Annotated in this window: 53 protein-coding genes, 2 tRNA genes and 2 pseudogenes (2 of these 57 cut by a window edge); 33 read left to right on the top strand and 24 right to left on the bottom strand. The window is 33.4% G+C overall.

What is annotated here, in order from left to right; translation table 11 throughout:
- The 3 genes from secA to ACOOWA_RS15670 all read right to left on the bottom strand — a co-directional run.
- On the bottom strand, positions 1 to 413 hold the beginning of the coding sequence (gene secA / locus ACOOWA_RS15680; RefSeq protein WP_421376640.1) for a preprotein translocase subunit SecA. 2,662 nt of this gene lie to the left of the window's left edge; only the first 413 of its 3,075 coding nucleotides appear in the window; the start codon lies at positions 411 to 413; its stop codon lies off the left edge, out of view.
- A gap of 98 nt (positions 414 to 511) precedes the next feature.
- Positions 512 to 733 carry a DUF2795 domain-containing protein gene (locus ACOOWA_RS15675; protein ID WP_027382805.1) on the bottom strand — a complete coding sequence of 74 codons (222 nt, stop codon included), beginning with the start codon at positions 731 to 733 and terminating at the stop codon, positions 512 to 514.
- Positions 734 to 872: 139 nt separating this feature from the next.
- Positions 873 to 1,895: a GDP-mannose 4,6-dehydratase gene (locus tag ACOOWA_RS15670; RefSeq protein ID WP_421376638.1), complete on the bottom strand. Its 1,023-nt coding sequence runs from the start codon at positions 1,893 to 1,895 to the stop codon at positions 873 to 875.
- 184 nt (positions 1,896 to 2,079) lie between these two features.
- Here ACOOWA_RS15670 and ACOOWA_RS15665 point away from each other — a divergent pair, with 184 nt between their 5' ends.
- Together ACOOWA_RS15665 and ACOOWA_RS15660 are read left to right on the top strand one after the other, a co-directional pair.
- A complete protein-coding gene (locus ACOOWA_RS15665) occupies positions 2,080 to 2,871 on the top strand; it encodes a DUF2797 domain-containing protein (protein ID WP_421376637.1) in 792 nt (263 codons plus the stop codon).
- Between the two features lie 30 nt (positions 2,872 to 2,901).
- Positions 2,902 to 5,598: a hypothetical protein gene (locus ACOOWA_RS15660; RefSeq protein ID WP_421376635.1), complete on the top strand. Its 2,697-nt coding sequence runs from the start codon at positions 2,902 to 2,904 to the stop codon at positions 5,596 to 5,598.
- A gap of 32 nt (positions 5,599 to 5,630) precedes the next feature.
- Here ACOOWA_RS15660 and ACOOWA_RS15655 read toward each other — a convergent pair whose 3' ends face one another.
- A complete protein-coding gene (locus ACOOWA_RS15655) occupies positions 5,631 to 5,975 on the bottom strand; it encodes a hypothetical protein (RefSeq protein WP_421376634.1) in 345 nt (114 codons plus the stop codon).
- A gap of 162 nt (positions 5,976 to 6,137) precedes the next feature.
- Between ACOOWA_RS15655 and ACOOWA_RS15650 the strand changes: the two genes are divergently transcribed.
- Positions 6,138 to 6,329: a hypothetical protein gene (locus ACOOWA_RS15650; protein ID WP_421376633.1), complete on the top strand. Its 192-nt coding sequence runs from the start codon at positions 6,138 to 6,140 to the stop codon at positions 6,327 to 6,329.
- Between the two features lie 128 nt (positions 6,330 to 6,457).
- On the top strand, positions 6,458 to 7,501 hold the full coding sequence (locus ACOOWA_RS15645; protein WP_421376631.1) for a PA0069 family radical SAM protein: 1,044 nt from the start codon (positions 6,458 to 6,460) through the stop codon (positions 7,499 to 7,501).
- Between the two features lie 51 nt (positions 7,502 to 7,552).
- Here ACOOWA_RS15645 and ACOOWA_RS15640 read toward each other — a convergent pair whose 3' ends face one another.
- Positions 7,553 to 7,717, bottom strand: coding sequence for a bacteriocin-like protein (locus ACOOWA_RS15640; protein WP_421376630.1), 165 nt, complete (start codon positions 7,715 to 7,717; stop codon positions 7,553 to 7,555).
- A gap of 356 nt (positions 7,718 to 8,073) precedes the next feature.
- Between ACOOWA_RS15640 and ACOOWA_RS15635 the strand changes: the two genes are divergently transcribed.
- From ACOOWA_RS15635 to ACOOWA_RS15620, 4 genes are all read left to right on the top strand, one after another.
- Positions 8,074 to 9,579 carry a vitamin K epoxide reductase family protein gene (locus ACOOWA_RS15635; RefSeq protein WP_421376628.1) on the top strand — a complete coding sequence of 502 codons (1,506 nt, stop codon included), beginning with the start codon at positions 8,074 to 8,076 and terminating at the stop codon, positions 9,577 to 9,579.
- Between the two features lie 114 nt (positions 9,580 to 9,693).
- Positions 9,694 to 11,889, top strand: coding sequence for a peptidase domain-containing ABC transporter (locus ACOOWA_RS15630; protein WP_421376627.1), 2,196 nt, complete (start codon positions 9,694 to 9,696; stop codon positions 11,887 to 11,889).
- A 109-nt stretch (positions 11,890 to 11,998) separates the two neighbouring features.
- Positions 11,999 to 12,214 carry a bacteriocin-like protein gene (locus tag ACOOWA_RS15625; RefSeq protein ID WP_421376626.1) on the top strand — a complete coding sequence of 72 codons (216 nt, stop codon included), beginning with the start codon at positions 11,999 to 12,001 and terminating at the stop codon, positions 12,212 to 12,214.
- A 50-nt stretch (positions 12,215 to 12,264) separates the two neighbouring features.
- The gene (locus ACOOWA_RS15620; protein ID WP_421376625.1) at positions 12,265 to 13,560 is read left to right on the top strand and encodes an HlyD family secretion protein; all 1,296 of its coding nucleotides are present in this window, start codon (positions 12,265 to 12,267) and stop codon (positions 13,558 to 13,560) included.
- Between the two features lie 31 nt (positions 13,561 to 13,591).
- Here the strand turns inward: ACOOWA_RS15620 and ACOOWA_RS15615 are convergent, their stop codons facing one another.
- Positions 13,592 to 14,542: an isopenicillin N synthase family dioxygenase gene (locus ACOOWA_RS15615; protein WP_421376623.1), complete on the bottom strand. Its 951-nt coding sequence runs from the start codon at positions 14,540 to 14,542 to the stop codon at positions 13,592 to 13,594.
- Between the two features lie 241 nt (positions 14,543 to 14,783).
- Here ACOOWA_RS15615 and menD point away from each other — a divergent pair, with 241 nt between their 5' ends.
- The gene (gene menD / locus ACOOWA_RS15610; RefSeq protein ID WP_421376621.1) at positions 14,784 to 16,460 is read left to right on the top strand and encodes a 2-succinyl-5-enolpyruvyl-6-hydroxy-3-cyclohexene-1-carboxylic-acid synthase; all 1,677 of its coding nucleotides are present in this window, start codon (positions 14,784 to 14,786) and stop codon (positions 16,458 to 16,460) included.
- Positions 16,461 to 16,646: 186 nt separating this feature from the next.
- On the opposite strand, the gene ACOOWA_RS15605 is transcribed toward menD, so the two are convergent.
- Positions 16,647 to 17,273 carry an aminotransferase class IV gene (locus ACOOWA_RS15605; protein WP_421376620.1) on the bottom strand — a complete coding sequence of 209 codons (627 nt, stop codon included), beginning with the start codon at positions 17,271 to 17,273 and terminating at the stop codon, positions 16,647 to 16,649.
- Entirely contained in the window at positions 17,257 to 18,234 is a 978-nt protein-coding gene (locus tag ACOOWA_RS15600) for an aminodeoxychorismate synthase component I (protein WP_421376950.1), read from the bottom strand. The genes ACOOWA_RS15605 and ACOOWA_RS15600 overlap by 17 nt, the downstream gene beginning before the upstream one ends.
- A 137-nt stretch (positions 18,235 to 18,371) precedes the next feature.
- Between ACOOWA_RS15600 and ACOOWA_RS15595 the strand changes: the two genes are divergently transcribed.
- From ACOOWA_RS15595 to ACOOWA_RS15580, 4 genes are all read left to right on the top strand, one after another.
- A complete protein-coding gene (locus ACOOWA_RS15595) occupies positions 18,372 to 19,016 on the top strand; it encodes a hypothetical protein (RefSeq protein ID WP_421376618.1) in 645 nt (214 codons plus the stop codon).
- Positions 19,017 to 19,086: 70 nt separating this feature from the next.
- A complete protein-coding gene (locus tag ACOOWA_RS15590; protein ID WP_421376616.1) occupies positions 19,087 to 19,821 on the top strand; it encodes a beta-carotene 15,15'-monooxygenase in 735 nt (244 codons plus the stop codon).
- Entirely contained in the window at positions 19,822 to 20,916 is a 1,095-nt protein-coding gene (locus ACOOWA_RS15585; protein ID WP_421376615.1) for an AI-2E family transporter, read from the top strand.
- Positions 20,917 to 20,931: 15 nt separating this feature from the next.
- The gene (locus ACOOWA_RS15580) at positions 20,932 to 21,186 is read left to right on the top strand and encodes a DUF3820 family protein (protein WP_421376949.1); all 255 of its coding nucleotides are present in this window, start codon (positions 20,932 to 20,934) and stop codon (positions 21,184 to 21,186) included.
- Positions 21,187 to 21,278: 92 nt separating this feature from the next.
- Here ACOOWA_RS15580 and tnpA read toward each other — a convergent pair.
- From tnpA to ACOOWA_RS15560, 4 genes and pseudogenes are all read right to left on the bottom strand, one after another.
- Positions 21,279 to 21,742: pseudogene (tnpA, locus tag ACOOWA_RS15575) on the bottom strand (IS200/IS605 family transposase).
- A gap of 93 nt (positions 21,743 to 21,835) precedes the next feature.
- Positions 21,836 to 23,827 (bottom strand): excinuclease ABC subunit UvrB, encoded by a 1,992-nt coding sequence (uvrB, locus tag ACOOWA_RS15570; protein WP_421376613.1) that lies wholly within the window; start codon positions 23,825 to 23,827, stop codon positions 21,836 to 21,838.
- 152 nt (positions 23,828 to 23,979) lie between these two features.
- Entirely contained in the window at positions 23,980 to 25,422 is a 1,443-nt protein-coding gene (locus tag ACOOWA_RS15565) for a M56 family metallopeptidase (RefSeq protein ID WP_421376611.1), read from the bottom strand.
- A 2-nt stretch (positions 25,423 to 25,424) separates the two neighbouring features.
- Positions 25,425 to 25,796, bottom strand: a complete 372-nt coding sequence (locus tag ACOOWA_RS15560) for a BlaI/MecI/CopY family transcriptional regulator (RefSeq protein WP_421376609.1) — start codon at positions 25,794 to 25,796, stop codon at positions 25,425 to 25,427.
- Between the two features lie 109 nt (positions 25,797 to 25,905).
- On the opposite strand from ACOOWA_RS15560, the gene ACOOWA_RS15555 reads away from it, so the two are divergent.
- Entirely contained in the window at positions 25,906 to 27,105 is a 1,200-nt protein-coding gene (locus ACOOWA_RS15555; RefSeq protein WP_421376608.1) for a PQQ-dependent sugar dehydrogenase, read from the top strand.
- A 67-nt stretch (positions 27,106 to 27,172) separates the two neighbouring features.
- On the opposite strand, the gene ACOOWA_RS15550 is transcribed toward ACOOWA_RS15555, so the two are convergent.
- From ACOOWA_RS15550 to ACOOWA_RS15535, 4 genes are all read right to left on the bottom strand, one after another.
- A complete protein-coding gene (locus ACOOWA_RS15550) occupies positions 27,173 to 28,549 on the bottom strand; it encodes a tryptophanase (RefSeq protein WP_421376607.1) in 1,377 nt (458 codons plus the stop codon).
- An 87-nt stretch (positions 28,550 to 28,636) separates the two neighbouring features.
- On the bottom strand, positions 28,637 to 29,254 hold the full coding sequence (locus ACOOWA_RS15545) for a DUF502 domain-containing protein (protein WP_421376606.1): 618 nt from the start codon (positions 29,252 to 29,254) through the stop codon (positions 28,637 to 28,639).
- A gap of 4 nt (positions 29,255 to 29,258) precedes the next feature.
- Positions 29,259 to 29,840 (bottom strand): tRNA-(ms[2]io[6]A)-hydroxylase, encoded by a 582-nt coding sequence (locus ACOOWA_RS15540; protein ID WP_421376605.1) that lies wholly within the window; start codon positions 29,838 to 29,840, stop codon positions 29,259 to 29,261.
- A 525-nt stretch (positions 29,841 to 30,365) separates the two neighbouring features.
- Positions 30,366 to 31,541, bottom strand: a complete 1,176-nt coding sequence (locus ACOOWA_RS15535; RefSeq protein ID WP_421376604.1) for an acyltransferase family protein — start codon at positions 31,539 to 31,541, stop codon at positions 30,366 to 30,368.
- A 198-nt stretch (positions 31,542 to 31,739) separates the two neighbouring features.
- Here ACOOWA_RS15535 and rplU point away from each other — a divergent pair.
- Positions 31,740 to 32,117, top strand: a pseudogene (gene rplU / locus ACOOWA_RS15530) (50S ribosomal protein L21); the annotation flags it as partial.
- A 31-nt stretch (positions 32,118 to 32,148) separates the two neighbouring features.
- Positions 32,149 to 32,406 (top strand): 50S ribosomal protein L27, encoded by a 258-nt coding sequence (rpmA, locus tag ACOOWA_RS15525; protein ID WP_034677604.1) that lies wholly within the window; start codon positions 32,149 to 32,151, stop codon positions 32,404 to 32,406.
- Positions 32,407 to 32,465: 59 nt separating this feature from the next.
- On the opposite strand, the gene ACOOWA_RS15520 is transcribed toward rpmA, so the two are convergent.
- From ACOOWA_RS15520 to ACOOWA_RS15495, 6 genes are all read right to left on the bottom strand, one after another.
- Entirely contained in the window at positions 32,466 to 33,296 is an 831-nt protein-coding gene (locus ACOOWA_RS15520; protein WP_421376603.1) for a T9SS type A sorting domain-containing protein, read from the bottom strand.
- Positions 33,297 to 33,392: 96 nt separating this feature from the next.
- A complete protein-coding gene (locus ACOOWA_RS15515) occupies positions 33,393 to 35,921 on the bottom strand; it encodes a DUF5686 family protein (protein ID WP_421376602.1) in 2,529 nt (842 codons plus the stop codon).
- A gap of 230 nt (positions 35,922 to 36,151) precedes the next feature.
- A tRNA-Asn gene (locus ACOOWA_RS15510) sits at positions 36,152 to 36,225 on the bottom strand.
- 183 nt (positions 36,226 to 36,408) lie between these two features.
- Positions 36,409 to 36,482, bottom strand: a tRNA-Asn gene (locus tag ACOOWA_RS15505).
- 80 nt (positions 36,483 to 36,562) lie between these two features.
- Positions 36,563 to 37,909, bottom strand: coding sequence for an RIP metalloprotease RseP (rseP, locus tag ACOOWA_RS15500; protein WP_421376601.1), 1,347 nt, complete (start codon positions 37,907 to 37,909; stop codon positions 36,563 to 36,565).
- A gap of 105 nt (positions 37,910 to 38,014) precedes the next feature.
- Positions 38,015 to 38,452: a DUF6646 family protein gene (locus ACOOWA_RS15495; protein ID WP_421376600.1), complete on the bottom strand. Its 438-nt coding sequence runs from the start codon at positions 38,450 to 38,452 to the stop codon at positions 38,015 to 38,017.
- A 97-nt stretch (positions 38,453 to 38,549) separates the two neighbouring features.
- Here ACOOWA_RS15495 and ACOOWA_RS15490 point away from each other — a divergent pair, with 97 nt between their 5' ends.
- On the top strand, positions 38,550 to 39,302 hold the full coding sequence (locus ACOOWA_RS15490) for a nitrilase-related carbon-nitrogen hydrolase (RefSeq protein ID WP_421376599.1): 753 nt from the start codon (positions 38,550 to 38,552) through the stop codon (positions 39,300 to 39,302).
- Positions 39,303 to 39,444: 142 nt separating this feature from the next.
- Positions 39,445 to 40,263, top strand: coding sequence for a hypothetical protein (locus tag ACOOWA_RS15485; RefSeq protein ID WP_421376598.1), 819 nt, complete (start codon positions 39,445 to 39,447; stop codon positions 40,261 to 40,263).
- Positions 40,264 to 40,311: 48 nt separating this feature from the next.
- On the opposite strand, the gene ACOOWA_RS15480 is transcribed toward ACOOWA_RS15485, so the two are convergent.
- Positions 40,312 to 40,611 (bottom strand): thioredoxin family protein, encoded by a 300-nt coding sequence (locus ACOOWA_RS15480; protein WP_421376596.1) that lies wholly within the window; start codon positions 40,609 to 40,611, stop codon positions 40,312 to 40,314.
- Positions 40,612 to 40,642: 31 nt separating this feature from the next.
- Entirely contained in the window at positions 40,643 to 42,052 is a 1,410-nt protein-coding gene (locus ACOOWA_RS15475; protein ID WP_421376594.1) for an MBL fold metallo-hydrolase, read from the bottom strand.
- 289 nt (positions 42,053 to 42,341) lie between these two features.
- Here ACOOWA_RS15475 and ACOOWA_RS15470 point away from each other — a divergent pair, with 289 nt between their 5' ends.
- The 15 genes from ACOOWA_RS15470 to ACOOWA_RS15400 form a co-directional block, all read left to right on the top strand.
- The gene (locus ACOOWA_RS15470; protein WP_421376592.1) at positions 42,342 to 43,868 is read left to right on the top strand and encodes a helicase HerA-like domain-containing protein; all 1,527 of its coding nucleotides are present in this window, start codon (positions 42,342 to 42,344) and stop codon (positions 43,866 to 43,868) included.
- 122 nt (positions 43,869 to 43,990) lie between these two features.
- Positions 43,991 to 45,214, top strand: a complete 1,224-nt coding sequence (locus ACOOWA_RS15465) for a PolC-type DNA polymerase III (protein ID WP_421376591.1) — start codon at positions 43,991 to 43,993, stop codon at positions 45,212 to 45,214.
- 259 nt (positions 45,215 to 45,473) lie between these two features.
- Positions 45,474 to 46,673 carry a diaminopimelate decarboxylase gene (gene lysA, locus ACOOWA_RS15460; protein WP_421376589.1) on the top strand — a complete coding sequence of 400 codons (1,200 nt, stop codon included), beginning with the start codon at positions 45,474 to 45,476 and terminating at the stop codon, positions 46,671 to 46,673.
- A 149-nt stretch (positions 46,674 to 46,822) separates the two neighbouring features.
- Entirely contained in the window at positions 46,823 to 48,055 is a 1,233-nt protein-coding gene (locus ACOOWA_RS15455; RefSeq protein WP_421376587.1) for an MFS transporter, read from the top strand.
- Positions 48,056 to 48,124: 69 nt separating this feature from the next.
- Complete coding sequence (locus tag ACOOWA_RS15450; RefSeq protein WP_421376585.1) at positions 48,125 to 48,607, top strand: hypothetical protein; 483 nt, start codon at positions 48,125 to 48,127, stop codon at positions 48,605 to 48,607.
- Positions 48,608 to 48,609: 2 nt separating this feature from the next.
- Entirely contained in the window at positions 48,610 to 49,023 is a 414-nt protein-coding gene (locus tag ACOOWA_RS15445; protein ID WP_421376584.1) for an energy transducer TonB, read from the top strand.
- 101 nt (positions 49,024 to 49,124) lie between these two features.
- Entirely contained in the window at positions 49,125 to 49,871 is a 747-nt protein-coding gene (locus ACOOWA_RS15440; protein ID WP_421376582.1) for an energy transducer TonB, read from the top strand.
- A gap of 36 nt (positions 49,872 to 49,907) precedes the next feature.
- Complete coding sequence (locus tag ACOOWA_RS15435; protein ID WP_421376580.1) at positions 49,908 to 50,606, top strand: hypothetical protein; 699 nt, start codon at positions 49,908 to 49,910, stop codon at positions 50,604 to 50,606.
- 146 nt (positions 50,607 to 50,752) lie between these two features.
- Positions 50,753 to 52,192 carry a tRNA (N6-isopentenyl adenosine(37)-C2)-methylthiotransferase MiaB gene (gene miaB, locus ACOOWA_RS15430; protein ID WP_421376579.1) on the top strand — a complete coding sequence of 480 codons (1,440 nt, stop codon included), beginning with the start codon at positions 50,753 to 50,755 and terminating at the stop codon, positions 52,190 to 52,192.
- Between the two features lie 154 nt (positions 52,193 to 52,346).
- The gene (locus tag ACOOWA_RS15425) at positions 52,347 to 53,444 is read left to right on the top strand and encodes a PDDEXK nuclease domain-containing protein (protein ID WP_421376578.1); all 1,098 of its coding nucleotides are present in this window, start codon (positions 52,347 to 52,349) and stop codon (positions 53,442 to 53,444) included.
- Between the two features lie 6 nt (positions 53,445 to 53,450).
- Positions 53,451 to 53,876, top strand: a complete 426-nt coding sequence (locus ACOOWA_RS15420) for a hypothetical protein (protein WP_421376577.1) — start codon at positions 53,451 to 53,453, stop codon at positions 53,874 to 53,876.
- An 82-nt stretch (positions 53,877 to 53,958) separates the two neighbouring features.
- Positions 53,959 to 55,251 (top strand): sigma-54 interaction domain-containing protein, encoded by a 1,293-nt coding sequence (locus tag ACOOWA_RS15415; RefSeq protein ID WP_421376575.1) that lies wholly within the window; start codon positions 53,959 to 53,961, stop codon positions 55,249 to 55,251.
- Positions 55,252 to 55,262: 11 nt separating this feature from the next.
- Entirely contained in the window at positions 55,263 to 55,970 is a 708-nt protein-coding gene (locus tag ACOOWA_RS15410) for a hypothetical protein (RefSeq protein WP_421376573.1), read from the top strand.
- Between the two features lie 19 nt (positions 55,971 to 55,989).
- Positions 55,990 to 56,511, top strand: coding sequence for an LptE family protein (locus tag ACOOWA_RS15405; protein WP_421376571.1), 522 nt, complete (start codon positions 55,990 to 55,992; stop codon positions 56,509 to 56,511).
- 4 nt (positions 56,512 to 56,515) lie between these two features.
- On the top strand, positions 56,516 to 57,671 hold the 5' portion of the coding sequence (locus ACOOWA_RS15400) for a hypothetical protein (protein ID WP_421376569.1). 965 nt of this gene lie beyond the right edge of the window; the window shows 1,156 of its 2,121 coding nt (coding positions 1–1,156); its start codon is at positions 56,516 to 56,518; its stop codon lies off the right edge, out of view.

Here is a 57,671-nt window from a genome sequence, read left to right as displayed (position 1 = left end):
CTGTCCCAATCTGTTGCTGTTACACGAATTTCTCCGTTTTGAGCCCATCTTCTTGATGTTTCTTTAATCAATGCGAAAGCTTCAGGAAGAACCTGCAAAAGAACTTTTTCTTCTATTTCGTAAGAGTCTTTTTTCAAAGTTTCTATCTTAGAAAACAAAGCTTCTTTCTCATCAACATTGGTAGAATTTTTTATCTGCTCTTTAATTTGTTCTATCTGCGCTGTGATACTGCTTGTCGCTTCTTTAATTTTAGATTTAAATTCAGCGGTTTTTTCTCTCAGACCATCATCAGATAATTCTCCGATTACAGGCTCAACAGCTTTGATTTTTGTTACAACTTTTTTTACTTCCTTTAGGTCCTGCGCTTTTTTGTCTCCCAAAAACCCTTTAAGAACTTTATTTAAAAAACTCATAGTTTGCTATTTGCGATTTGCTTTTAGCTTTTGGCTAATTGCGTTATCTATTTAAAAAAAATTGGCAAAAGGCGAAAAGCCAAAAGCCAAATGCTATCTTAATATTCGTCTTCGTTCCAAAGATAATCTTCATCTGTTGGATAGTCGCTCCAAATTTCATCAATAGCATCATAAATTTCTCCTTCGTCTTCGATTGCCTGAAGATTTTCTACTACTTCCATTGGTGCACCAGTTCTGATTGCATAATCAATCAATTCTGCTTTTGTCATTGGCCAAGGTGCGTCGCTTAGGTATGATGCTAATTCTAATGTCCAGTACATAATTCTTTATTTTTTTGCAAAAGTATAAAAATAGGTTATATTATAAACTTTTTTTATGACTTGATTTTCAATTCTTTTATTAATTTTTATCTATACTGACAGCAATTGCTTTGTTAAGCGTTATTGCGGGCAAGTGATGTCATTTTCTCAAAAACCATTCCACAAATATTTTTGTGCCATTTTGGAAGTTTGTAGTCGGTTTGTAACCTATTAAATTTTGTGCTTTTGTAATATCAGCACTGGTTTTCTGCACATCGCCCGGTTGCATTGGCAGATTTTTTTTGATGGCAGATTTTCCTAAATGGTTTTCTAAGGTAAAAAGCATTTCATTTAAATTAATGACTTCACTTTCTCCAAGATTTAATATCTCATAAATATTTGTGTTATTCTCTAAATATTTAATCGACTTTATAATTCCATCAATAATATCATCGATGTAAGTGTAATCTCTGGCCGTATTTCCGTCGCCGTAAAAAGGGATTTCTTTATTTTCAGAAATCAGTTTTGTGAATTTATGAATGGCTAAATCTGGTCTTTGTCTCGGTCCGTAAACGGTAAAAAATCTTAATTGGATCATATCAATACCATAAAGATTATGGTAAACATGACCTAAAATCTCACCACTTTTTTTGGTTGCTGCATAGGGAGAAATAGGGCGGTCAACGTTGTCAGTTTCAGAAAAAGGAGTTTTTTCATTATTGCCGTAAACGCTTGAGGAGGATGCGCAAACAAATTTTTTAATGTTGAATTTATTGCAAAGTTCCCAAAGATTCATGGTTCCCCGAACGTTTACTTCTTCATATTCTAAAGGTCTTTCAATCGATGGTCTTACTCCCGCCAAAGCTGCCAAGTGAATAATCAGATCGATTTTATGATTAGCAAATATTTCTTCTAAGCCATTTTTATCTCTTATATCCTGGAAATATAAAGTGTAATTTTCAGATTTTGAAATAGAAACTAAATTTTGAATGTCGCTTTCTTTATCAGAAAATTCAAATGCAGTATTTTTTTCTAAAGATTCTAAAGTGTTTTTAGTTTTCACTTTATAATCATAAAAATCATCAAAATTGTCAATGTTTATGACAGAATGTCCTTCTTTCAATAATTTTTCTACCAAATGAGAACCAATAAATCCGCTTCCTCCTGTTACGAGATATGTCATCTGAGTGTTTTAGTTGCACAAAAATATAAATTTAAGAATTTCTTTTCGTTAATAAATCGATAATCTTTAAGATATGAGAATAAAATAATCGATTGGTTTAATTAAAGTAAATTATCGGTGTAATTTAAAAAATGATGATTTCTATATTTCTTGTTTTTGTACTTTTACTTCAAATTATTTAAGCATGCAGTTTCAGGGGCAAATTTTAAAAATGATAAGTTACGATGATCAACCGATTCAATACTATCTTAATCTTTCAGGTGATCTTATTCATATGAATGAACTTTTGGGAAAAGAATTAACGATAAAGCATACAGGTTTTCAGTGTGTGAATTGCGGTTTAGATAAAACAATTTACAGAATGGGGTTTTGTAAAAGCTGCTTCTTTGAAAGTCCTTATGCAAGTGATACCATCATTCGTCCCGAACTTTCCACGGCGCATTTGGGAGTTGGTGAAAGAGATTTAGAAATAGAAAAACAAATCCAGTTGCAGCCGCATACCGTATATTTAGCTTATACAGGCGATGTGAAAGTAGGTGTGACGAGAAATACGCAAATTCCAACACGATGGATTGATCAGGGCGCAACATTTGCTTTACCGATTGCAAGAACAGAAAACCGCTATGAAGCCGGAATGATAGAAGTTGCTTTGAAAGACCATCTTCCCGACAAAACCAACTGGAGAAAAATGCTGCAGGATGATTTTGAAGATGAGGTTGATTTGGCAGATTTTCAGCAAAAAATAAGAGAATATTTTCCGGAGGATTTCCAGAAATTTTATTCAGAAGGTGAAGATATATGGAAATTTGATTATCCTTTTTCAAAGCCTGAGAAAGTGACCTCTTTTACTTTGGATAAAAAACCTGAATTTACAGGTAAACTAATCGGAATTAAAGGTCAATATCTGAGTTTTGAAGGTGGAGATTTTATGAATGTGAGAGGGCATGAAGGATATGTAATTGAACTGACAGTCTAAAATCAATTTTAATGCATTTAAATTATAATTATGAAAAAACCTTGGGTTAAAAAGCTATTAATAGGTCTCGGAATTTTTTTTGGAATCATTTTGATTGCCAATTTCGGACTCAATATCTGGCTCAAAACCCAACTTCCTGATTATATTAAGAAAAATACAGATTACCAAGTTTCTTACAAATCTTTGAATGTTGATTTAGGTACCGGAAATATTTTCGCAACCGGAATTACCGTTAACAATAAAAATCCGCAAAATATCAATGTAATTGGACTTCAGGGAACGATTGATACTTTAAAAATCAGTCGTTTCGGAATTTATGATGCACTTTTTAATAAAATAATAAGTTCATCAGATTTGTTATTGGCAAAACCGAATCTGAATATTATTCTTTCAAAACCGAAAGATATAAAAACAGGAAAAAAACCAAATCCTGTCAATTTTGAGAATATCAGAATTAATAAAGGTAAAATTAATGTTTTTAAATATACAAAACAGAAATTTGCAAGCGTTAACGAACTCGATTTATATGTCGAAAACCTTCAATTGACAGAAGAATCCGCAGAAAATAACCTTCCTGTTGTTTTTGACCAATATCATATTAAAGGAAAAGATTTTTTCTTTCAACCGGATGATATTTATACACTAAAGATTGACAAAATCACTACTACAAACGGACAAATGTCGGTAGAGAATTTCCAGTTTATGCCGGTTATTTCGTTTGATCAGTTTAAAAAAACATATCCGAAAAAAGCTCAGATGTTCCAGTTCAGTATTCCTAAAATGAATTTTAAAGATATTGTTCTGAAAAAAAATAAGGCTTCTTTATCAAATGCCGACTTCCGGAATGCTCTTCTGAAAGTATATAAAACGGGAATTGTTGCTGCAAAGAAAACCGAAAAAAAACAGAATTTTGAGTTGATTTTAGATCATGTTAAATTTAATAACACTAAAGTTCAGATTGTAAAAGCTGATGAATCTGACTTGTTTTTTGCTGAAAATTTAAATCTGAATGTCGATCAGCTGGAATTTACAAAAGAAAGTTCTCAGGAAGTAATTCCGGTTTTATATAAAGATTTTGTAATCGCAGGAAAAGGAATACATTATAAAGATGAACAGAATATTTCTGTCGAAACTTTTAATTTAAACCCAAAGGGCGGACAAATCCGGAATATTGTTGCAAAACCGACCAATTCAACAAAAATGACAATGGATTTTAAAACCAATCTGATTCAGTTTAATATTAATGCTTTTAAATTTGTTGATAAAAAATTAAATCTTGATGTAAAAGATGTTTTGATTGACGGAATAAACGGTAAAATTGCAGCAGGAAAAGTTATTCCAAAGAAAAAAACGGCAGTAAAAGGAATTCAGTTTCCGATTGCAGTGGGAAAAATTTCAATTAAAAACTCAAATATAACCTACGAAAGTGAAAATCAGCCTTTAGCTTTCAATGATTTGAATGCAACGGTAAATCAGCTTGAATTGGTTGAAAATAATGCTAAAAACGGAATTGCAGTAAAAGTAAAAGATTATGCTTTAACAACGAAAGATTTCGACTACAAAACAAAGTTCTATAAAATGAGCGGCGGAAGTCTGGCTTTAAATAACAATAAAGTTGAAATCAGTCAGTTTGCGATGATTCCGCTGGTTTCACGAGCGCAGTTTATAAGGATGATTCCTGTTGAAAGTGACCTGTATAATATTAAAGTTAATCAGATTTCAGCACAGGGAAATTGGGATCTTTTTTCGGAAAATAAATCGATAAATGCAACAAATGTTACGATAAACTCAGCGAATGCCAATATTTTCAGGTCAAAAATTCCTGCGGATGATCCGAAAATAAAACCTTTGTATTCGGAAATGCTGAGGTCGATTAAAATTCCTGTGTTTATCAATCAGCTTCAATTAAAAAATTCGGTTTTAGAATATGAAGAAGATACTCCGAAAAGCAGCGGACCGGGAAAATTGACATTCACCAATTTTAATATGAATGTTAAAAATCTGAATTCTGCCAAAATGAAAGGTAAGCCAACAAATGTTCAGATAAAAATTGACTGTACATTCATGAAAACTTCGCCACTTTCGGTCAATTGGGGTTTTAATACGGCGGATCAAGGTGACCGTTTTACAATTGCAGGGAATCTTCATAACATTCCGGCAACGGCATTGAATTCATTTGTAGTTCCTTATTTAAGTGTTTCTGCAACCGGAACAATTCAGGAAATGATTTTTAATTTTAAAGGCAATCCGAAAGGAATCGGCGGAACTTTCAATATTAAGCATAAAGATCTTAAAGTTTCTATTTTAGATAAAGACAGTAAAGAGAAAAAAAGTCTTTTGAGTGCAGTTGCCAATATCTTTATTAAATCTGATTCGGGGAAATTTCCGGAATCGGTTGTCGTGGAAGACGTGGAAAGAGATCCTACAAAATCATTCTTTAACATGTTTTGGAAAGGAATTGAAGACGGTTTAAAAAAGACGCTTATCGGAGTTAATGTTGATAAAACTAAAAAGACCGTTGAAGGTGCTGTTAATACAGTAAAAGATGTAAAAAGCGGAGTGAAGGATGTAAAGAATTCTATAAAATCTGCTAAAAAAGATATTTCCACCGAGTTAGCTTCGCCAACGAATCACTCAACAGATAAAAAAGAAACGGAGAAACCAAAAGAAAAGAAAGGTCTTCTTAAAAGAGTTTTTAAGAAAAAAGAAACTCCCGAAACTGAATAATTGCGGGAGTTTTTATATAATTCAGGTTTGTCTTAATATTCATCACTTTCCTGAATCGGAATTTCCCGCAGGAAAGTATCAAATTCTTCTCCGGGATAGTTGCTTTCTGCTCCATAAGAATCAATGATCATTCCCAGATTATTTTCATTATCCCGCAAAACATATAATGCAACGTTGTCATCCGGATTGCTGTCTCCTTCAAAACGGTAAGTTTTCAGAATCACCAATTCTTCGGGAAGATAGTTTTTTTCAGAATTATCATACTTCATCTGGCATTGATCGTTCATTCTGAATTCTCTGTGAATTCCCCTTTTTCTAAGGGTTTCCATGACCTGACTCAGGGTTGACATTTGGTCATAATTTTCTGAATTTTCCATAATACTATTTTTGTTTGTCAGTACAATTATTAAACCATAAATTAGGAAACGGATTCTGACTCACTAATAACAGATTCTGATTGAATATTAACAAAAATTGTCATCGTGAAGATGTAAAAAGGTATACTATTTGATAGAACACAATACAAAATCGTGAAAAACATGAAAAAAGAAGTAGGAGTTTTACTGGCAGGAGGAGTTGGCCTTTTGGCGGTAATAAGTTTTTTAAGCGTAAAGAAAATTTTAAGTAAGAAACATAAAAAGTATAACGAATATTATACCGATTATCACAGACATTTTGATAAAAAAAATGATGATGATGATCATGGTATTGAATTTTATGCATTCAAATAGAGAAGTAAGTAAGAAATATATTTTTTATAAAAGCCGGCATCCGTTTTTGGAGGTCGGTTTTTTTGTGGAAAACTTTGGTGTTAAAACTCATTATTTTTAAGGTAAAGCATTATAATTTTACATTTGAAATGAAGCATGAAAATATCATAAAAGGTCAGGGAGCTCAGCGAAATGTAATCAACCGTTTCGACAGATATACTTTTGAGCCTGAAGATGAAGATTTTGAAGCTGTAAAAACTTCTTTCACAGAAGTTTTCCCGAAAAGTATTGTGAATCAGGTGAAAAGTGAAGATTTATCAATGGAATATTCGATGAATCCTTATCAAGGTTGTGAGCATGGATGCTCTTATTGTTTTGCAAGACCAACTCATGAATATTGGGGCTACAGTGCCGGGATTGATTTTGAAAGAAAAATTATGGTGAAGAAAAATGCTCCGGAATTACTCGAAAAATTTTTCAAAAAAAGAGGCTACAAACCCAAACCTATTTTGCTTTCCGGAAATACAGATTGCTATCAACCTGCCGAAAAACAATTTGGAATCACAAGAAAAATTCTGCAAGTTTGTCTTGATTATAGACATCCCGTAAACGTTCTGACAAAAAATGCTTTGGTACTGAGAGATATTGATATTTTGAAACCGATGGCTGAACAGAATCTGGTTTCCGTTTCATTAAGTATTCCGACAATTAATGAAGATTTAAGACGAAAAATGGAACCAAGAACGAGTTCTTCTCGAAACAAACTGAAAGCTGTAGAAATTTTATCCGAAAACGGAATTCCTGTGAATGTAATGATCGCACCGATTATTCCTGGCTTAAACAGTGACGAACCTTTGACAATTTTAAAAGCCATTTCTGATGCAGGAGCGCAGAGTTTTGGGTATACTTTGGTAAGGCTCAATGATTCTGTAGAGCCCGTTTTTGTAAAATGGATTGAAGAGGCTTTTCCTGACAGAGCCCAGAAAGTTTTAAATTTAATTAAATCAATGCGTGGCGGAAAACTTGGTGATAAAAGAATATTTGAAAGAATGAAAGGCGAAGGAAATATTGCTGAAATGATTCACAATACTTTTAAAATAGGCAGAAAGAAATTTTTTGACGGAAAAGAATTTCCGAAATTATCTACCGATGGTTTTACCGGGGCGAAAGAGCAGCAGTTAAGGTTGTTTTAAAGTAAAAAACCGCTCAAAAGGAACGGTTTCTTTTAGTTTTTTGATAAATTATTATATAGAATCATCGGGACATTTAAAATCTTCACTGCAAGTTGCACATACTACAACACCATTGCAATAATACATACAGAAATCGGGTTCCGGAGATCCTTTGATTCCACCTGCTCCAGAGATTGATTTTAACTGGCTGTTGCTTAATTTTTTTAGATTTTTCATAATGTTTTGTTTTAAAGTTTGATGATTTAGTAAAGATAATAAAATATCGTTATGTTTTGAAATTATATTTTGATTTTTCAGATTCAATTATTGTGAATGGTAGAAAAATAATAATTTGAGATAAATATAAGCTTCCTTAAATATCTAGTCTATTACAGTTTGCGAATTTGATACCGGTGAAAGATTTGGCTACTGAATATGAACACTAAAATTAATAAAGCACAATTAAATTGAAAAAATAATAATACGCTTTCCTATAATCTATAGGACAATTTATATATTTGGCTTTTTGAAAATTAAATTTCTAATTTAAAAACAATTGCTATCTTTAATAAACACCAAACCAACTATAACATATGAATTTCGACAAACTCATAGACCACTTCAAACTCGATAAGCAGGAATTCTATTTCCAGTTCAATTCTCACCCTAACTATCCTTCGGCTCTGGCTTTCAGTGATACTCTGAATTTTTTGGGTTTAAAAAACGATGCTTACGAATTGGATAAAGAATATTGGGACGAATTGCCCGAAGAATATATGGCATTGGTTGACAATTCGTTTTCATTGGTAAAAAAGAAAGGGAATGATTTCACCATCTATTCTGATAAAGTAAAAACGCTGAATAAGGAGGAACTTTACAAAAATTCTGGTGAGTTTGTACTTCTTTTTGAGAAAACCGAGAATATAAAATCGACGTCATTTTTCAATTTTCAACCATTTATTTATCTGGTTTTTGGGATTGTTATTCTCTATTCATTCCTGCAGTTTACCTGGTATGAAAGTATTTTTAACATTTTGTCTTTAGCTGGAGTTTATATTTCAGTAGAACTTTTTAATCAGAAATTTGGTCAGGAATCTGCTGTAGTCAGTAATATTTGTGGAGGAGCGGCGAATAATAATTCTCAAAGCTCATGTTCAAAGATTTTTTCTTATGATAAAACTAATATTTTGGGTTTGAAGCTTTCCGATTTTAGCTTAATCTATTTCTTGGGAATTACACTGGTTGGACTTATTTTTCCGCAGGCACAATTTATTTTGCGAATTACTGCAATGATTTCGATTTTTGTGATTCTTTATTCTTTGTATGTTCAGGCTTTTGTTGAGAAGTCACTTTGCCGGGTTTGTCTGGTTATTATTTTTGTATTGCTCGGTCAGATCGCAATCAGTTCTGTTTATTTTAGTTGGAATGTATCTTTAGCTGCTGTTTTTATCAGTGTAATATTATTTATTTCTCTATTTATCACGATTGCTTTTCTGAATAATCTGATGAATCAAAAAGAGGAGCTTAAAAAATCGAATGCAAAAAATTTGAGATTCAAAAGAAATTATGATTTATTTAAAAGAGAACTTTTAGACAAAGAAAAAATTGAATTTTCAGATAATAATACTTTCTTCTTAGGTAATAAAGACGCCAAACTACATATTTCTGTAGTTTCAAATCCTTATTGTGGTTTTTGTAAAGATGCACATAAGATTCTTGAAGGTTTAATGGCAACATATCCCGATGAAATTTCTGCCCAGATAAGGTTTAATTATTCTGGCGAAAGTGCAGGTGAAAAATATACCCAGCTTATTTCAGATTTTTTGAGCATTTACAGAAACAAATCACAAAAAGAATTTTTAAATTCTGTCGATCTATGGTTTAAAAACAGAGATGAGAATGAAATCAGGAGAATAATCGGGATAGAAAATTCGGAAGATCTTACCAATATTATTCGGATGACTGCAGAAAACAGTTCTGCCGGAATTACTTTTACACCGGTCTTTATCATCAATGGCTATCAGTATCCGGATAAATATGATCGGGAAGATATTCAGTATTTTATCAGCGAATTGATGGAAGATGATGGTTTTAACTAATAATTATGTGTGTAATGATTGATTTTTTATTAATATTTTTTTTAACAATTATAGAATTTGTAACCTCAGTTATTTATATATTGTAGTCATCTACATTTAAACATTTTGTTAGTTTTGAAAAAAAAATTCCCCTTTTATCTACAGCCGGATTCCAAAGACTGCGGTCCCACATGTTTAAGGATCGTCAGTAAACATTACGGAAAAAGTATTTCGTTACAGCAGATCCGTAACCTTTCAGAAACCACTCGAGAAGGAAGCAGCTTATTGGGTTTAAGTGATGCTGCCGAAGATTTAGGTTTTCGTTCTTTGGGGGTGCAGATAGATTTTAATACTCTTGTTGAAGAAGTTCCATTTCCTTGTATTGTACATTGGAACAAACAACATTTTGTTGTTGTTTACAAAATAGATAAAAATAATGTTGTTTACATTTCAGACCCAAGTTATGGTTTGATTACCTACACAAGAGAAGAATTTATCAAATTCTGGATTGGAGAAAATGCCAACGAAAACACGGAAGAAGGAATCGCTTTGATTCTTGAAACCACACCTGCTTTTTTTCAGACGGAGTTTGATGATCACGAAAGTAAGGCAAGTTTCTCATTTCTTTCAAAATATTTGTTGAAATACAAATCGTTGATCATTCAGTTGGCTATCGGTTTGTTGGCGGGAAGTTTATTGTCACTTATTCTGCCTTTTCTTACTCAAAGTATTGTGGATGTCGGAATTCAGAATCAGGATCTGAATTTCATTTATCTGGTTTTATTGGCTCAGATAATGCTTTTTCTTGGCAGAATGGGCATCGAAGTTATCAGAAGCTGGATCTTGCTTCATCTTTCCACCAGAATTAATATTTCAATCATCTCCGATTTCTTTATTAAATTGATGAAACTTCCGATTAGTTTCTTTGATACAAGAATGACGGGTGATATTATGCAGAGAATCAATGATCACCATAGAATTGAGCAGCTTTTGACCAATTCTTCTCTGAATACATTGTTTTCATTAGTCAATCTGATCATTTTCAGCATCGTTTTGTTGTTTTATGATTACAGATTATTCGTTGTTTATTTGGTTGGAGCCGTTTTATATATCGGATGGATTACTTTTTTTCTCGGGAAAAGAAAAGAATTAGATTATAAAAGGTTTTCTCAGGTTTCGCAGGAACAAAGCAAAGTCATTGAGCTTATCAACGGAATGCAGGAAATCAAAATGCACAACGCCGAAAAGCAAAAACGTTGGGATTGGGAGTTTTTGCAGGTGAAATTATTTAAATTAAGGATAAAATCACTCTCATTAGAACAATGGCAGTCTGTCGGCGGAAATTTCATCAATCAGATGAAAGATATTCTGGTGAGTTTTCTTTCTGCTAAATTGGTTTTGGAAGGAAATCTTACTTTAGGGATGATGCTTTCCGTACAGTATATTATAGGACAATTGAACAGTCCGTTACTGCAATTGATTGATTTTATCAAACAGACTCAGGATGCCAAAATCTCTTTGGAGCGATTAGGTGAAATTCATGATAAGGAAGATGAAGAAAATGTAAATGAACAATATGCCACCGAAATTCCCGAAAAAGATATTGAAGTCAGTAATATGTCTTTCAGGTATATTGGATCGGATGTTCCGGTTTTTGAAAATTTAAGTTTAAATATTCCTTATCAAAAAACAACAGCCATTGTTGGCGCAAGTGGAAGTGGAAAAACGACGTTGCTGAAATTATTAATGAAATTTTACGAACCGAATGAAGGGGAAATAAAAATAGGGAATACTCAAATGAAAAATATCTCACCACGATTTTGGAGAGATCAGTGTGGCGTTGTGATGCAGGAAGGATATGTTTTTAATGACACGATTGCCAATAATATAGCTGTTGGAGAAGATTATGTAGATAAAACAAAACTGAGAAAAGCTGTAGAAATTGCCAATATCAAAGATTTCATTGAAGGATTACCGTTAAGCTATAACACAAAAATCGGAAATGAAGGAGTCGGTGTAAGTGGCGGACAAAAACAAAGATTGTTCATCGCAAGAGCCGTTTACAAATCTCCGGAATATATTTTCTTCGATGAAGCCACAAGTGCTTTGGATGCCAACAACGAAAAGGTCATCATGGAAAATCTCGAACAGTTTTTCAAAGGTAAAACAGCCATTGTGATTGCCCACAGATTATCAACCGTAAAACATGCTGATAAAATTATCGTTTTAGATAAAGGAAAAGTCGTTGAAGAAGGAAATCATGCGGAATTGGTATCTTTAAAAGGAGAATATTACAGACTCGTTAAAAATCAACTTGAATTAGGTAATTAGATGAAAAATAAATCATCTGTATCTGAATTATTTTATATATTTAAATCTTATAAGAGCGTTATCCGAAAAGCTGTAATAGAGTAGGAAAAATAAAAACATATTATTTAGTATGAAAAATTTAAAAAAAATCTCAAGAAAAGACTTAAAAAAAATTAGCGGAGGGTACTCAACTGTTGATTGCTCAAACCTGGGTGAAGCTGTTGGTACATTTGCGTGCCTAGGTAACCAACCTGGATTTATTTCTTGTATTTCATTTTACAGTGATGATGCTATTGGATGTAAAGAAGGTGAGGTATGTAAAAATGGAACTTGTGTTACTCGTTAATTAAATTGATATCTCAACTCTTTCAGACTGTAAAGAGTTGAGACTTTTTTATGAAAGACATTTTAGACAATATAGAACTCCGTTCAGAAAGCGTTCAGGATATTCTCACAGAACCACCTCATTGGATGTTCCGTTGGGGAAATACGATTATATTTCTCATATTACTGCTTATCCTCGCAATGAGTTACATCATCAAATATCCCGAATTTGTTCCCGCTCCGATTGTGGTAACTTCTCAAAATCCACCTGAGAAAATTGAAGCGAGAAGTAATTCGAAAATTGAAAAAATCTTCATTAAAGATCACAAACAGGTTAGAAAAGGTGATATTTTGGTTGTTTTACAGTCTACAGCACATTATGAAGATGTTTTAAAATTAAAAAAAATAGTAGATTCCATAGCTTCAGATCAATTGCTTTCCTTTCCGGTGAATGAAGTTTCTCATTTTAAATTAGGTGAATTACAGGGAGATTACAACAGTTTTGCAAAAGCTTTTCAGGATGAAAATTTATTTACCAGATTGCAGCCTTATGCCCCGGAAAATCTTGCCGCTAATCAAAGTTTATCAGAATCACGAGGCAGAATTACTAATTTAAGACAGCAAAGAAATCTTGAAGCTGCAAAAACTGAACTTACCCTAAAAAATTATAAACGTTCTCAGGAACTATTCAATCAGGGAGTAATCGCTGCAGTAGAACTGGAAGGTGAAAAGCTGAAATATCTTCAGGCTCAGCAAAATTTAGAAAACATCAGCATTTCTTTATCACAAATGCAGGAAAGTATTTCCAATCTCAATAAAACAAAGAGCGGAACCGCAATCAATACAGAAAAAGATAAAATCACATATTCATCTCAGACTTTGCAGTTGTTTGAACAATTAAGAAAATCCTTAAAACAATGGGAACAAAACTATCTTATTGTTTCTTCCACCAACGGGGTTGCCAGTTTCCAGCAGTTTTTTGGTGAAAACCAGTTTGTCAAAGCCGGAGATCCGATCGTTTCAATTTTGCCGGATCATACAGAGCAATTGGTGGGAAGAATGTCTGTTCCTACAGCAAATTCAGGGAAAATTATTCCGGGAGAAAAAGTTTTAATTAAATTAGACAATTACCGCTTTCAGGAATACGGAATTATAGAAGGAAAAGTAAAAAATATATCGATGATTCCTGACGATAAAGGAAATTATTATGTTGATGTGATTCTTCCAAAAGGTTTAAAAACTTCTTACAATAAAACTCTGAAATTCGATAAAGAATTAAGAGGAAATGCTGAAATCGTTACTCAGGATTTAAGACTGATTGAAAGGTTTTTCTATCAGATCAGAAAATTATTAGGCTATCAGAGTTAAATAAAAAACCGAACTTAGTTCGGTTTCAAAATTATTTTTTAATTAATCCTAATTCGATTAATCTTTCGTGTAAAAATTCTCCGGCAGTTGTATCTTCATATAATTTCGGATTTTTTTCGTCAACACAGTTTTCTAAAGCATTCAGCGACATTTCACTTACCGGATGCATAAAGAATGGGATAGAATATCTCGAAGTTCCCCACAATTCTCTTGGCGGATTGACCACTCTGTGAATCGTAGATTTCAGTTTATTATTGGTATGTCTGGAAAGCATGTCTCCAACGTTAATCATCAGTTCGTCTGGTTCTGCGATTGCATCAATCCATTCACCTTTATGATTTTGAACCTGAAGACCTTTTCCCTGAGAACCCATTAAAAGAGTAATCAGATTAATGTCTCCGTGAGCTGCAGCTCTTACCGCATCATCCGGTTCCTGAGTGATTGGCGGATAATGAATGGGTCTCAAGATAGAGTTCCCTTCAGCGATTTTATCGTCAAAATAAAATTCATCCAAACCAAGATACAACGCCAAAGCTCTCAAAACATATTTACCAGTTTTTTCAAGCATTTGGTAGGTTTCTTTTCCTACTTCATTAAATTGTGGAAGTTCGTCTACGATAACATTGTCAGGATATTCGCTTTTGTATTTTGAGTCATCCGAAACATACTGCCCGAAATGCCAAAATTCTTTCAAATCGCCTTTTTTAAAACCTTTAGCAGTTTCTTTCCCGAAACCAACGTAGCCTCTCTGTCCGCCGATTCCGGGGATTTCGTACTTTTGTTTGGTTTCTGTTGGAAGTTCAAAGAAGTTTTTTACTTCTCCATAAAGATTGTCTACGAGTTGGTCATCAAGGAAATGTCCTTTTAAGGCAACAAAACCAATTTCTTCGTAAGCTTTTCCGATTTCATTTACAAATTTCTGTTTGCGTTCCGGGTTGTCCGAAAGGAAATCACGCAGGTCTACACTAGGTATTTTATCCATTTTATAGAAATTTTACGTGGGGCTAATTTACAGAATTTTGTCTAAGTATTTCCTGTAAATGATTGTATTTTGATTAAACCTCACAGGTTTTGGAAACCTGTGAGGTTTTTTACTGTCATCATTGCACAACAGGGTTCATCATTCTAACGATTGCTTTATCTCTCACAATGACAGATTAAAAAATTAAAAGTCTCTTTTCAAATCATTTTAAAATTAAGTATTTATGAAGTAAATTTGTTCTATGAAAAAATATTCTTCCAAGAGAAGTATTCAGGTACTGGCAAATCTTCTTCAGCAATACGGAATTTTAGACGTTGTAATCTCTCCCGGATCCAGAAATGCGCCTTTGGCTATTCACTTTTCGGAGATGAATGGTTTCAACTGCTACAGTATTATTGATGAAAGAAGTGCGGCATTTGTAGCTCTTGGAATGGCATTAAGCGAGAAAAAACCTGTTGCAATTACCTGTACAAGCGGTTCTGCTGCTGCAAATTATTATCCAGCCGTAACCGAAGCTTTTTACCAGAATATTCCGATGTTGATTTTAACGGCAGACCGACCCACGGATTACGTTGATTTGTTTGACGGACAAACCATTAGACAAAACAATCTTTATCAGCAACATTCTTACGGAGATTTTCAGATGGTGGAAGATTCTAAAGAGAATGCAGAAAACATCAATTCAGAAATTATTAAAAAAGCCATCGAACTTTGTTTTGAAAAGCAAGGTCCGGTTCATATCAATATTCCTTTGGAAGAGCCTTTGTACGATTTGGTTTCCGAGCTTCCGACGTTTCCTGAGGTTGAAAAAACCATCAAAAAGAAAGAATATGAAATTCCTTCCAACTTAGTGGCAGACTGGAATACTTCGCAGAGAATTATGATCTTGGTCGGAACGAAAGATTACAGCCCCGAACTTGAAAATCAGTTAACGCAACTGGTGAAAAATCATTCGGTGGTAGTTTTAAGTGAGGCAAATTCCAATTTGTATCATGAAAAGTTTTTTAGACATATTGACCGTTATATTTTCGCATTTACAGAAGAGGATTTTAAAACCTACGCTCCGGATTTATTAATTACGGTCGGGCAAAATGTGGTTTCAAAAAAGGTAAAGCAATTTTTAAGAAAAGCACACCCGAAACAACATTGGCATCTCGATGAGGTTTGGCAACCCGATACGTATTTTGCTTTAACACAGAAAATTGAGGTTAAACCGGAATTGTTTTTCTCTAAATTATTAAATTTCATCAATCTCGAACCAAAACCTTATTACAATCTTTGGGATGTTTTGAGGGATAAAAAAGATAAAAAACACAACAGCTTTTTAAATTTGGTGGAGTTTTCAGATTTTTATTTTTTCAATAAAGCTTCGCAGAGTATTCCTGAAAATTATAATATCCATTTCAGTAATTCTTCGGCAATTCGTTATGCGCAGTTATTCGACTTTGGAAAGAGAAAAATATACTGCAACAGAGGAACGAGCGGAATTGACGGTTCTACTTCTACGGCAATGGGTTTCGCAATTAAAAATGCCAATCCAACGGTGTTGATTACCGGAGATTTGAGTTTTTTCTATGACATCAACGGGCTTTGGAATCAATATATTCCACCATTTACAAGAATTATTATTTTTAATAATGGGGAAGGAAATATTTTTAAAATCATTCCGGGACCCGGAAATGCAAACTCAAATACCGTTGATGAATTTATCTCAACAAAACATCACAAGAACGCCGAATTTCTGGCGAAACATTTCGGTTTTTCTTATGTGAAAGTAGATGATGACGGAGCTTTAGACCGTGTTTTTGATAATTTCTTCAAGCCGGACGCTCAACCTAAAATCATGGAAGTCAATACACAAGGTAAAAATAACGCAGATACGCAGAAAGCTTATTTTAATTATTTAAAAGAAATCTAAGATTGAGATATTTTTAAATAGCTTTTTACAAATTTTCAGATTGAGCAGTTTGAAAAATCAAATTTATTTAATGAATTTTCTCAGTTTCTTTCTCATTCTGAAAGAATCTAAGCATTTCAAAATACAGTATTTTAGATTCTTTCAGAATGACAAAGCGGCTGTTGAATTGATAGCTATGATTAAGAATTACATATCCAGATAATCATTACTTCCCGGAAGATTGGTAATCTTGGAAATCGGATAAATAAACATATCATCAAAGTCATTCATTGCATTAATTAACTGAAAATGAGAAAATTCTTTGATGTTTTGCAAAGTGATTTCTGTTTCTTTGATTTTCTTTTTCTTTAACAAATTTTGTCTTTGTACACCATTTAAGAGATACGTATTTGGGGTAAACCATTCTTTCCCTTTTTGGAACAAAATATTTGAAAATGAAGTGTCGGTAATGTGATTATTTTTAACGATAATAATTTCTTCGGCTTTAGATTTCATCTTCATTTTTTCCAGCTCTTTGCGGTCTTCAAACTTAAAAGAGTAGTCGTAACTGTTGTTTTCCACCAGTTGAAAATCCGAAATTTCCGGAATGGCGTAAGGAATCATCATGGTTCTGAATTTTTTATCCAGATCATAAATGAGTCTCAGTTTGTACAAACCATCTTCGTCATGATTGAGATTTTTGAAAATCTTCTCCAAATCGATTGAGCCTTCTTTCCCGAAATGGGCGAAAGTTTCGTTCACTCGCTTCTGATGAAATTCCAAGAGGAATAAATCCTGATCTTCTACTTTAATGCTTTCAATGAATTGGGACATAAATTTTATTTTTCATTTCTTCGTATTCGTCTTCTAACTTGCTCATGTGCGTAATTCCGCCGCCGCTCTTGAAATATAACTGATTGCCTTCTTTTTCTATAAAACGAATCATCACGCAACTGTCTAGATTTTCGCCATCAAACCAACCGCAAACTCCGGTGTAAAAACCTCTGTCAAAACCTTCAGCTTCCAAAATTATTTCTAAAGTTTTTGGTTTGGGTGCTCCTAATATTGAACCTGCGGGAAGAAGTTTCTGCATAATGCTTCCCACCTTTCCTTTAAATTCCTGTTTTAAATCTCCCGAAATTTCAGAACTCATCGCATACAGATCTTTCTGTCTGGTTTTAAGGAAATCAATATACTGGAATTTATCAACTTTCACATCATCTGCGACCATGCTGAGATCGTTTCTCAGCAAATCTACAACAGTGTAATGCTCGGCTTTTTCTTTTTTATCATTCTTCAAAACTTCTGCGGCATTTTCTAAAGAGGCATCAATAGTGCCTTTCATCGGATAAGTGAAAATTTTATCACGGGTTATTTTGACGAAAGTTTCAGGAGAAAAAAATACGAAAAAATCTTTATATAAAACCTTGTATTTTGCCTGAGAATGATAAAAAATTTCTTCTAAGCTTAAATTGGTTTCAATCTTCGTTTTTCGTGTGTAATTGGCTAAGTATGAATTGCCTAATTCGATATTTTTCTGAACAATGTCAAAACCTTTCTGAAAACTTTCCCGTGTTTCGGGATGGAATTTCCAATCGGTTTTTTTGTTTAGTTCTTCCTGCTTTTCTGTGTTTGAAAATGATTGGAAATCAATTAATAAACTATTTTTTTCAAGCTCATTTTCTCTGAAAATTTCAACATTGTCAACAAGAAAATCAATGATAAAGAAAAATGGAACCTTCTGTTGTGAAAGTTCGTCCATTTGCAAAAATTTTTGATGATTTGCAGAAAACATTCCGCAAAAGTAGTTATTGATGTTTACTTTTGCACAAAATATTTTTAATGCAGGAGAATTATCCACAAAAACCGGGACTCGATTTTATTTTAAAACAGGCATTTTTTTATTGGAATAAAACTTTGTTGTATCAACTGATGTTTTCGCTAATCTACTTTTCTGTTTTCCTTGCAGCTTATTTTTATATCGAAAATAGATTTGGAGTTTATAATCAGCTCTCAAATGTGTTTTTGAAATATCTTCAAGTTGGCTCTAAAGGATTTGAAGATATAAATCAAGAATTAGAAATTATAAAATCAAGCACAAATTATACGTATGCTACATTAGGGATACTTATAGTTTCTGCTTTTTTATACCCATTAAATTTAGGTTTTTTTCAAATTTACAGAAAAATTGATTTAAAAGAGGAGGTTGAAATGTCAGATTTATTCGTCGGTTACAACGGGCTGAATTTTTTTAGATACACTTCTTATTTTGTTTTTTGGTTTTTAGTATGCGACATGCTTAAACCTACGTTAGTTTTGCCTTTTCTATGGATAATCATTACATTATTTATTGCACCATTAATGTTTTTCCAAAATAAAACTATTTTTGAAGGAATCTCCTTAAGCTGGAAAGCTATAAAGGCTTATTTCATTGAAATAATAGTGTGTACAATCGTTGCTGTACTATTTAAATATGTAGGATTTGCTGTCTTTTTGGTTGGCGCATTGTTCACTTTTCCATTTTGGAATGCGATGATTTATTCTTTATACAAAATTATTTTTACAGAGAAAGATTGATTTTGACAATTGTGTAATGGTTTTGTTCTCAAAAAAAATTAAATTTGAGAAACATTAAAAAATAAACACCATGTCAGAATTTAACGAATTTGATCAGCAAGGTTCTGTTCCGGAAAGGAATACAGGTTCTATAATTTCCCACGCTTTCGAAATGTATAAAGGAGTTTTTCTTTATGGTCTCGTTATCATGATTATCTTTTTTATCGGAGATTTTGTTATTCAGAGTATTACAGGATACAGTTCTTGGAGTGGTTTTAGAAATTTCAGAGATTTTGACGGAGACTATTCTAATTTTGTGAGATGGAATCGACCGGGAGTTTCGTCATATTACTCGGGTTACAGTTTTCTGGGTATTCTTTTGTCTCCGCTTTATGTAGGTTTAATTTATATTGCCAATAAATTTAATACCAAAGTACAGATCGATTTTTCAGATCTTTTTATCGGTTATCGTCAAAATTTGGGTAATATTTTATTGTATAGTTTGATTACCACGATTATATTCTGGATCGCATTAGCAATGTGTTTTCTTCCTGTTATATTTGTATATCCGTTGTTTTTTCTTGGTTATCCTATCTTGTTATTTGAAAATGCCACTGCGATGGATGCAATTTCAAAAACATACAATCTTGTAAAAGAAAATTACAGTGTATTTTTAGGAACTGCTATTTTGGGAGGACTTATCAGTATTTCAGGAATCTTTTTATGTTGTGTTGGTATAGTTTTTAGTGCGTGTTTTATGGAAGTTGCCATGTATTCTGCATACTGCGCTTATTTAGGTAAACCACGACAAATAACAAATAAATAAATGAAACCACACGAAAAAGAAAATCAAATCAGCAGTGTAGTCATCAAGCAAATTTTTCTGCTGGCTATTATTCTGATTTTAGCTGCATTAATTTGCTTTAATCTTGCTCTTTTTATCCCGTCCGTTTTGGGCGCAATTACCATCTACGTACTTTGCAGAAAATATAATTTTTACCTGCAGGAAGAGCGAAAATGGAAACCCTGGGTTTCTTCTTTGGTTTTAATGTTGGCGAGTCTGCTTATTATCATACTTCCAATTTACTTTATTGTCGATTTATTGATTGAAAAGCTTGGTAATGCTCAAGCTTATATGGAGAAGTTCAATATTTTTGCTGAAAAAATTCATGTTTTTATTAAAGAGGAAACTAAAATTGATATTCTTAGTAAAGAAAATATGACGAAGCTAAAAGGTGTTGCAGGGAAATACTCCACCTCAGCACTAAGTGGAACTCTGAATGTGTTGACAGTTGTAGCATCAATGTATTTCATTCTTTATTTTATGTTTGAAAAACCAAGACTTTTTGAAAGAATATTGGTTTCTGCAGCACCATTGAAAAGAGCCAATATTTCTTTAATAGGAGAAAAGATGCGTAAGCTGATTATGGCAAATGCAATCGGACTTCCGGTTGTTGCAGTCGGGCAAGGAATCGTGGCTTTAGTTGGATATCTCATTTTCGGTGCGCCAAGTGCAATTTTGCTTTTTGCACTTACTGCTGTTGCATCTATGATACCGATTGTGGGAGCTGCAATCGTGTATGTTCCCATCTGTATTTTCATGATTGCAGAAGGACAAACCGGACCGGGAATTGGTCTTGCAATCTATTGTTTGGTTGTTGTTGGTTTAACAGATAATGTACTTCGATTTACTTTACTTAAAAAATTGGAAGATATTCATCCTTTAAATACGGTTTTCGGAATTATTATGGGGATGAATTTGTTTGGATTCATGGGATTGATTTTCGGGCCTATTTTAGTTTCTTTTACATTGCTTTTGATTCAGGTATACAGAAATGAATTTTCTGACGATGAAACTCCGGAAATTCAACTTTCAGAAAGAGACAGGGAAGAAGATTTGGAAAATAATTTATTAGTTTAAAAAATGGAGCAGGGAATAAATCCTGAAATTTTGCAGGAAATATGCGTGGTAAAAATGCCTTTCGGAAAATATAAAGACACCGTTTTGGCAGATCTTCCAATCAGTTATCTGGAATGGTTTCATCGGCAAGGAATGCCTCCCGGAAAACTCGGAATGCAATTGTCTACGATCTACGAAATAAAATTAAATGGTTTGATGGATTTGCTAACGCCGATTCGTGACGGAAAGGTGAGTTATGAGAAATCTAAGACGAAGATTTATAAGTTTTAACTAAAGGTTCCATCGGAACCAAATGTGTGTAGCAAATTTTTGAAATTACCAAGATGAGCGTTCCTTAGGAACGCTATGTCTGGTTTCGCAATTTAATCATAGAATTCAAACAGATATTTTTCATCATATTTGATTTCAAATTTCTTTAAAAATTCTAAATATTCTTCTTTAAAGCTCTTCTTTTTATGATGCTCCTTCTGGTTGTTAATATAATTTACAACAGCATTTTTTTGACTTTTAGAATATGAAAAACATCCATAACCTTCCTGCCAATAAAATGGTATTGAGATGAATTTCTTTTCATTGATGAAATTTGTTGATGAAACTTTTATTTCTTTTACCAACTGAGATATTGCTGCATTCAGGTTTTTAAGGCTAATGAAATATGGATATGGTCTGGATTAGCATAGATCGAAAGAAGTCGATGTCCTTTGTTATCAATTATTCCCGAAATATACTTTTGTAATTCTTCTCTGAAATTTTCTTGAATTAAATTATTTCTGCCTTTGACTGCAAAAACAAATTGAAGATAAATTTGTGTATAGGTATTTGGCATATTATTTACTTTTAGATATTGCGTTCCTACGGAACGCTTATAACAAATATAAATAAATCTACACACATTCAGTTCCTATGGAATCTTTTAAAATCAGCCTTTTAACGCAACAATTTCATCCCTCAATTTAGCAGCTTTTATAAAGTCCAGATTCTTCGCAGCTGCTTCCATTTCCTTTTGTTTTTGGCTGATTATCTTTTCTACATCTTCAGAAGAATAATTGGCTTTTGTTTCAGCAACTTTTTGTATAATTTCTTTTTGGGTATATTTTTCGTCCGGGAAATCTTTGCTTCTTCCGACAAGATTTTCGGAGATTTTTTTATTTAACGCAGTCGGAATTTTCCCATGTTCTTCATTATGAGCAATCTGTTTTGCTCTGCGGTATTCTGTTTCATCTAACGCAGCCTGCATAGATTTTGTGATTTTATCGGCATACATTATCGCTCTTCCGTTGATATTTCTTGCGGCTCGACCAACAGTCTGAATCATCGATCTTCGGCTTCTCAACATCCCTTCTTTATCGGCATCTAAAATAGCAACTAAAGAAACTTCGGGTAAATCTAAACCTTCTCTCAATAAATTGACACCAATTAAAACATCAAAAAGCCCGAGACGAAGATCCTGCATAATCTGAATACGTTCCAACGTTTCAACATCAGAGTGAATATATCTGGTTCTGATTCCGAATTTTGTAAAATATTTAGTCAGTTCTTCTGCCATTTTTTTTGTCAGCGTTGTTACTAAAACTCTTTCGTCAATCTCCGCTCTTTTTCTGATTTCTTCAATCAAATCATCAATCTGATTTAAAGAAGGTCTTACTTCAATTATCGGGTCTAGAAGTCCTGTTGGGCGGATGATTTGTTCAATATATTCTCCGCCTGTCTTTTCCAGTTCATAATCTGCAGGAGTTGCGGAAACATAAATAACCTGATTTTGAATGGCTTCAAATTCCTCAAACTTCAAAGGTCTGTTGTCCATCGCAGCGGGAAGTCGGAAGCCATATTCCACCAAAGCTTCTTTGCGGCTTCTGTCGCCTCCGTACATCGCATGAACCTGCGGAACGGTAACATGACTTTCATCAATGACCATTAAATAGTCTTTCGGAAAATAATCTAAAAGACAGAAAGGTCGTGATCCGGGAACTCTTCCGTCGAGATAACGGGAATAATTTTCAATTCCCGAACAATATCCTAATTCTTTAATCATTTCAAGATCAAGCTCAGTTCTTTCCTGAAGTCTCTTTGCTTCCAAAGGCTTTTCAATAGATGAGAAAAAGTCTACCTGCTTTACCAAATCATCCTGAATATCTCTGATTGCACCGTTCAATGTTTCTTTCGTGGTTACGAAAAGATTCGCAGGATAAATCTGGATCGATTCAAAATTTGACGTTACATTTCCTGAAACGGGATCAAAACTTTGTATTTTTTCAATTTCATCTCCAAAAAACTGAATTCTTATTCCATTATCTGCATAAGCCGGATAAACATCAATTACATCTCCTTTTACACGGAATGTGCCTCTTTGGAACTCTCCCAATGTTCTGGAATATAGAGCATTAACTAAAGAATGGAGTAATGATGTTCTCGTGGTTTTCTCTCCAATTTCTAGAGAAATTAAAGATTTATGAAACTCCGAAGGGTTTCCGACACCGTAAATGCATGAAACTGAGGCAACGATCAAAATATCTCTTCTTCCCGAAAGCAGACTTGCGATAGCAGAAAGTCGCAGTTTTTCTACTTCTTCATTAATACTTAAATCTTTCTCAATATACGTTCCTGAGCTTGCAATATAGGCTTCAGGCTGATAATAGTCATAATAGCTGACAAAATATTCAATTGCATTTTCAGGATAAAATTCTTTAAATTCCATAAAAAGCTGGGCTGCCAAAGTTTTGTTGTGTGCCAAAACCAAAGTTGGTTTTTGTACATTATTCACAACATTGGCAACAGTAAAGGTTTTTCCGGAACCGGTAACCCCAAGCAAAGTCTGATATTTTTCACCGATTTCTATTCCGGCAGTTAATTTTTCTATTGCTTTAGGCTGATCTCCCGTTGGTTGATATTCTGATTGAAGTTTGAATTGCATATAACAAATTTAGGAAATAAAAAATGCAGGAAAAAGGAGTAAAGTCATAAATTATTATTTCTGATTTTAAGACATTTAATGTGATTAAAAATAAAAAACCGCAAAGCATACACTTTACGGTCGGTTGACATATCATTCGATGAATTGTATATTTATTGTGTTTTTTTGAAACTTTCAAAACTCATCGTTAATGGCATTTTGTATTGATAAGCTACAATTTCACCATCTTTTGTAGCAGGTTTCCAGGTTATATTTTCATTTGCCAACTTTATAACACGGTAGGCTTCATTATTGAATTTTTCGTTTCCGCCAGATGTTTTAATATCTTTTACCTTACCATTCTCATCTACAATAAAGGTTATAGTAGATTTTAGTATTCCTTCATCTCCATTCAGGATAGAGCCATCAAAATTTGAAGAAATAAAATTTCTCAGTTTGTTAGCACCACCCGGAAATTCTGCAGGGACTAAATCAGCAGCAACCCCTTGAACAGCTTTGGAAATATCTTCAACAGTTTTATCTTCTAATTTATTTGAAGCTGTGTTTACATCTGTAATTTGTGCTTTAGCATTTCTTTTTAATGGAATGGTGTCTTTTCCTTTTATAAATTCTTCTAATATTAAATCGGTAGATACGACATCATTTTTTTTAATATTATGATTGTATTTTAGGTGGGGATTATTAGACTGCACTTTGGAAATTACATTCTCCTTTTCCTGAATTAAATTTTCGTTGTTGTCTTTTGCATAGGTTTTTTCTGCAAAAACAATTGCCAAAATTGCAAATGAAGGAATTGAGAAATATTTTTTCGTCTTCGCAAACTTTGAGTTTTTACTTGTCATCATAATAAATCTTTTTTTAGTGTTATTAAAATTAAATTGGTGTATTAGAGCTAAATTTTGTTGTTTTAAAATTTCCTGTAAAATCAACTCCTGATATTTTTTTACATTTTTATTCTCGAGAATTACGCTTTCATCAGCAATAAATTCATGATTGTTGATCATCGCATTTTTATAGAAATACATAAATGGATTAAACCAAAGGAGAGCTTTTAAGATCTCTACAAAAAGAATATCAGCAGAATGTTTTTGTTTCACATGAATCTCTTCGTGAAGAAAAATAGCACTGTCAATTTTTGAATCTTTCAAATAATTTTCTGAAAGGTAGATGGTATTCCAGAAGCTGAAAGGTGCAAGATTCTGCTTTAAAAGAAATACCTTTCTGTTCTGATAAATGATTTTTCGTCCTTTTAATCTTTTAATTTTAATAACTGAATAAACAATTTTTAAAAGTAAAATTACTGTAACGATAAAAGACGCGATGATAAGAAATTCTGTAAAATCAAAACTTTCCTGCTGAGCAACTGAAGCTTGTAAAGCAGGCTGTTCAATTTCTTCTACAAAAGCAGTTTCAGGAATTTCTTTTTCAACCTGTTTTGTTTCTAGCGTCACAAAAGGAATTGAAAATGAAAAAATCAAAGCCAAAATCAGATAAAAACGATTAAATATAAAAGTTCTTTCTTTTGCCAGAAATAAATAATATAAACCCAGCAAAACTCCCGAACAAATAATAGTTTTTAGAATAATAGTTTCCATGATTACTCTTTTATTTCTTTGTCGATAATATCACGAAGTTCTTTCAATTGTTTCTGTGAAAACTTTGAGTTTGATGTAAAAAATGAAGCAAACTGCGTCACAGAACTGTTAAAAAAACGGTCAATCATAGAAGTCATTTCTTCCTTGAAATATTCTCCTTTCTCTACTTTGGGAAAGTATTCACGAGAGTTTCCATAGAGTTTGAAGCCTACTAAATCCTTATTCTGCATTCTTTTCAAAAGTGTGGCAACGGTGGTTGCAGCAGGTTTTGGTTCGGCATAAGCTTCCAGAATATCTTTCATGAACGCTTTTTCTTTTTCCCAAAGAATATCCATCAAATTTTTTTCAGAATTGGTTAATTTTATTTCATTCATATTCTACAATATTTTATTTCTTTCTACAAATGTAGAATAAAAATTTAATTATACAAATTTTTATGGCATTATTTTTCCACTTAAAAAATAAACCAACTTTAATGTTATTATGAATAAATTACTCTTACCCATTTTATTAGCTTCTGCCACAACGATTGTTTCTTGTCAGGGAAAAGGAAAGCCCAGCGAACCTTCAGCAAAAGAAGAAAAAGCAAATACTGATTATAAACCAGCTTTTGCCGGGCAAACCAGAATTAAAGCAATAAAAACACAGACTCCTTATCAGGTCGAAGTTTTAACTAAAGATTTAGGCAGACCTTGGGGAATTATCAATTTACCGGATGGAAAGTTTTTAATTACCGAAAAAACAGGCTTTATGAATGTTGTCTCTGCTGATGGAAAAATGATTTCAAAAATTAATGGTTTTCCAAAAGTGGATTCAAAAGGTCAGGGCGGGATGCTTGATGTTGCGCTCGATCCGGAATTTAAAACAAATAATATTATTTATTTCTGCTATTCTGAACCTTATGAAGGTGGAAATCATACAGCCGTTGCAAAAGGAAAACTATCGGCAGATATGAAAACTATTTCTGAGGTAAAAGTAATCTTCCGTGCAACGCCAACTTATAACGGCGACAAACATTACGGCAGCCGCTTGGTTTTCGATAAAGACGGAAATCTTTTTGTGAGTACAGGTGAAAGATCTGATAAAGAAACCAGAGTGTATGCTCAGAAAACCGATAATTATTTAGGGAAAATTTTAAAAATTACAAAAGACGGAAAACCCGCTGCAGGAAATCCTTTCATTGGAAAAGACGGTTACAGACCTGAGATTTATGCTTTCGGAATTCGCAGTCCGCAAGGTTTGGCTTTGGATGAAAAAGGTCAGCTTTGGGATATTGAAATGGGACCGAGAGGAGGAGATGAAATTAATCTTATTCAGCCCGGAAAAAACTACGGTTGGGGCGATGTAACCTATGGAATTGAATATTCCGGCGAAAAAATAAATAACGGAACAACACAAAAAGCAGGAACTGAGCAACCGGTTTATTATTGGGATCCTGTAGTTTCTCCAAGTGGTGTAACTTTCTATACAGGAAATATTGAAGAATGGAAAAATAATCTATTCATCGCTTGTCTGAGCGGGCAACACATCAATAGAATTGTGATGAAAGACAATAAAGTTATTGGCGAAGAACGATTGCTTTTAGACCAGAAAGAAAGATTCCGTGATGTTCTCAGTGGAATGGATGGAAATCTTTACGGGATTACCGACAGCGGAAAATTATACAAAATATCTAAGAAGTAATTCTACTCAAAAGCAAATGGGGCGCAAAATAACATATTTTGTGCCCTATTTATATTAAATCAATTAATTAAGCTTCTTCTAAATGCACCGTAAAGTGTCTTAAAATTTCAGGTTCCCAGGTAATATTGTACCCATTTGAAATTTCATTTCTTCTTTCATACACATTTTTTACTGCAGCTGCAATGTAATCCATATGATTGTTGGTATAGGTTCTTCTAGGAATCGCCAAACGTACCAATTCTAATTTCGGATAACGGTTTTCTCTTGTTACGGGGTCTCTGTCTGCCAATAAAGTTCCGATTTCCACCGTTCTGATTCCTGCTTCTTTGTAAATTTCCAATCCTAAAGTCTGCGCAGGATATTCTTCACGGGAAACATTCGGTAAGAAATTCAACGAATCAATGAAAACAGCGTGACCGCCAATCGGTTTCTGTACAGGAATTCCGTATTCGATTAATTTATTTCCAAGATATTCAACCTGAGAAATTCTGCTTTCCAGATAAGGAAATTCAGTCGCTTCATCAAGACCCACCGCTAAAGCAGCCATATCTCTTCCCGCCATTCCGCCGTAAGTAATAAAACCTTCATAAATAATTGTGAAATTAGATGCTTTTCTGAAAACTTCTTCGTTATTTAAGGCGATAAATCCACCAATATTTACCAAGCCATCTTTTTTGGAACTCATCGTCATTCCTTCTCCGTAAGAAAATATTTCTTTGCAGATCTCTTTAATGGTTCTGTTATTCTGTCCGGCTTCTCTTTTTTTGATGAAGTAAGCATTTTCTGCAAATCTAGCAGAATCAAAAAATACAGGAATTCCGTATCGGTCTGAAAGTGCTTTTACGGCTTTCATGTTTTCAAGAGAAACCGGCTGTCCGCCTGAAGAATTGCAGGTGATGGTGATTAAACAAAACGGAATCTGCTCTTTCGGATGAGATTTGTAAACCTCTTCCAGTTTTTCAAGGTTGATATTTCCTTTAAATGGATGAAGATCATTAATATCAAAAGCTTCATCAATTGTACAGTCGATGGCGTGAGCTTTTCTTATTTCGATATGTCCTTTTGTGGTGTCGAAATGAGAGTTTCCGGGAATTACATCTCCATCTTTTACCAGAACAGAAAATAAAACATTTTCAGCTGCTCTTCCCTGGTGAGTTGGCAATAAATATTTGAAACCTGTAATACTTTGTACGGTATTGTGTAATTGTTCGAATGAACGGGAACCTGCGTAGCTTTCGTCACCCGTCATCAAAGCTCCCCATTGTCTGTCAGACATTGCTCCGGTTCCGGAATCTGTCAGAAGATCAATATAAACCTGAGAAGATTTTAGATTAAATAAATTAAACTTAGCATCTTTCAGCCATTGTTCTCTTTCTTCTCTTGTAGACTGACGGATTTCTTCCACCATTTTAATACGAAACGGTTCTGCATATGGTAATTCCATGTGATATAATTTTTAGATTTAATTAAAGAAAATTGGTTTGAAAATTAATTCAAATCATCAGATGTATTTAAAGGAGCAAAAAGAATTTTACTCGGGAGCTTTAAATATATTTTCGTCTGAATGAAAACCTGCAACGCCACCGCTAACTGCAAATTTCATTGCTGTAGCTGCAGTCATTCCGATAACAGGTTTTATATTTTTTTCTTCAGTTACAATTACCCAGCCTGAAATTGCATAAGAATGCGGAAGATAAACCGCAACGTAATTGTGTTTTTCAACATCTGCCATTTCTTTTTGTGTAAGAAATCCTATTCTCCAGATTTCAGGATTTTCGTTGGTTTTTACCCAAACCGGATCGCTGAATTTCTTCTTATCGCCTACGAAAGAAGACATCACGTCTTTTGTAGGGGAATAAATATGCTTGATTCCCGGGGTTTTTTCTAAAAGTCTGTCAACCGCATCGACGAAAAATCTTCCCACCACAAATTTATTGCCTAAATAACCTAACAAAGCGGTTACAAATAAGGTTGAAATAAATACCAATCCCGGAATTTCTTTGGCAACCGACGGAATAATATTGTCAATAGAGGTAATAACAAACCAGATTACATAAATGGTCAACCCGATTGGCCCAATAATAATCAACCCCTGAAAAAAGTTTTTCAGGAATATGTTTGTTAGGCTCTCAAAAGTCGGTTTTTTCAATTGTTTATCCGTGTATTGTTTCTTTGTTTCCGTAAGATTTTATGATTTTTGCTTCATATTCCAGCCATTCTTCCCATCTTTTATTTACCTGTTCCGAATCGCCAAGTTCTCTTGCAAACCCGATAAAAGTAGTGTAATGATTGGCTTCAGAAATCATTAGTTCTTTATAGAATTTTTTTAATTCTTCGTCTTTAATATTTTCGGTTAAAACTTTAAATCGCTCACAACTTCTCGCTTCTATCATTGCTGCAAAAAGCATTTTGTCAACAATCAAAGTATCTCTATGCCCTCCTTTTTGAATGAAATTTACCAGTTCATTCACATAATCGTCTTTTCTTGTACGACCGAATTTGTAGCCACGTTTTTTGATGATTTCCAGCACCTGTCCGAAATGTTCTAGCTCTTCCTGTGCAATTGCCAAAAGTTCTGTCACAATATCGGGACGTTCCGGAAGCATTGTAATAAGACCTATCGCGTTGGTTGCTGCTTTTTGTTCGCACCATGCATGATCGGTTAAAATTTCCTGAATGTTGTCCTCTGCAATATTTGCCCACCTTGGATCGGTTGGGAGTTTCAACTTAAACATATGCTAAAAATTTCTGTAAATTTAAAATAATTTACATTAAAATGGAGAATTTATTTAGGCGGCTTTTGAGAGTTAGAAATAATTAAAATAAAATATTAAGACAAATAATTATTTAAAACTGATTAAGGTTTAGGCTAGTTTAATTACGGATGCGTTAAATAATATTTTAATGAATGTCCGTAAATAATAATTTAGTTTTAAAAGTTTGTTTGTCATTCCGGAGGAATCTAAACACAATGAAGTAAAGCAATTTAGATTTCTACGAAATGACAAAATGACTGCTGATTTTAGAGTTATGATTAAAAACGTATATTCATAATATTTTTGGATATTTCCTTAATACATCTTAAAACGTTATAATTCTTTGCAAGTAGTAATAACTTGATTTTAACAGTTTATTTGTTATTCCGGAGGAATCCAAACACAATGAAATAAAGTAATTTAGATTTCTACGAAATCACAAAATGACTGCTGACTTTAATTTTATAATTAAGAATAGACAGTCATAAATTTTATTGTTTAAATTTATTTCGAAGCGGTTTTTCTTCTTAAAAATTCAAGAATTTTCCAGCCAAATGCATCAAATTTCTTTAAACCTGTTGCAATGATGAAAGCTAAAATAACATTAATCACATAAATTAAAATCATCAAAATCCACCAAGGCATCAATTCTTTCATCGGAACGACCAGGAAATATACGAGTGACGAACTGATTCCCTGACCAAAATAAAAGAAAATGGCATTTTTACCGATATAAGTGACAAAATTTTCTTTGGTGATTTTTAAGCGGTTGTAGAAAAAGAAAAGTGTAGCCAGTGAAAAAAATGTCCAAATGACGTATGGAGTCCTGGGTGGAAATTTTGATTTGTTTAACAGCATACTATTTATAAAATCTAAAAATACATTCCAGAAAGCCTTAATTAAAATTGAAAAATTATAATTTAAAGAAAAGATAGAGGAGAAGTTTATTGAGGATAGATAATTTAGGAATTTAAGACCAAAAAATACAAAGAATATTGCGTACAGAAATATTACGAATCCGAGGTGAACTTTTTTCCCTTTGATTCTGTTTGCAAAGAGAAAAATAGTTATATAAAAAGCGACGTAACCTACTTGTCCATTCGGATAAATTTCAGGGAAAATATTAAATATTAATGTTAAAGCAATACAGATTCCGATAAACCAATTGACATGTTTTGGGAAGAATTTTAAAATTAAAACTCCGAAAACGGTTAAAATAAAATAGACTTTCAGATACCAAAAACTTCCCATCACAACAGGAAAAGTATCGGCGTTTGAATATTCATGAAGATACCAATTTCCTAAATTTTGCCACTGTGGAATTGTTGAAATACTTGTTGCAGCATATTTCGATCCGAAATTAGAATACACTTTCTGCAACCATTCAAGTGAGAAAAAAGTAAGTCCGAAAATTTTAAAAAAGTAATCTAAAAAGAAAAGCAGCGTGACGAAAATCATATACGTTATCTGCAGCTTCAGCAATCTGTAAAATGTTTTTTCGATATTTGAGCCTGAAGTAATACCGCTTAACGCATAAAACAACGCAACGTCAAAAACCAAAGAAAATACTCTGAGTTCTGGGATAATATAAAACTGCCCCGACCAAAACGCAGTGTGAATAAAAATAATAGAAAGCGTTGCTAATCCTTTTGCAAAATCAATGTAAAGATCTCTGTTCATCTAATTGTAGATAATTTTACCAAAAATACGAATAAAACACGTTCTAAATAATTTCAATATTATAGATTTGAATTTGTAAAAGCATTGATCATCTAGAATTAAATTTACACAGGAAGTAGAAAAATTCTCAAAATCATATTGTTACTATCAAAATAATCAGTACATTTGCACCTCGAATTAACTAAAAATTTATAGACAATGTTTGCAATTGTAGAAATAGCAGGGCTTCAATACAAAGTTGAGCAAGACCAGAAGTTGTTTGTGAACCGTTTGAAAGGAGATAAAGGAGGAAAAGTATCTTTCGATAAAATCTTACTTACTGTAAACGGAGCAATCACGGTAGGCGCCCCAGCTGTAAGCGGTATCACTGTAGAGGCAGAGATCCTTGATCATGTAAAAGCTGATAAAGTAATCATCTTCAAAAAGAAAAGAAGAAAAGGTTATGAAGTGAAAAATGGTCACAGACAATCTTTAACTCAAATTCAAATCACTGGTATTACAGGATTTGAAGGTAAAAAAGCAGAGAAGCCTGCTAAAAAAACAACTAAAAAAGCTGACGCTGCTGAAAGCGCAGAATAATTGTTTAACCAAAAAACCTTAGAATAAAATGGCACACAAGAAAGGAGTTGGTAGTTCCAAAAACGGTAGAGAATCTCATTCTAAAAGATTAGGTGTGAAGATTTTCGGTGGACAAGACGCTATTGCTGGTAACATTATTATCAGACAAAGAGGTACTCAACATCACCCAGGTGAAAATGTTGGTATGGGTAAAGATCACACTTTGCACGCTCTTGTTGACGGTAAAGTAGTTTTCAGAAAGAAAGCAAACAACAGATCTTACGTATCTATTGAGCCGAACGCATAATTAAACGCGTTCTATAAAAATAAAATCCTCAACATTTTTGTTGAGGATTTTTTATATTCTTACTTTTTAATGAATTTTTGAGAATTGAGTATTCCTGCAGAGTTTTTCAATTGAATGATATAAGTTCCTGAAGGTAATTGATGTACCGGGATTTTTATTTCAGTATGATCTCCTTTGGTATAATTGATTTGTTTTCCTGTTAAATCAAATATTGATACTTCTGAAATTGTTTTCTCTGATGTGATATTCACGTAATCTGAAGTAGGATTCGGATATATCTTGAAAGCGGTTTTGTGCTTATCGGATTCAGAAGTTGATAAGGTTCCGCTTTTTACGATGAGATTGTCAACATCTAAACCATATCCATACTTTGCAACGCCTTCTAAAGCGATTTGATAGGTTGCTGAAGGATTGGGAAGTGTAATTTCTGTAGAATTTGTCCATGTTGCAACATTGGTATTGAATGTTGTTATAAGAGTCCACGTTCCTGTTGTCGAAGTTCTGTAGTAAATTTTCAATTCATTCTGATCAGAACCCCACAGCATATTTCGATAATAGAAATCTAATTTCGGGTTGGAAACACCGGATAAATCCATTACCGGGCTGATAAATTTGGCTATACCGTCTCTTGAATGTGATCTGGTATCAAACACTGCCATTTTTGCACCCTGATACGGTCCTGAAGATGAGAAATATCCTACACTGGTTGTTGCCTTTATGCTCCAGAATATTCCACTTGTAACAGAAGAGTTCGTTCCCGAAATATATTGGCAAACCCATTGAGCTGAGGTGGGAGAAGTGTCTTCAAAAGTTTCCGTCCATGGGAAACTGGTGACTTGTGCATTGCTTAAAAAAGTTGCAATTGTAAAAAATAATAAAGCTTTTCTCATAAGATTTAATTTGTAAATTATCAACTAATGTACAAAATATTTAAATAAAATGATTAAAACTATGTTTTTTTGATGTGAAATAGATAATAAGGTGTGTTAAAAACCAAACTGGAATCCAGCTTTAATTCCAAATTTAGAAGCATCAGGACGATCAAGATAATTGCCTCTCCAGTTGAAATCTACACGCAGAATTCTGAGATTTCCAAAACCTATATTTTCAATACCAAAACCGTATTCGTAATAAATTTGCTGATCCGGAGCAGAGTATTTTAAATTGTCAACGTTAATATTTTTAGAATCGTCACTCAAAGAACCATAAGCTCCTCTGATAAATGCAACTTCTCTTAATTTTAACTTTTTAATTAGAGGAATAAAAGAAAGAATCTTACCGTTAAAATGATGCTCAATATGCATGGTTGAATAGGTATCTGCTACAAATTCGTAATAATTTAACTGTGCAAAAGTATTCGGAACTAAACCGTAAGACTGGTTTCCTGGAATGATATTCTGTAAAGCTAATGGAACGGTATCGAAGTTTTTTCCAGCTTCAAAGCTGAAAAGAGTTTTACCCCAGCTTCCTAAAAGAATCGGCTTGTAAAACATAAACTGCAGCTTATTGTAATTAAAATCGGCATTGAATAAACCCTCAATTCCTCTCGTATATTTTAAAACAATTGTTGGTGCTAAAGTTCCGTGTTCGTATCTGTCAACTCCGGTTTGAGAAAACTTAGCTCCCGGTCTTGCAATTAAGCTGAACGTAACGTGAGAATCATTTGTGGTTTTCCTTAAATTTCCATTTTGATAATACATTAAATTAAATCCTTCAGGATTGGCAGATTTAATGCTTTGCATTGTTCCGTCAACTCTTATCTGGAAGTTTTTCCAAGGTTCTATTGCTGTAAAAATACTGGTTTGGTTTACCGAACTTAAAGATGCATTTTCACCTCTTGCAAAAACTGTTGAAGATGCGAAAGAACGCGATAAAATTCCGTCTTCCGTGGTTAATTGTACTCCAAGTTGTGTGATGTCTCTTTTTGTTCCGGCTCCTACCATAAAGCGGTTCACACGGTTAAACATATACCGTCCTTCAACTCCGTATTTGAATTGTTGGTCTTTAAAACCATAAGCATTATAAAATTCTACTCTCCAAGGATCATTTTGAGTAAAATAGGTTCTGGCTCCTAATCTGATTCTGTCGCCTTCTACTTCGTTTTTACCATAGATTGAAGTGATTGGTCCCAAATCTATTCCTTTGGTTACGTTGTAATATCTTGAAGCTAATGTTTCGGTTAATTTTACAATTCTATTGAATTTTGGGGTGTGCTGAAGTTTATCAAGCATTTCATAAACCCCTTGTTCTTGTTTCGAAAGAGAATCTGGTCTTGCAGTTGCCCAGAAAGCTTCATCTTTTTCTACAAAGTTGTCATCATATTCTTCTTTTTTTCTTGTGAAAACAGAATCGGCTAAAGGCTTATTAAAATCATATTCCGAATAGTCTACAGAACGTTTTGCGATGATACTTTTTGTATTTTTCTTTTTTGCAAAAGGGGTCATTTCGATTTCGGTAACGAATTTTTTAGGCAGAAATGTTTCATCATCGGGGTTATCATATTCCAGTTCTGTAGAAATTGCATTGATGAAGTTAACGTTGATCTTATTAGTAGATTTTAAAGTAGCTCCTAAAACTGCATAAGAATCGGTGTCAATATAAAGATATCCCTGAAATGCTAAAACCTCTGTTCTTCGAGGTTGATATCTGATTTTATAGGCTCTTTCGCCATGAACGGCTATTGTATCAACTAAATTGTAATCATAAGTGCTAAAGCCATCCGTTCCTACCGGACTTGGGAATCCAATATCGAAATAGTTCAGTGTATTATCGTAAATGTTAATATCACGGTATAAATTTTTTGCAGTAAGCGTAATGACCTGATTATCCTGAAAACCTGACGTTTTCTGAGCAACCAAAAGCTTTTTATTCTTTTTATTCGGTTTATTTTCTCCGAAATTTTTATAAATAGATTCATTTAAAAAAATAGGAAGTGCCATTTTACCGCTTGCTGTAGAATCTGCGTAATCAAATATAAAATCCAGTTTATTAAAAATCTTACGATTCATAAATGCACTGTCCAGATTATTGGCATCAAACTGAATCTTTTCATATTCCTTGAAAGTATAGGTGTCGAATTTCTCTAGACCGTTATTTCTTTTGCGTTTCCAGACCTCCTGCATAATCCGGTATGCGGGATTTTCTTTCTTATTTTTAAATTTAGTTTTTTCGTTGTGAATTACAACCTCTTCGATGCTGTTTACCTTTTCCTGAGAAAGTTTTATGATTAAATTATTGGCATTGTCAGCAGAAACGTCAACAGTTTCGAATGCATAATTTTTTCTCGCAAATTTAAGCTTGTAAATGATGGAGTCAGATTGTACAGTGAAGTTGCCGGAAGTAGTCGTTAATGTGGCTTTATTGCTGTCATTAATGAAAATTTCAACACCTGAAATCTCTTTATTGGTCTTTTCATCTGTAATTTTACCACTTGCCGTGTTTTGTGCATAAGATAATCCTGTGACTAATAAGGAAATATAAAGGAATAAGTATTTTAATTGGTTGGTTGACATCATTCGTTTCTTCGAGCATTTAGCTTAAACAAAAAGTGTGCTGAATATGTCAAAATATGAAATATTTCCATAGATTTCTAATATCGTTCACAAAACTGCAAATGTAACGAAAATAAACCTATGAATATTGCGCTGAAAATCGTATTTGGTAAGGAAAAATGATAATGCACGGAATTGCTAGAAATAAAACATTTTAAAATCAAAAAAGACCTACATAATGTAAGTCTTTTTTGCTCCTCCTCTTGGGCTCGAACCAAGGACCCTCTGATTAACAGTCAGATGCTCTAACCAACTGAGCTAAGGAGGAATGTTCCTCTTTTAAGGTGGTGCAAAGATAATATGAAAAGTAATATCAAGCAAATATTTTTTTATCAAAATTATACGAAACCTGTTATCAGATTATATTTCAGGGATTTAAATTTTAAAATAATTTTGAAAATAGGATAGTATTAAAATCAAAAAAGACCTACAGTAATGTAAGTCTTTTTTGCTCCTCCTCTTGGGCTCGAACCAAGGACCCTCTGATTAACAGTCAGATGCTCTAACCAACTGAGCTAAGGAGGAATGTTCCTCTTTTAGAGTGGTGCAAATATAATACTGATATTTAAACCACACAAGTTTTTTATTTATTTTTTTAAATAAAATTAAAATTTATTGGTAATAATTTTAAAGATGTCTGCTCCGAAAATCAGTAACATTAAGCCTAATAGGAAGATAACGCCAACCATTTGTGCATTCTCTAAAACTTTTTGCGGCACAGGTTTTCCAACAATCATTTCATATAATGTGAAAATAACGTGACCACCATCTAATCCCGGAATAGGAATTAAATTCAGGAATGCTAACCAAACAGAGAACATTGCTGTAAAGCCCCAAAATGCAGTCCAGTCAATTGAGACGCTTCCGTCACTTGCCTTATCTACCGGCATGTTATTGATGATAGCCAATGGTCCACCTACTTTTTTATATCCCTGTACTTTTCTGTTAAAGATTAATTTAAATTGTTTTACTTGGTATGTTAAGCTTTCAATACTTCTTGTAAAACCTCTTCCAATCGATTGTCCGAAAGTAAAATGTTTTGTTTCATAGAATTTTTGAAGTTGCTTATAAGAAGCCAATCCTAATGTCCCTTCTTTTGATACTGGTAAAACAAGCGGTTGAATGGCTCCGTCTCTCATTACATCTACTTTTAAATTTTTTCCTGCATTATTTTGTACAGTTTCTTTAAATTCGTCGTAATAAGAAATCTTCTTTCCATCTGCAGAAACCACTTGGTCACCAACTTTCAAGCCTGCTTGTAAAGTTTTAGGATTATAAATAGAGTCTATTACTGCTGGAAATCTTGGAGTAAGAAATGCCTTAGGGTTCTCGTCTCTGAAAGCCATAGCTTTGCCATCATCATTGGTTGGAAATGTAACTTCTTTTCCGTTTCTCAAAACAGTAATTTCATCACTCAAAAGAACATCTAAAGCCAATTTATCAAGATTATTCTGAGTTTTTCCGTCTACTTTTAAAATTTTATCTCCATCCTGGAATCCCATTCCTTTTGCAACACTCGTATAATTCATTGGAGCATCAACCTTCGCTGTGTCAAAAGAAGTTTCACCATTGAAAAAAGAAAGACATCCGTAAATAATCCATGCAAGGAAGAAGTTTACAGTAACACCACCCAACATGATAATCAGTCTTTGCCAAGCCGGTTTCGCTCTGAACTCCCAAGGTTGTGCAGGTTGCTTTAATTGTTCGGTATCCATGCTTTCATCCACCATTCCGGCGATTTTCACATACCCACCGAAAGGAAGCCAGCCAATTCCGTATTCAGTTTCGCCGATTTTCTTTTTAACAATAGAGAAATAAGGATCGAAAAAGAGATAAAATTTTTCTACTTTGGTTTTGAAATATTTTGCGGGTAAGAAATGCCCGAGCTCGTGAAGAATTACTAAGATAGAGATGCTTAATATAAATTGAAAGATCTTAATTGCTAATTCCATTAATTGTTTTTAGATTATAATTTGCAAAGGTAACAATTATCAAAAGGATGCCAAACAAAAAAGCTCCTCGAAATGAGAAGCTTTGTCATATATTGTGACAGGTTTTTAGAAATTGAAAGAAACGCCTAAACTTCCGTTGTTTCCAACTTCTGCAAAAAAGCCGACCTTGTCGGTAAAGAAATATCTTGCGCCGATGTGCGCTCCAATTCCGAAATCTCTTCCCAAAACTCCCAAATCAACTCCAGGATAAATATCCAGTTGTTCCGGTAATTGTAAAGCTTCTCTCAAGTGAAAATTTACCCGTCCGAAAATAAAAACCCTGTTATCTTTATTGTTGTCTTTATAATTGTCAAAATAGGCATTTCCACCTGCTCCGACAGAGATAAGTTGGTTTAAACCATAGTCATAAGTAGCAGAAATTCCTGTTCCGTATCCCCACGCATTAAGTCCCAAATTTACTTTCTGATCTCCTTTTCCGGTGTATGCTTGCGCACTTACGGTTGCTCCAAGGAACATCATCAATATAAAAACCAATTTCTTCATAGATTTTATTTTTAAATTATTACTAAAGACAATTTGCAGCAAATATAAAACCGAAGTCAATTAAAAGCCGTAATTTTATGGAACTTGAATAGGAAATATGAAAATTACAGGATTAAATTTTAACATCATCTGGAAAGATAAAGCAAAAAACTTCGAACTAATTACGAAACAACTGGAAAGAGATACGGCAGACCTTTTTCTTCTGCCCGAAATGTTTTCTACAGGTTTTTGTATGGATGCAGCTGAGGTTTCAGATAAAAATGAAGAATCTCTGGAGTTTTTAAAGAAAATATCAAAAGAAAAAAATGCAGCTTTTTGCGGAAGTGCTCCAGTTGAAGTTGAAGGTCATTTTTACAACAGAATGTATTTTGTAAAACCAGATTCTGAAGTTGTTTATTATGATAAAAGGCATCTGTTTTCGTTTTCGGGGGAAGATAAAGTCTATACTCCGGGAAAACATAGAGTAGTTGTTGAATACAACGGAATTCGTTTTATGTTGCAGGTATGCTATGACTTAAGGTTTCCTGTTTTTGCAAGAAACAATGATGATTATGATGCGATTTTATACGTTGCCAACTGGCCCGAAAAAAGAGTAGCAGCTTGGGAACATTTATTGAAAGCAAGAGCCATTGAAAATCTATCTTTTGTTTTTGGTTTAAACCGAATCGGAACCGATGGAAATGATCTTTTTTATCAGGAAAGTTCACACTGCTTTTTTGCTGACGGAAAAGAAATTTCGGAGAAAAATGGAAATCTTATTTCTGCAGAATTGGATATTAATGAGCTTAAAGATTTCAGGGAACATTTTCAGTTTTTGAATGACAGGGATAATTTTGAAATTATAATTTAAATATCATTGTAGGTTTAAATATTGTAAATTATTTTAGTTGTATGTCATTGTTTTTAAATAAATACAAGTTTTTGATTGATTTGTTTGAAATTTCTATATTTTAGATTCCGAAAATTATAACAAATTAATTATAAATTATATGATGAAAAGATTACTATTGGTGGGTTTTTGTATTTTAAATTTAGTTGTAACTGCGCAAAAGAATAAAACCTATGATGAAAATGATATTGCCGAATTCCAATTGGAAGACGGAACTTCTTTCAAGGCATATTCTGTTAAAACAGTGACCAAAACGATTAACTGGGGACAGATTATTCTTAATAACTGGATATCTGCTTTTCAATATGTTACTATGGAAGATCATAAGAATAAAGATATAAGTTCTAAAGATGTAAAAAGAGTTCTTTATTATAATGGAGGTGAAGTCGCTCAAATCCAGGAAAAAATCAAAATAAAAAAGGTTGATAAAAAAGGAAATCTATCAAATGACAGTGCAGAAACATTTGAATACCTGCTTTATGATGGTAAAATCAAATTATACAGCTCAAATGTTTTTGAATGTATTGGATTGAGCGCTTGTTATTATACTCATTCCAATTTTTATATTCAGAAAAACGGCGAACCTTACACGGTTTTAGCGGTAAAACAGAAAAGTCAGTTTAATTCTAAAATGGGATCATCAATAGAAAATATTGTTGATGCATTCAGGGCAGTTGGCGGAAGTTGCGCTGCTTTCAATCAGTATCTTAATACTTTTGATAAAGAAATGATGCAAGATAAACAACTGGATAAAAATTTGCAGAAAGAATATATGGAGATCTATAAAACAACCTTAAAGGAAGTGAAAAATGACAGAGAGCAACTCAGAAAATTATTCTATACTGTAGCTGATAAAATACAAAGCAGACAAGCTGAAATTTACCTTGGAATTATCAAAGAATACGAAACGAATTGTCCTTAAAATAAGTCGCTTATTTCAAAATTTTGCTAAAATTATTGGATTTAAATCTTAAATATACTGTTCCAAAAGCTGTGTCAAACGATTCACGTCATGCACACCGCTTTCTTTGTACAGCAATTCTCCTTTTTTGAAAACCGCTAAAGTAGGAACGCCACGAACGCCATATTGAGATGCGATTGAAGGATATTGGTCTACATCAATCTTTACGATTCTTGCGCCTTCACCAATCTTTTCCTTTACTGTCGTTAAAACAGATGACTGCACTTTGCAAGGTTGACACCAGGTTGCGAAAAAATCGATGAGTACAGGTCTTTCAGATTCTATAAGTGCTTGAAATTTTTGTGACATTGTTTTTGTTTTAATTGAAATAAATGAATTTTTACAACGTTTTAGACTGGCAAACAAAATCAGAAACCGGAAGTTTTTCCGTTTTTTTAATTCCGTTAAAACCACCTTCAATTTCAGTAAAGTTTCTGATTCCGTGGGAATTGAGAATGCTTGCGGCAATCATACTTCGGTAACCTCCTGCGCAATGCAAGAAGAAATGTTCAGAGTCATCAACCGTTGATACCCAATCACTGATGGTGTCTAAGGGTCTGCTGTAAGCGTTGTCGACATGCTCGGCAGAATATTCTCCGATTTTTCTTACGTCGATCACTTTAGAATTTTTATTAAACTGTTCCACAAATTCGGTTGGCGAAATTCTTTTCACTTCATCAATTTCTTTCTTAGAATTTTTCCAGGCATCAAATCCGCCTTTTAAGTATCCTAAAACATGATCAAAACCTACTCTGCTTAATCTTGTAATGACTTCTTCTTCAGTTCCTTCATCAGAAACCAGTAACAGTGGGTGTTTTACGTCAACAATAAGACTTCCTACCCATGGCGCAAAATCACCTTTCAAACCGATATTAATAGAATTAGGAATAAATCCTTTGTGAAAATCTGCAGGATTGCGAGTGTCTAAAATCAAAGCTCCCGTTTCTTCGGCAAAATTTTCAAAATCTTCTACTGAAACTGGGTTTAGCCCTTTATTCATTACATCATCAAGACTTTCATAACCGCCTTTATTCATCGCAACATTCATTCCGAAATATTTTGGGGGAGCTGTTAATCCGTCTAAAACTTCTTTAATAAAAGATTCTTTATCTGGCTGATTAAGTGCATAATTGGTTTTTCTCTGATTTCCAAGAATGTCTACCGTTTCTTTCTGCATATTTTTTCCGCATGCAGAACCTGCTCCATGAGCCGGATAAACCGTAATGCTGTCGTCTAACGGTAAAATTTTCGAGTGAAGGCTGTCATATAAAATTCCGGCAAGATCTTCCTGAGTCATGCTTCCTGCTTTTTGAGCCAGATCCGGTCTTCCGACATCTCCTAAGAACAAAGTGTCACCCGTAAAAATGGCAGTTTCAACGTTGTTTTCGTCAATCAGGAGATAAGTTGTGCTTTCCATTGTGTGACCAGGCGTGTGAAGGGCTTTTATTTTAATAGCACCAATCTCAAAAATTTGCTCGTCTTCAGCAATAATCGCTTCAAATTCAGGTTGGGCTGTTGGTCCGTAAACAATCGGTGCGCCGGTTTTTTTGCTTAAATCTAAATGCCCGGATACAAAATCTGCATGAAAGTGAGTTTCAAATATATATTTTAGAGTCACATTGTCTTTTTCCAAGCGGTCGAGATAAGGTTTCACCTCTCTTAATGGATCAATAATTATGGCTTCCTTTTCTGATACAATGTAATAAGCGCCTTGTGCAAGGCATCCTGTATATATTTGTTCAATTTTCATTGATTCTTATTTAAAATAATTATAAAGATACAAAGTAAGGAATTAATTGTAAAGAAATGATAATTCTACCTGATAGTTTCTTTCAATCTTAAAATTCTGAGATTTTGAATCTTCATGGAAGTTATTAATTGTCAGGCAATAAGTTTGTAGTAAAAGTTGATTAAGTTAATAGACTGTTTTATATCATATTTCATAATATGTGTTTTCAAGATAGTTTATTATGAAATTCATAAAAACTAAACCTTATATCTTACAAAAAATTTTATCTTTAAGAGTTAAAAAAAATCAAATGACAGATAAAACAAAATTTATTGAAGAGCTGAATTCAAGATATACTCCAAAAGGTGAACATATTATTTTAGGAAAAGGAATGTTGGATGGCGAAGTTGTTACCGAAGTCAATGTTACAATTCCCCTAAAAACCATTAATCGCCACGGTTTAATTGCCGGTGCTACAGGAACAGGAAAAACAAAAACGCTTCAGGTTTTCGCCGAACAGCTTTCCCACAAAGGAATTCCATCACTCGTTTTGGATATCAAAGGAGATTTTTCCGGAATTGCGGCTGCCGGACAAATGAATTCTATCATTGAAGAACGGTATGCTAAAACGCAGCTTCCTTATCATCCTCAAGCTTTTCCTGTAGAATTAATGAGTATTTCCGATGAAAAAGGAATTAAACTACGGGCAACTGTTACAGAATTCGGACCTGTTTTATTGAGTAAAATTTTAGAATTGAATGATACGCAGCAAAGTATCATGTCAATTGTTTTCAAATATTGTGATGACAAAGGTTTGCCTTTAATTGATCTGAATGATCTAAAAAAAGTTCTTCAATACGTTACCGATAATCCGCAAGGAAAAGCAGAATTAGCCGCCAATTATGGCTCGATTGCTCCTGCTTCACTGGGTGCAATTTTACGCTCAATTGTGGCTTTGGAACAACAAGGTGCTTCAGATTTCTTTGGTGAGCTGAGTTTTGACGTTCATGATTTGTTGGAAACTCGAGATGGAAAAGGGGTTGTCAATATTTTAAGAGTTGCAGATATTCAGAATAAACCACAATTATTTTCAACATTTATGCTTTCCCTTTTTGCTGAAATTTATATGACTTTTCCGGAAGAAGGCGACAGTGGAAAACCGAAATTAGTGCTGTTCATCGATGAAGCACATTTAATTTTTGATGAATCTTCGAAAGCTTTAGTTTCACAGATTGAAACGATGGTGAAACTGATTCGTTCTAAAGGGGTAGGAATCTATTTTATTACCCAAATTCCCGGAGATGTTCCCGAAAATGTGCTTTCACAATTAGGTTTAAAAATCCAGCACGCTTTGAGAGGATTTACAGCAAAAGACAAAAAAGAGATCTCTAAAGCCGTTGAAAATTACCCGACTACGGAATTTTACAATGCTTCAGAATTAATTCAGAATCTGGGAATTGGTGAAGCTTTCGTGACGGCTCTGGATGAAAAAGGGATTCCTACGCCATTGGTTCATACCTATTTAATTTCTCCGGAATCAAGAATGGATGTTTTAAATGATGCTGAAATTTCAGATTTAACCTCAAAATCAACATTGGTTTCGAAATATGAAAAAACTATCGACAGCGAATCGGCTTACGAAATTTTAGTGAAAAGAATGGAACAGGCAGTCGAAAATTCAGCACCGACGCAAAAAACAAAACCGGTAAAAGAAGAGCCCGGAATGTTTGAGCAGGTTTTAAACAGTCGACAGGGAAAAACTTTTACGAATACTTTATTGCGTGAAGGAGCTAAAGCTATTTTGGGAATGTTGGGTTTGGGCGGAAGAAGAAGATAAATAGAATGGGGTAGTTTTTGGATTCTTTAATCTAATTTCATTATTTTAGCAGAATTGCCTTTTAGTAAAATCATTTGTCGAAAGGTTTGGTTTTTGATTATAGAAGTTTAAGCGAGAATATAATGTATTCAATTATAGATATAGAAAGCAATGGTGCAGGTTTCAGGAAAGAATGCATTATAGATATTGCCATTTTTAAGTTTGATGGTCATAAAATTGTCGACCAGTTTATTTCGCTGGTAAATCCGGAAAGTGATATTACTCCTTTTGTACAAAAATTGACTAATATTAGTCCGAAAATGGTAAAAACAGCTCCGAAATTCCATGAATTGGCAAAAAGAGTGGTTGAAATTACAGAAGGAACTACTTTGGTAGGGCACAATATTGATTTTGATTACAGAATGCTTCGCCAATCATTTAGTCGTCTTGGTTATGATTTTAAAATCAATACTTTAGATACAATTCCTTTAGCTAAAAAACTGATTCCGGACGAGGTAAGTTATTCTTTACAAAAATTAGTTAAATCTTTAGGAATTCCTTTGGTGAATGCTCATCGTGCAGAAGGTGATGCAAGGGCAACTTTGGAATTATTTAAACTCTTAGTTTCAAAAGATACCGAAAACGAGATTATCCAAAAGCAGCATGATGAAACGAATGCTAAAACTTATATCAATAAAATCAAGCTGTTAACGCAGGATTTGCCCAGTGATCGAGGGTTTGTTTACTTTCAGGATGGAAATGGAAAAATTATTTTTTCTGATCACGCTCAGGATATTAATAAATTTTCAAAAAAGATTTTCAATTCCAAAACGAAAAAATGGGAACAAATTCAGAAGGATGTTGAGCAGATTCATTTTGAACTGACCGGAAATGATATTATCGCAAAACTAATTCAGAATTCTAAAAATATCAGAAAAAAAGATATTTTAGCTTACGGATTGTATTTTAGAAACAATCATTATCTGGTTGAAAAAACAAAACTAAATAAGGTTGATAAGCCGATCCTCAAATTCAAATCTTATACTCAGGGAGCAAAAGCGATTAATTTTTTAGCTTCACAACCGGAATTTGAGTTTGCCGAAGTTCTCCAGAATAAAATTGAATTTAAAAAGAGAAACGAACTTTGGCTGGGTTCAGGCAGGAAATTAGGAGAAAAAATGTTTATCATAATTGAAAACGGGAAAGTGGTTTCTTATGGTTTTTATGAACTTTTTACCCAGATTCAGACTTTAAGCAAAATATCAAAATTAAAGATTGACACCTGTTATCAGTCTGCAGATTTAATTAATGACCTTCAGATCGCTTTACTAAGAGGCGATTTTGAAACTTTACCTTTGCCAAAATAAGCAGAAATTAAAATACAAGATACATTTAATGTAGAGGAAAATGATTTTCAATTTCAATTTCTCAAAATAAATAGTACTTTTGCAAAAGAATAAAAAATAGCAATGCAAAATTTTAAACATAAACAAACCGGAAAAAAGGGAGCTGTAAAGTTTTCAAAGGTTTGGAATACCTAAAAGAGTTGTATTGCATAAAAAATAATTGTAATGGCAGACTCTTTCTATAAAGAATCTGCCTTTTTTTATGTAAAATTTAGAAAATATGAACCCAAAAGAATTATTAAAGATTGCCAATGAATTTGGCACGCCGGTGTATGTTTACGATGCAGAATCCATCAAAATTCAATACGAAAAACTTACATCTTCTTTTTTAAAACACACCAAGTTTTTTTATGCCGCAAAGGCATTGACCAATATCAACATCTTAAAATATGTCAAAAACCTTGGTGCATCTTTGGATTGCGTATCGATAAATGAAGTAAAATTAGGGCTAAAAGCAGGTTTCCCGAAAGAAAAAATCCTGTTCACACCCAACTGTGTAGATTTGGCTGAAATTGAGGAAGCGATGACTTTTGGTGTTCACATCAACATCGACAATATCTCGATTCTTGAGCAGTTTGGGAACAAATACGGAAATTCTTATCCGATTTTAGTCAGAATCAATCCGCACATTTTTGCAGGCGGAAATTACAAAATTTCTACAGGTCACATCGATTCAAAATTTGGTATTTCTATTCACCAGGTTCGTCATATTGAAAGAGTGATGAAATCAACCAATCTCAATGTGGAAGGACTTCACATGCATACCGGAAGCGAAATTAAAGATCCTGATGTTTTTCTTCAGGCTTTAGATATTATGCTGGAATTATCCGAACATTTCCCGAATTTAAAATATCTTGACATGGGAAGTGGTTTCAAAATCCCTTACCAAGACAGCGAGGAAGAAACCGATGTGAAAACTTTAGGAAAAAAAGTAGAAAAAGTAATCGCAGAATTTTCAAAATCAACCGGAAAGAAATTTGAGCTTTGGTTTGAGCCCGGGAAATTTTTAGTTGGAAAAAGCGGTTATTTAATTGTGAAAGCCAATGTTATTAAACAAACTACGGCAACAGTTTTTGTTGGTGTAAATTCAGGTTTTAACCATTTAATTCGTCCGATGTTTTACGATTCTTACCATCAGATTGAAAATTTATCAAATCCAAAAGGTGCGGAAAGAATTTATACTGTTGTTGGAAATATTTGTGAGACAGATACTTTTGCTTGGGACAGAAAATTAAATGAAGTGAGAGAAGGCGATATTTTAGCTTTCCACAATGCGGGAGCTTACGGTTTTGAGATGAGTTCAAATTTTAATTCAAGGTTAAAACCAGCCGAAGTTCTTTTCTTAGATGGAAAGGCTCATTTGATCAGAAAAAGAGATGAGTTTGAAGATTTGCTGAGAAATCAGATTGAAGTAATTTAAATAATACAGCTCCACAAGAAATTGTGGAGTTTTTTATGCTTAAAATTTAATGCTTCATTTTGAATCTTTATTATTCATTATCTTTGAAAAATTAATATTTTGTAGCAGAAAATCTGTTTCGATTTATTTTAAATTTATTTTTTTCTTGCATGATGAGTGATTCTTTGAAGAAGTTTTATGTAATTGCCTGGGTTTTCGGGCTTGTTTTTTATTTTCTGGATTATGTGATCAGGTCTGCTCCGGCGGTGATGCTGCCACAACTTTCAAATCATTTTAATACCAATAATTTAGATTTGATCTGGATGATCGGAACGTATTATTATACTTATTCTACTTGCAGCTTGTTGGCAGGGATTGCTCTAGACAAATTCGGTGGCAAAAAATCCCTTTTTGCAGGAACTCTTATTTTAGGAATCGGAGCTTTATTATTTTTGATTTCCAGTCAGTTTACAGGGATTTCAGGAAGACTTTTGCAGGGCGCGGGTTGTGCTTTTGCTTTTCCGGGCTGTGTTTATCTGGCGAGCAAAGGTTTTTCATCTAAATCTTTGGCAACAGCAATTGGTTTCACACAATGTATCGGAATGTTGGGCGGAGCTTCAGGTCAATTTTTAGTTGGTCCGTGGGTAGATTCAGGAATGGAAGTCAATACTTTTTGGCTTTGGTCGGGTGTTTTTACAGTAATTACAGCATTCGCTCTTTACTTTGTGACTCCAAAAGAAAATTCAGAAAAAGTAGAGGGTAATAATTCTAAGAAAGTAGGTTATTTTGAAACCTATAAAGTTGTTTTTAAAAATCCTCAATCCTGGCTTTGTGGCTTAATATCGGGATTGCTTTTTGCACCAACGACTATTTTTGCAATGACTTGGGCAGTGGCATTTTTTGAAAAAGATAAGCAATTTGCTTTTCATGATGCGGCAATTACAAGCGGAATGGTTGCGTTTGGCTGGGTTTTCGGCTGTCCGTTATTAGGATTTATTACCGATAAATTAGGTCGCAGAAAACCGGTTTTAATTGGCGGAGCGGTTTTAATGATTTTAAGTTTACTGCAATTAATTTTCATTCCGGAATTATTTCCTGCAAAAATCAGCATGTTTGTTTTGGGAATTGGTTCTGGCGCGGCGATGATTCCGTATTCAGTCATCAAAGAAACCAATCCGGATTATGTGAAAGGAAGTTCTACAGGAGCAATTAATTTTATCACTTTTGGAGTAACTACATTATTGAGTCCTGTTTTTAGTAGCTTTTTCGGTAAAAGTTTAGGTAATGTTGCTTCAGGAAATTTACATTTTCAAAATTCAATTTTATTTTGGATTGGCGGAATTGTTCTGGCAATATTAATTTCATTAATGCTGAAAGAAACTGGGAGAAAAGTTTTAAATTAAAACGAAATTTTTTTGAACAGGATCAACTTTTTTTGGCTTGATTTTTAGTGTACTTCAAAAAAGAATTTTATGAAAACACTCACCTTATTTATAGCACTTTTCACTGTAAATTTTGCTTTCGCTCAGGATCTTGAAGACAGAGATGATTCTTTCATCGTTGAAAATAATAAAAATCTTATAAAAATCGACATTAAAGAACCGTTTATGCAGGTTGCCATTAAAGGTTGTAATGATTTTCAGGCAGCAAGTTTCGAGGGCGGAGCTACCGCTTACAGAGAGATTTTGAGAAAATATATGTACACTTACCTGAATTCTGATTTTTACACTTTAACCGGTGAATTTACATTTACTTTAACGATTGATGCAATGGGTAAAGTTGTTGATGTAGCGGGAGATCCCAAAGTTTTGAACAGTGAAGTTTTCTTTGATGATATGCAATATGTCGTAAGAAGAATCAAAAAAAACTGGAAACCCGCAATGTGTAACGGACAACCCGTAAAATCTGAGATGAAATTAAAAATGAATTTCTCATCTTTGTCGGCAGATATGTAAACATGAAAAACTATTTTTTTATACTCTTTTTACTGATAGGGTTTAAGGGTTTTGCGCAGGAGACCAAGGTAAGTTCTGCAATCTTATCAAATAATGAAACGGCTGAATTTCCGGGAGGAGACTCGGCTTTCAGTAAAGAATTTTTAAAGATGATTCACGGGTATATTGATTTGAATAAATATGCAGTGAACGGACTGTTCACTTTTGTTTTTGATGTAAATGCCGAGGGAAAGATAGAAAATTTAAATGTTTTGCCTAAAGTAAAAAACAGCGAATTGTTTATAGAAGACATGGATTTTGCGATCAAAAAAGTAAAAAAGAAATGGAGGCCGGCAATGCACGATGGAAAGCCCGTTATTTCTAAAAAAGTAATAAAAATAAATTTTACTTCAGATCATTTTGATGATGGAGATTAGTCTACATTAATTCTCATTAAAATACACCAATAAATGATTTAATTCCTTTATTTTCGCCGTTGCAATATTGTAACGGCTTTGTTGTTTATTGAACTTATACCATGACGAAATATCTTTTCTTTTTATCTGCATTTTTTTATACATTTATCTTCTCACAAAATTTTTATGAAGATCAATATGTGTATCCTAAAAATCAGTTTCCATACATTGGAGGTGAATCACAGTTTTATAAAGATTTTCATCAAATTTTGATGTCGAAGAACCTGAAACCATGTGAAAATAAAGATGAAATATACAATCTTAAAGTTATCATTGCAACAGATTCATCAATAAAATATCTGAAAGATGATTCTAATAAAGAAATGGCTGAAAACAACAAGTGTACCTATGATTTGGGATTAGAAGTTGTATCTTATATGAATAAATGGAAACCGGCAGTTGTGGATGGTGAAAAAAAACAGTCAATTGCTCATTTTTATATTATTCCTAATGATCTGTTTGAGAATTATAAAGAAGGCTATATTCCACAAGGGAATGCTGCAAATTTCGGAGGTTCGACGGGCGGTGTTAATGCTTTTCGGCAGGAAGTTGTGAAAAGAGTTGACTTAAGAGGTTACCAATGGGATAAACCATTTAAAATGTTGATTACTTTCGTTGTAAACAGAGAAGGCGAAATGGAAGACTTTCAAGTGGTACAATCTTCAGGATTGCCTGAGTTTGACCAAAGAGTTCTAAACGGTATCAAAAGTATTAAAGGAAAAAAGCACAAATGGACTCCCGCAAAAATCAATGGGCAGCCTGTAAAATATAGATTCAGATTACCTTTGATTTTTAGCGCTACTCAGTAATTTTGTGTATTGATTTTAATTTGAAAAATAAATAAGATGAAAAAATGTTTGTTGTTTTTTATAGTGTCATTAGTTTTTAATATACTATCCGCACAAGAAAAATTCGTAGATAAATATCCTCGTAGTTTAGATTTTTATGAAGGGGGTTCATTACAATTTTACAAAGATTTAAATGATATTTTTATTAAAAATAAATTCAAGCGATGTAATAACAGAGAGTCTGAAATGTTTGTGGCAAAAATTGAGATTGTAAATGATGTAGCTAAAATAAATAATAATGATGTTAAAGATGATTGTCCGACTCAATTATTTATAAATGGTCTTACTGAAATAAATAAACTGAAGAAATGGAAATCTTTGCCAAATTCACAAAATAAATTTACCATTGAATTTTACCCAATAGATTATTTTGAAAATTTCAAAAATGACTATACTCCGGAAGGTCTTGCTAAAGAAGCTGAGTTTCCTGGTGGGATGGATGCTTTTAGAAATCAGTTAATGAATAATATTAAAAAGCAGAATATTAAAAATGTAAATCTCCAGATTATAATTAGATTTAAAATAAATAATGAAGGAGTTCTAAATAATATTGTGATAGAAAAACCGAGAGATTTAGATGAGGTTGTGAAAAGAAAGATTATTGATGCTGTGGAGCAAATTAATACAAAATGGAAACCTTTTATCTTTAGAGACACTCCTGTTATATCTAGTTACAGAATCCCTATAAGCTTATAAATTTTATTAAAATGAAGCTCTGCCAATCTGTCACAATATTTTGTATCTTTGCCAACTGAATTGATTTGAAAATTTGATGTTAGAAATTTGAAATTGCACAGCAGTTTAAGTCTCAACCACAAATATCAAATCTCAAATTTGAAAACGTGCAGGAAAAATATATAGACGAAACAAAACAGGGAGAAGCTTTTGCCATAGCAGAAAAGAAAGGAAATTCTAAAAAACTTTTTTTAGAGAGTTACGGCTGTCAAATGAACTTCTCAGATTCTGAAATCGTTGCGTCAATTCTTAACGAACAAGGTTATAATACCACTTTAAAAGTTGAAGAGGCAGATTTAATTCTTCTTAATACCTGTTCAATTCGTGAAAAAGCTGAGCAAACCGTGAGAATGCGTCTTGCCCAGTTTAAAAATCTAAAAAAAGAACGTCCAAATATGACAGTTGGAGTTTTGGGTTGTATGGCTGAACGACTGAAAACCAAGTTTTTAGAAGAAGAACAATTGGTTGATTTGGTTGTCGGTCCGGATGCATACAGGGATTTACCAAACCTTTTAAAAGAAACTGAAGACGGAAGAGATGCAATTAACGTAATTCTTTCAAAAGAAGAAACTTACGCAGATATTAATCCTGTCCGTTTAGGCGGAAATGGTGTTACAGCATTTGTTACCATTACAAGAGGTTGCGATAATATGTGTACATTCTGCGTCGTTCCTTTTACAAGAGGGCGTGAGAGAAGCCGTGATCCGCATTCAATCATTGAAGAATGTAAGAGTTTGTGGGAAAATGGCTACAAAGAAATTACTTTGCTGGGACAAAACGTAGATTCTTATCTTTGGTACGGAGGCGGCCCTAAAAAAGATTTTGCCAAAGCATCCGAAATGCAGAAAGCTACCGCAACTAACTTTTCTCAATTACTAGATACTGTTGCAAAAGCAGTTCCTCAAATGAGAATCAGATTCTCAACTTCCAATCCACAGGATATGGATCTGGAGGTTTTCAGAATGATTGCAAAGCACGATAATATCTGCAATTATGTGCATTTACCGGTTCAAAGCGGAAGCAATAAAATGCTGGAAGCCATGAACCGACAGCACACCCGTGAAGAATATTTAGAATTAATCAGAAAAGCGAAAGAAATCGTTCCTGATATTTCGTTTTCACAAGATATGATTATCGGTTTTTGCAACGAAACTGAAGAAGATCACCAAGATACTTTAAGCCTGATGAGAGAAGTAGAATTCGATTACGGTTATATGTTCTCTTATTCTGAAAGACCGGGAACGCCGGCTCATAAGAAGATGGAAGACAATATTCCTGCTGATGTGAAGCAAAGACGTTTGGCAGAAGTTATTGCTTTACAAGGCGAACTTTCAAGAAAAAGAATGCAGGGTTATGTTGGAAGAGTACATGAAGTTTTAATTGAAGGAATTTCAAAGAAAAATAAAAACCAGTGGAAAGGAAGAAATTCTCAGAATGCGGTTTGTGTTTTCGATATGCAGGAAGGCCAGAAATTAGGTGACATTGTGAACGTTTTTGTGTTTAATAATACGCAGGGCACACTTTTAGGAGAAACTGTGAAAAATTAATTTTTTATGGCAGCTTTATCCGCCCTCCGTTCCCGCTTTTTTGCTCGTCGTTCCTCCTCGCAAAAAGAGCTCCACTCAGGTCGGGCTGCGAGCGATTCGGTGTTATAAAAAATTTTAATAAAAAATAAAAATAAGCCTCTTTCAACCATAAAAAATGAAAGATTTGCAAAATACACAGCTTCTAAACAACATTTCTGCATTACTCGATAGTGCCAGAAAGAAAGTTGCTGCCGTTGTAAATCAAACCATGGTTCTTACCTATTTCGAAATAGGCAGAATGATTGTAGAGGACGAACAAAAAGGTGAAAACCGGGCAGAGTATGGAAAAGCCGTTTTACAGGAATTGTCTTTACATTTAACTGATCGGTTTGGTAAAGGTTTTTCCGAAACAAATCTCAAACAAATGAGGCAATTTTTCCTGTCTTACTCAATTCGTCAGACATTGTCTGACGAATCTAAAATGCCATTTTCCGCATCACTGTCTCGGAATTCTCAAAACTCAATGGGACAGACAGTGTCTGACCTTTTTGAAAATCCACAGACAGCGTCTGTTAAACTCAATCTTTCTTGGTCGCACTATCTTAAATTAATGAGAATTAAAGACGTCAAAGAAAGAAGCTTCTACGAAATTGAAAGTTTCAAAAATAACTGGAGCTTAAGAGAATTGCAAAGACAATATGATTCTGCATTGTATACAAGATTGTCATTAAGTAAAAATAAGGAAGAAATAATTCAGCTTTCAGAAAAAGGACAGATTGTAGAAAAACCTAAAGATCTTATAAAAGATCCTTATGTTTTAGAATTTCTTGGCTTGTCTGAAAAACCAAATTATTCTGAAAATGACCTCGAAACCGAATTGATTGATAAGTTAGAACATTTTTTATTGGAATTAGGCACAGGTTTTACATTCGTTGCCAGACAAAATCGTATTACTTTTGACGATAAACATTTTAAAATAGACTTAGTTTTCTACAACAGAATCTTAAAATGTTTTGTTTTAATCGACTTGAAAATTGGCGAATTAAAACATCAGGATATTGGTCAAATGCAGATGTATGTTAATTACTATGACAGAGAAAAACGTCTTGAAGAAGAAAATAAAACCATAGGAATTATTCTTTGTCAGGATAAAAGTGAAGCTTTGGTACAATATACTTTGCCGGAAGATAACGAGCAGGTTTTTGCGAGTAAATATCTTACCGTCTTACCAAGCAAAGAAGATTTTATTAAAATCTTAGAAGAAAATCAATAACAAACGATGGATAAATTTCAAAAATATTGCCTCAGCGTTTTATTGGTTATCATCAGTAGCAATATTTCGGCGCAGCTAAGCAATGGTACTCTCAAAAGTGCAGACTGCAAACAACTGTATGAAATTTACAATCAGTTTTTACATTCGAAAGATTGTACTGCGTTAGAAAGAATAGTTTTAAACGGAAATTCTAAATGCAAACTTTCAATCAATGATAAAAAGAATGCAGTTGATGTTTTAGAGAATATTTTAGGTCACAAAAATCAAAATGTTCTATATCGTAAATTCGAAAATAGATTTTCCGCACAAGAAAAGCATCATCAGCTTTTGATTAATTTTTTAAATAAAAATAAATTATTTGCTGAGATTTTAGACTTAGAAATTAAGGTCTCAAAGATTAGAAATAAAGATTATCTGGATGCAGTTGGTTAAAATTTAATCAAATTATTTCAAACTAATTAATCGTTTTATACAGAAATGTAAACGAAATTTTTAATCTTTTAAATCTAAAAAAATGGCAGAATTACAATCTATAAAAGCTCGCTTCGGCATCATCGGAAATTTTCCGGCTTTAAACCGAGCTTTAGAAAAATCTATTCAAGTAGCACCTACCGATATTTCCGTTTTGGTCATCGGAGAAAGTGGTGTTGGTAAAGAATTTATCCCAAAAATTATTCATTCAGAATCTAAAAGAAAACATCAACCTTATATCGTTGTAAACTGTGGAGCAATTCCGGAAGGAACGATTGATTCGGAGCTTTTTGGTCACGAAAAAGGAGCTTTTACAGGAGCTACAGCAACCAGAAAAGGATATTTTGAAGTTGCCGATGGCGGAACAATTTTCTTAGATGAGGTTGGTGAATTACCAGTTCAAACGCAGGTTCGTTTGTTGAGAGTTTTAGAAAGCGGTGAATTTATGAAAGTGGGTTCTTCGCAGGTTCAGAAGACCAATGTAAGAATTGTTGCGGCAACGAACGTGAATATGATGAAAGCGATTCAGGACGGAAGGTTCCGTGAAGATTTGTATTACCGTCTGAATACCGTTCAAATCGATATGCCCGCTTTACGGGAAAGAAAAGGTGATATTCATTTGTTATTCAGAAAATTTGCGATCGATTTTGCCGAAAAATACAGAATGCCTGAATTAGAGCTTGATTCCAGTGCAGTCAGTTATATCGAAAGTTACGCTTTTCCGGGAAATGTGCGTCAGTTGAGAAATTTGGTTGAGCAAATGACCGTGGTAGAACGTGAGCGAAATATCACGGTTGCAAAATTGGCAGAATATATTCCAATGGATGCACATTTGCCAATGGTGGTGAATAATACTCCGAATAATCAAAAGCAGACCGATTTTGGGAACGAAAGAGAAATTATGTACAAAATTCTCTTCGATATGCGTAATGATATAAATGATTTAAAATCCTTAACTTCGGAACTCATAAAGAATCGTGGAACTGCAGATCTGAGTAATCAGGAGAAAAATTTGATCAACAGAATTTATACTCCTGAAACACAGCAGGCTACAAATGCCAATTCTTTGTTGTATTTTGAGAATCATAGCAACAATAATCAGAATATTCAGAATCCGACGATCGTATCAAATTCAAATGATTCTTACGAAGATTTTGAAGACATCGAAGTGGAAGAACATACTCCGGAATCATTATCTCTTCAGAATAATGAAAAGGATTTAATTATCAAAGCACTAGAAAAGCATAACGGCAGAAGAAACAGAGCAGCAGACGAATTGGGAATTTCACAGAGAACTTTATACAGGAAAATAAAACAATATAACTTAGAAGAATAATATACTAAATCATGAATGTAAATTTAACACCTAAACCAATCAACTTTAAATTTGGCGAGTACATCAACAAAGGCTTCGAGCTTATGAAAAAAGACTTTGGAGGCGTTTTCGTCGGCTTTTTAATAACTTTTCTGATGTCGATTATCCCATTTTGCGGACTTTTAGCAATGGGTAATTTCTACAAGTATTTGCGAAAACTTAGCAAAAATCAAAATCCAACTGCGGGAGAAATTTTTGATTTTAAAGATTTCATGCCTTATTTTATTTTGCAGTTGATCATCATTGGAGGTGTGTTTGTTCTGTACATTCCATTCATTTTCTTCGGAGGATTGGCTGCACTAACTGCTGATGGAAATGGAGAATCAAACCCAATGTTTGCGATTCTTATGTTTCCATATATGTTCGTAATGCTTTTTGCAATGTATTACTTCTTATTAAAAGGATTTTATATTGCACCATTAATTAGTTTTAAAGGTGTTACAGACATCAAAACAGCATGGAATATTTCTAAAGTGATGACTAAGGGAAATCTTTTAAACATTTTCTTATTCTCATTTGTAGCAAGTCTCTTGTCGCAAATTGGTATTATTGCTTGTGGAATCGGTCTTTTCCTTACATTACCATTTATGTATACTGCAAACTATTTTGCTTTCGAAGATGCTATTCAACAAATTGAATACGACGAAATCACCGAAATTGGTATCAAAGAAAAATATTAAGATTAAAATATAATTTAAAATGAATCAGCTTAAAAATCTTTTACTTTTAATAGTATCTGTAGGGTTTCTCAATTCTTGTTACAGCTTTACAGGATCGTCGCTTACCGACGAAAAAACTGTGCAGATCAATGAGTTTCCCAATAATTCTGCGTTGGTAAATCCTACTTTATCACAGCAATTTTCTACAGATATCCAAAACAGATTTTTACAGCGTACCACTTTGAAGGGAACAAAATCAAATCCTGATATTCTGATTGAAGGTGAAATCACAGATTATACAATTTCTCCGACTACGATTACTTCAACAACACAGCAAACTTCTGCAGGAACGATTCAGGAATCTCAGAATAAACTGACAATCACGGTGAAAGTGCGTTACGAAAACAAATTACATCCGGAACTGAATTTTGATAAAAATTTCTCTGATGAGGCGGTTTTCAATTCAAGTCTTTCGCAGGATCAGATTGAAACGTCACAGGTGAAAATTGCAACAGACAGAATTATCAACAAAATATTTAACGACATTGTAGCGAACTGGTAATATCATGAATACTAGAGTTTTAGAATTATTAAAAAATCCGAAAAATATACAGTCAGAAGATCTCCATCTTTTGAAAGAGGAAATTAATTCTTTCCCTTATATTCAAAATATCCGTGCGCTGCATTTATATGGAGTTCATCTTTTTGATAAAGAAAATTATCAGAAAGAGCTTTCTGCCACTGCAGCTTATACGACAGATAAAAAGATTCTTTATCATTTAATTAATGGTAAAACTCAGCAGATAAAAACTGAAAAAAGTGTTGAAGAAAATTCTGTTATTGAAGAAAAGACAGAAAAGATTTCAATAGAAAAAACAGAAGAACCAAAAGTTTCAATTGTTGAAAATTTAGCTCCAAAACATGATTATGAAGCTGTTTCTGAATCATTAATTTCACCAAAACCTGAGATTAAAAATATTTTTGTAAACGGAGAACGCAACAGGATTTTATTTGAAGGTGAAGAAAACTTCCTTGAAGAGGTAAATAATGAAACTATTGATCTTGAGTCTACTTTAGAATCGGGGATAATTGTTACTCAAAAACCAATTTCATCGCAAGGAGAAGATATTTCTGAAAAAGAAGAAATCAAATTTGAAAATCAAACTGATTTTGTCGCAGCACCGTCAGAAACAATTATCAATGAAGATAAAATTGATTCTGAAAAAGTAGAAGAAAAGGTTAACAATGAATCTGAAATAAGTTTTCAAAAAATCGAAGCATTTACACCTCAAACAGAAGTTGATGAAGAGAAGCCGGTTGAAAATGCAACTGTTTTAGAATTCGGAAAAACTGAAGAAATTTCTGAAAATTTAAATATCGAAACGGTTATCAGTGAAGATAATATTAATTCAGATAAAATTGAAGAAAAAATTAATGACGATTCTGAATTAAGTTTTATCAAAATAGAATCTTTCAAGCCTGAAACTGAAATTTTAGAAGAAGAAAATACGATTGAATCATCAGAATCAGAAGTAGTTTCAGAAGTTTTGAACACTGAAACAATTATTGAAGAAGATAAAATTGATTCTGAAAATGTTGCTGAAAAGATAAATAATGATGCAGAATTAAGTTTCCACGGAACCGATTCTTTCCTTCCTGAAATAAAAATTGAAGCCAATACATCTGAGCAAAAAGCTGTTGCTGAAATTCCGAAAACTAATA

Origin of the sequence: Chryseobacterium sp. GP-SGM7 (genome assembly GCF_049166575.1) — a bacterium.
GTDB lineage: Bacteria > Bacteroidota > Bacteroidia > Flavobacteriales > Weeksellaceae > Chryseobacterium.
The sequence above is the reverse complement of the archived record's forward strand: the minus strand, read 5'-3'. Positions and strand labels throughout refer to the sequence as shown.

Bases quoted from the DNA above. Each gene is read 5' to 3' on its own strand.
- ACOOWA_RS15450 (WP_421376585.1), top strand. From the start codon at position 48,125: ATGAAAACACTCACCTTATTTATAGCACTTTTCACTGTAAATTTTGCT.
- ACOOWA_RS15625 (WP_421376626.1), top strand. From the start codon at position 11,999: ATGAAAAATTTAAAAAAAATCTCAAGAAAAGACTTAAAAAAAATTAGC.
- ACOOWA_RS15435 (WP_421376580.1), top strand. From the start codon at position 49,908: ATGAAAAAATGTTTGTTGTTTTTTATAGTGTCATTAGTTTTTAATATA.
- ACOOWA_RS15490 (WP_421376599.1), top strand. From the start codon at position 38,550: ATGAAAATTACAGGATTAAATTTTAACATCATCTGGAAAGATAAAGCA.
- ACOOWA_RS15655 (WP_421376634.1), bottom strand. From the start codon at position 5,975: ATGGAAAATTCAGAAAATTATGACCAAATGTCAACCCTGAGTCAGGTC.
- ACOOWA_RS15480 (WP_421376596.1), bottom strand. From the start codon at position 40,611: ATGTCACAAAAATTTCAAGCACTTATAGAATCTGAAAGACCTGTACTC.
- ACOOWA_RS15635 (WP_421376628.1), top strand. From the start codon at position 8,074: ATGAATTTCGACAAACTCATAGACCACTTCAAACTCGATAAGCAGGAA.
- rseP (WP_421376601.1), bottom strand. From the start codon at position 37,909: ATGGAATTAGCAATTAAGATCTTTCAATTTATATTAAGCATCTCTATC.
- lysA (WP_421376589.1), top strand. From the start codon at position 45,474: ATGAACCCAAAAGAATTATTAAAGATTGCCAATGAATTTGGCACGCCG.
- ACOOWA_RS15485 (WP_421376598.1), top strand. From the start codon at position 39,445: ATGAAAAGATTACTATTGGTGGGTTTTTGTATTTTAAATTTAGTTGTA.
- ACOOWA_RS15465 (WP_421376591.1), top strand. From the start codon at position 43,991: ATGTATTCAATTATAGATATAGAAAGCAATGGTGCAGGTTTCAGGAAA.
- ACOOWA_RS15515 (WP_421376602.1), bottom strand. From the start codon at position 35,921: ATGATGTCAACCAACCAATTAAAATACTTATTCCTTTATATTTCCTTA.
- menD (WP_421376621.1), top strand. From the start codon at position 14,784: ATGAAAAAATATTCTTCCAAGAGAAGTATTCAGGTACTGGCAAATCTT.
- ACOOWA_RS15410 (WP_421376573.1), top strand. From the start codon at position 55,263: ATGAATGTAAATTTAACACCTAAACCAATCAACTTTAAATTTGGCGAG.
- ACOOWA_RS15550 (WP_421376607.1), bottom strand. From the start codon at position 28,549: ATGGAATTACCATATGCAGAACCGTTTCGTATTAAAATGGTGGAAGAA.
- ACOOWA_RS15445 (WP_421376584.1), top strand. From the start codon at position 48,610: ATGAAAAACTATTTTTTTATACTCTTTTTACTGATAGGGTTTAAGGGT.
- ACOOWA_RS15535 (WP_421376604.1), bottom strand. From the start codon at position 31,541: ATGAACAGAGATCTTTACATTGATTTTGCAAAAGGATTAGCAACGCTT.
- ACOOWA_RS15620 (WP_421376625.1), top strand. From the start codon at position 12,265: ATGAAAGACATTTTAGACAATATAGAACTCCGTTCAGAAAGCGTTCAG.
- ACOOWA_RS15585 (WP_421376615.1), top strand. From the start codon at position 19,822: ATGAAACCACACGAAAAAGAAAATCAAATCAGCAGTGTAGTCATCAAG.
- ACOOWA_RS15595 (WP_421376618.1), top strand. From the start codon at position 18,372: ATGTTTTCGCTAATCTACTTTTCTGTTTTCCTTGCAGCTTATTTTTAT.
- ACOOWA_RS15405 (WP_421376571.1), top strand. From the start codon at position 55,990: ATGAATCAGCTTAAAAATCTTTTACTTTTAATAGTATCTGTAGGGTTT.
- ACOOWA_RS15660 (WP_421376635.1), top strand. From the start codon at position 2,902: ATGAAAAAACCTTGGGTTAAAAAGCTATTAATAGGTCTCGGAATTTTT.
- rpmA (WP_034677604.1), top strand. From the start codon at position 32,149: ATGGCACACAAGAAAGGAGTTGGTAGTTCCAAAAACGGTAGAGAATCT.
- ACOOWA_RS15605 (WP_421376620.1), bottom strand. From the start codon at position 17,273: ATGTCCCAATTCATTGAAAGCATTAAAGTAGAAGATCAGGATTTATTC.
- ACOOWA_RS15675 (WP_027382805.1), bottom strand. From the start codon at position 733: ATGTACTGGACATTAGAATTAGCATCATACCTAAGCGACGCACCTTGG.
- ACOOWA_RS15520 (WP_421376603.1), bottom strand. From the start codon at position 33,296: ATGAGAAAAGCTTTATTATTTTTTACAATTGCAACTTTTTTAAGCAAT.
- ACOOWA_RS15645 (WP_421376631.1), top strand. From the start codon at position 6,458: ATGAAGCATGAAAATATCATAAAAGGTCAGGGAGCTCAGCGAAATGTA.
- ACOOWA_RS15540 (WP_421376605.1), bottom strand. From the start codon at position 29,840: ATGTTTAAGTTGAAACTCCCAACCGATCCAAGGTGGGCAAATATTGCA.
- ACOOWA_RS15670 (WP_421376638.1), bottom strand. From the start codon at position 1,895: ATGACATATCTCGTAACAGGAGGAAGCGGATTTATTGGTTCTCATTTG.
- ACOOWA_RS15565 (WP_421376611.1), bottom strand. From the start codon at position 25,422: ATGGAAACTATTATTCTAAAAACTATTATTTGTTCGGGAGTTTTGCTG.
- ACOOWA_RS15650 (WP_421376633.1), top strand. From the start codon at position 6,138: ATGAAAAAAGAAGTAGGAGTTTTACTGGCAGGAGGAGTTGGCCTTTTG.
- ACOOWA_RS15425 (WP_421376578.1), top strand. From the start codon at position 52,347: ATGAAAGATTTGCAAAATACACAGCTTCTAAACAACATTTCTGCATTA.
- ACOOWA_RS15600 (WP_421376950.1), bottom strand. From the start codon at position 18,234: ATGTTTTCTGCAAATCATCAAAAATTTTTGCAAATGGACGAACTTTCA.
- ACOOWA_RS15555 (WP_421376608.1), top strand. From the start codon at position 25,906: ATGAATAAATTACTCTTACCCATTTTATTAGCTTCTGCCACAACGATT.
- ACOOWA_RS15440 (WP_421376582.1), top strand. From the start codon at position 49,125: ATGACGAAATATCTTTTCTTTTTATCTGCATTTTTTTATACATTTATC.
- ACOOWA_RS15415 (WP_421376575.1), top strand. From the start codon at position 53,959: ATGGCAGAATTACAATCTATAAAAGCTCGCTTCGGCATCATCGGAAAT.
- ACOOWA_RS15470 (WP_421376592.1), top strand. From the start codon at position 42,342: ATGACAGATAAAACAAAATTTATTGAAGAGCTGAATTCAAGATATACT.
- ACOOWA_RS15640 (WP_421376630.1), bottom strand. From the start codon at position 7,717: ATGAAAAATCTAAAAAAATTAAGCAACAGCCAGTTAAAATCAATCTCT.
- ACOOWA_RS15560 (WP_421376609.1), bottom strand. From the start codon at position 25,796: ATGAATGAAATAAAATTAACCAATTCTGAAAAAAATTTGATGGATATT.
- ACOOWA_RS15590 (WP_421376616.1), top strand. From the start codon at position 19,087: ATGTCAGAATTTAACGAATTTGATCAGCAAGGTTCTGTTCCGGAAAGG.
- uvrB (WP_421376613.1), bottom strand. From the start codon at position 23,827: ATGCAATTCAAACTTCAATCAGAATATCAACCAACGGGAGATCAGCCT.
- ACOOWA_RS15475 (WP_421376594.1), bottom strand. From the start codon at position 42,052: ATGAAAATTGAACAAATATATACAGGATGCCTTGCACAAGGCGCTTAT.
- ACOOWA_RS15665 (WP_421376637.1), top strand. From the start codon at position 2,080: ATGCAGTTTCAGGGGCAAATTTTAAAAATGATAAGTTACGATGATCAA.
- ACOOWA_RS15615 (WP_421376623.1), bottom strand. From the start codon at position 14,542: ATGGATAAAATACCTAGTGTAGACCTGCGTGATTTCCTTTCGGACAAC.
- ACOOWA_RS15455 (WP_421376587.1), top strand. From the start codon at position 46,823: ATGATGAGTGATTCTTTGAAGAAGTTTTATGTAATTGCCTGGGTTTTC.
- ACOOWA_RS15495 (WP_421376600.1), bottom strand. From the start codon at position 38,452: ATGAAGAAATTGGTTTTTATATTGATGATGTTCCTTGGAGCAACCGTA.
- ACOOWA_RS15420 (WP_421376577.1), top strand. From the start codon at position 53,451: ATGGATAAATTTCAAAAATATTGCCTCAGCGTTTTATTGGTTATCATC.